The organism is Marinovum algicola, from assembly GCF_900109145.1.
Classification (GTDB): domain Bacteria; phylum Pseudomonadota; class Alphaproteobacteria; order Rhodobacterales; family Rhodobacteraceae; genus Marinovum; species Marinovum algicola.
The window spans coordinates 55,836-110,989 of sequence record NZ_FNYY01000011.1 but is presented as its reverse complement, the minus strand read 5'-3'; the positions used below and the strand labels follow the sequence as shown (position 1 = coordinate 110,989).

Sequence of the window (55,154 nt, the reverse complement as noted above, 5' to 3'; positions counted from 1 at the left end):
ATGCATTGGTATATCTCAGCTTCTTCACCACTCGTTTCTCCTGCTTCCGCGAATCAGCTTTGGCTTGCCGCAACTTCCACTGCCACCAGCCTCCGCAATTCGGCCTCACCGAACGGATCGAGAGGCTTGCCGTTCACGAAGAACGTGGGCGTTTGTCGCACGCCTACGGTTTCGAGATCAGCTCGGTCCTGGTTGAGCACCGCCACAACACCGGGGGCCAGCATCTGTGTCCGGGCGGCATCCGTATCGAGCCCTGCGGTCGAAGCTATCTGTAAAATCAAACCCGGCTCCGGCGCCCCGTGCGAGGCCCACCTCGGCTGCTCGCGCAGGACTGCCTCAAGCACGGGTTCAAACACGTCCTGCATGCGCGCCGCCTCGAGCACACGGATCGCTTCTACTGACGCCTCGCCGTGAAAAGACGTGTAGCGAATTACAACGCGCACCGCGTCTCCGTGCTCCGCCATGATATCCTCGACGACCGGATAGAAAGCGCGGCATGCCTCGCAGGCTGGGTCGAAGAATTCAACGATGGTTACGGGCGCATCCGTAGGTCCAAGGATCGGGGAATAGGGTCGGATCAGCGCGTCGGCCAATTCAGGGTCGATGGGATCGGCCGCGGCAATCGGGTCGGGGCGGCTGGAATACCAGGCGGCACCGCCGAAACCGGCGACACCGAGCGCGAGAACGGACAGGATGAGGCCGCGTCGTTTCATTCTTGTGTTTCCTTCAGTGAGACGGCCGACAGCAGCCCGATCACCACGAAGGCGACGAGCGCCATCAAAGGAATCGGAATGCCGAAGACCAGTTGATTGTCGTCGGTACAGGATGGGCCGGTGGCCGTGCAGGGCTGGATGCGTTCGGGGATCAGCCCGACATAGAGGCCCATATGCCAAAGCGCGACGGCGGCACCGCCCAAGGCCAGCGCGATCCCGTAGCGACCCACACGCCGGTCCTGCCACCAGAGCCCGAGCCCGAGGATGATGGCCAAGGGAAACATGAAGGCACGCTGAAACCAGCAAAGCACGCAAGGTGTCTGCCCCAGAACCTCGCCGATGAAAAGCACTGCAAGCGACGCGGTGAGCGCGATGATCCAGGCCAGGCCAAGGGCCGTCTCTCCGGAAAGTCGGGTCATGACGATCAGATCCTCTGTCTCAGATCGGCGAGGATCTCTTCGGCGGGCGTGCCGTAGGGCCAGGAGTCCGCGAAGCCTGCTTGCGTGTCGAAAAGGAAAAGATGCGACGTGTGACCCATCGTGTATCCGCCCGGCGCAGTCGCCTGCTCGATCCGCTCAAAGAATATCGGAAAGGTTTCGGATGTCGCGGCGATCTGCTCCGGTGTACCGGTCAGCCCGATGATCCCTGCGTCGAACAGGGGCACATACTCGGCAAGTGTAGTCGGCGTATCCCGCTCCGGATCGATCGTTATGAAAATCGGCTGGACCTTTGCCGCCTCATCGCCCAAGCCCTCCATCACGGCCGCGACTTCGGACAGCGTAGTCGGACAGACGTCAGGGCAATTGGTGAAGCCGAAGAAGACCAGCATCCAGCGACCTTTGAAATCTTCGTCCGTTTGGATCATGCCCCGATGATCGGTCAGTTCGAAATCAGCAAGAAACGGTGGTTCATTCTCGGCTCGGGCAAGGTCGGCACGGTAGTCGGACCATAGCAACAGCCAGATGAAAACGAACGCCGCCGCGCCCGCCAACACCCACAATACCTTCTGAAGACCTGAAAGCCTCACGCCGCTCCGCCCGAACCTGATTCTATATTTTGTGTGCGTCTACATCCTCTAGCTACTGTAGGTTCAAGCGTGATTGTCACCGATCGGCCAACAATCACCTATCTGTGAAACTCAGGTGAAGCTTGTGATGCGCACCGCATAAAGCTACACCCACTGTAGGTAATGTGGGGAGCGGAAATGCTGACGATTGGGACTCTGGCGAAGAAGACCGGAACAAAAGTGCAGACCATCCGGTATTACGAGCAGATCGGACTTATGCCTGAGCCCGGCAGGACCGAGGGGGGCCAACGACGCTATGGCGACGCCGAACTCGACCGCTTGTCATTCGTCCGGCACGCTCGGCAACTGGGCTTCTCGTTGGACGCGATCCGTGAGCTCCTCGATCTCAGCGATCATCCGGGAAAGTCCTGTGCAGAGGCGGATGCAATCGCCCGTCGGCAACTCAAACAGGTCGAGCGACGATTGGCGCGGCTCGAGGCGCTGCGGACGGAATTGAAGCGGATGGTGCATGAGTGCAGCGGCGGACAGACTTCTGATTGCCGTGTGCTCGAGGTACTGCGCGACCATTCCGAATGCCTGACCGACCATGAAGAGATCGGCGCCTGAGCAATTTCGACGACCTTTGATCGGAACGCAAAAAGCCCGGTGTTAGTTACTCATTGGCAATTCACTAATTTGGATACCCGGCATGGCGGAGCAGAGAAACGCAACGGAAAGACGCACACTCTGGATCGTGCTGGGTCTCAACATCGGGCTGGCAATCGCTTTCTTCGCCTCGGGCGCATTCGGCGATTCAAGCGCGCTTATCGCCAATGGCCTCGACAATCTGTCGGACAGTTTCGTCTACGCGATCAGCCTCTTCGCACTGTCCCGCTCCGCCAAGTGGAAGCGCGGAGCCGCAAACGTTTCGGGCGGCCTGCTGATCCTCTTCGCCCTTGGCATCCTTTATGACGCCTGGCGCCGCTACGTCGGCGGATCGGATCCTCTTGGCACCATCATGATTGTCATGGCGCTGGTAGCGGCGGCCATCAACGCACTTTGCGTCTGGCTGCTGGCAAGGCTTCGCGATCCAGACGTGAACATCCGAGCGGCGAATACCTTCAGCTGGAACGACTTCGCGGCCAATCTCGGAATCGTCGTCGCAGGCGGGCTCGTGGCCTGGCTCGGTACGAACTGGCCGGACCTAGTCGTGGGCGTGATTGTCGCCGGCATCGCGGCCTGGGGTGGCGTCGGAATCCTGAAAGACGCGCATGGTGAACACCACAAGGCGGTGCACGATGACAATCAGGCAAGTGAGGACATTGCCTGAAATCGGGGCTTGAAGCTACAGTGACTGTAGCAACTACATATTCTCGTGAACGATTCGAGGAGATATCTGATGGCCGCCGTCGACAGATCCCTGACCGATTGAAAACGGGCAGCTGCAAACCGCGTGCGAAAACTTGCCGGCAAGCGCGATACTAGGAACTCGGACACCAGTTTTCCGGTTTAGGTACTATCACCAAAGCAAGGAGTAAAATCATGCAAGTTCACGAGATCATGTCCAGCAATCCAACTTGTTGCGGTCCCGAGACTTCGATCCAGGACGCTGCGAAACTGATGGATGAAAAGTCGGTCGGCTCCCTTCCGGTGGTAAATGACGTCGGTGAGCCGGTCGGCATGGTCACGGACCGCGACATTTGTTGTGGTGCCGTTGCGCAGGGCAAGCCTACCGACACGCCCGTTTCTGACGTTATGTCCGCCGATGTACTAACAGTCTCACCTGATGAGGACGTGGAAAGCTGTTGCAGTAAGATGGAAGAAAAGCAGGTGCGCCGCAGCGTGGTTCAAGATGAGAGCGGCAAATGCTGTGGGATCGTGGCTCAAGCGGACGTGGCGCGGCAGGCTAGCGGCCCGGAAACCGCAGAGTTGGTTCAGGAAGTGTCGCAACCGGAGAAGAACTCCGGCTGCTGCTGAGCCACCAGCGCGACAGATCGGAGGTGGCCGCATTTAAATGCATGAAGCCAGTCCGTTCTGCGCGATTAGAAAGACATTCAAAACGCGGCGCTCGCCCGCGTTTTGATTCGTTTTGATCCCCCGCGTGAAAAGGAATGCGCCTGATGGCTCACGACCACGCCCATATCGACCCAGATTCCGGTGATCGTCGCGTCTCCATCGCCATCTGGGCCAACGGCCTCCTGACGGTCGCGCAGATCGCCGGCGGGATCCTTTCCGGCAGCCTCGCGCTGATCGCGGATGCCCTGCACAATTTCTCGGACATGGCGTCGCTGGTGATCGCCTTCCTCGCGCGTAAGATCGCACGCCGCCCGGCGGACAAGCGCATGACCTTCGGCTATGGGCGGGTAGAAATCGTCGCAGCGCTCATCAACTACACGACACTTATCCTGATCGGCTTCTACCTGATCTACGAGGGTGGCATGCGCATGATCGACCCACCAGAGGTACAGGGCTGGACGGTGGTGATCCTGGGCGGTGTGGCACTGGTCGTCGACACGTTGACGGCAATGCTCACCTATTCGATGCAAAAAGGCAGCGTGAACATCCGTGCACTCTTCCTGCACAACCTGTCGGACGCTTTGGCCTCCGTGGCGGTCATCATCGGCGGCTCGCTCATCCTCCTTTACAACATGCGGTGGGTCGACCCGGCGATCACCATCGGCATCGCTCTCTACATCCTTTACCTCGCATTTACCGAGATCGGCGGTCCGATTCGCACGCTAATGCTCGGCAGTCCACCGGACATCGATAACGAAGCCGTCGTTGAGGCGATGCGGGGTGTGGATGGTGTCGCGGACGTTCATCACGTGCATCTGTGGCAGATGCAGGAGCACGAGGCGGCTCTGGACTGCCACGTCGTGCTGACAGCGGACGGCTGGGGTCAAATCGAAAAGGTCAAGGCCACGATCAAAGACCGGCTGAAGGACGATTTCAGCATCGGCCATTCGAGTCTGGAATTTGAGCACGAAGACCGCGCGCACCAAAACGCCAACCTTTACGGTCACGGCAAGCCGGAAGAAGAGGAGAAAAACCATGTTCACCGAGACACTGACAGATCATGACGAGATGATTGGCCTTGCCTGCGAGGGCAAGCTCAGCGAAAGTGACCTGATGCGGATGCACGCCCTGCTTCATCAGCGCCTGCAAGAGACAAGCAAGCCCGGCCTGGTTCTCGATCTTACGAGGTTTGAAGGCTACGAGGGGCCGTCCGCTCTGCTCGAAGATCTGAAGATCGACACAGCCCATAGGAACGACTTCCGCCGCGTTGCTGTGGTGGGCGAAGGGGCTTTGATGGAGTGGGGCACCAAGTTCGCCGATGTGCTGACCAAGGCCGAACTTCGCCAGTTCGACCCCTCGGGAACGGATGCGGCAATCGCTTGGGCAAGTGAAAGGTAGGGGAGCTTTCAATCAGATGCCTTCGCAGAAGGCAGCATCTGTTCGAAACCATAAACAGAAGAACTACAGCAGTTGCGAGGCCCAAGAGCAATCCGAATTTTCTGAACATGGTCGCTCCTTTCGCAAAGGAGTAACTTCAGTACGGTGGCACCGCCCTTGCCGGGGCATTATCAAATCGTAATGTTTTAGCGGCTCAGGGCGCCAGTTGGTTAACATAAACTTCATTATGCGCGTTTGTGTTGTACGCGGGTGCGCGCTACCTTGAAGTGCGACTCCTATTAGAAACCAATGGGTTATCTAATCAGGAGATCGTGCCATGGGAGCCGCTTACACGCAACTGAGTCTGAATGAACGCCGTAGGATCGAGGATTGGTGGCACGCAAAGGTCCCTGTCCGAGAGATGGCGCGGGTTCTGAAGCGCCACAAGTCGACCATTCACCGAGAGATCAAACGCAACTTCTGGGCCGATGATGCCTTTCCGAAGAAGTACGCCGGGTACTTCGGACATGCGGCCCAGCTGCGGACGCAGAAGCGCCGATCCGTGCAGAGAAAGCTGATCCGGCATCCGGATCTTTGCAAGGCCGTCGTAACCCGTATCAAGCTTGGATGGACGCCCGAGCAGATCGGCAACCGGATGATCTTCGAGCGTGCCAGGACGCGGGTCTGCCAGGAGACGATCTACCGCTACATCTACTCGTCGGAAGGCATGGCGCAGGAGCTGTGGTGGTACCTGCCGGAACATCGCAAGGCCCGTCGGCCGCGCCGTGCGAGAAAGCGGCAAGCGCCCAGGTTCGACCGTGATGTCAGCATCCTTTTCCGACCTGACGATGTCGCGCATCGTCGTCAGTTCGGACATTGGGAGGCTGATCTTATGCTGTTCGAACAGAACCTTGGCCAGTCCAACGTCACTTCACTCGTTGAGCGGGTCAGTCGGTTCACCGTGCTTCTGAGGAACCCCAGCAAACGAACGAGACCAGTGATGGGCAAGATCATGAAGGCCGTGCAGGACCTACCCCATCTCGCCCGCAAATCGATCACCTTCGATCGCGGCACCGAGTTCGTAAGCTGGCCACATCTGCAGGCCGAGATCGGCACGCAGACCTGGTTTTGTGATCCGTCTTCGCCTTGGCAAAAGGGCACGGTCGAAAACACCAATCGGCGCGTCCGCCGGTGGCTGCCCCGGAAGCGTGACATCAACAAGATGACGGACCACGAGATGAAGAAGCTCTGCGATCAGCTCAACAACACGCCTCGGAAATGCCTCGGCTGGAAGACCCCTGCCGAGGTCTTCCGGGAGAAAATGATGGAGGAGATCCACCGCAGCCCCTACCCTCGCAGGCAATAGGAGTCGCGGTTCAGGTATCGCTCACAAATCGCTTCGCGCTGTCATTGGTCGGCTGGATGCGCGGCGGGCTCGCGCATGTGAACATCGTCGCATCCGTGGTTTTTTCGGGGATGTCGGGCAGCGCGCTCGCCGACGCTGCGGGGATCGGGACGATGCAGATCAAGGCAATGACAGATCGCGGCTATCCCTTGGACACCGCGGTCGGTGTGACAGCCTCCTCTGCCACCCTCGGTCCGATCCTGCCGCCGTCGCTGCCCATCATCATTTTTGGAATGGTCACCAACGTCTCGGTCGGCGCGCTGTTCCTGGCCGGTCTCCTTCCCGGTCTGCTCATGACGCTTCTGCTGATGGGAATGGTTTTCGTTCTCGCCTGGCGCAAAGGCTGGCGCACGGACATGCCGTTCAACGGACGCGCCTTCGGCGTTTCGGTCCTGGAAATCGGCCTTGTGGTCAGTTTCCCCGTGGCTATCTACGTCCTGATAAGTTTGGGTTTGAATGCCAATCTCTCGATTGGCCTGTCGCTTGGCGTCCTTCTGCTGCTCGACGTGATATTCAGCTTCTCGGCGGTCCTTGCCCTGCTGACTCCGGTGCTTCGCATCGGCGGCATGACACTGGGGTGGTTCACTCCGACAGAGGCCGCGGTGGCCGCCGTGATCTGGTCGCTGTTCCTCGGCCTCATCCGATACCGCGCCCTGTCCGCAAAGACTTTAAGCCGGTCTGTCATGGATACCATTGAAACGACGGCGTCGGTTCTGTTCATCGTGGCGGCGGCTTCCGTGTTCGCGTGGTTGCTGACCATCAGTCAGGCGACCCAGATGCTGTCCGAAAGCCTGTCGACGCTGACGGACAACCGTTATGTGTTCCTGCTGCTTGTGAACCTCATGCTTCTGGTCGTGGGGGCCTTCCTCGACACGACGGCTGCGATCACGATCTTGGGTCCCGTTCTGATTCCGATGGCTGCGGGCTACGATGTCCATCCGGTCCAGCTTGGAATAATCTTCACGCTGAACCTGATGATCGGCTTGCTGACACCGCCGGTCGGGATGATCCTGTTCGTCATGGCACGCATCAGCCGACTCTCGATCGAACAGGTATCCCTAGCCGTCCTGCCATGGCTGATCCCGCTGATCATCGCGCTGGCAATCATCACGCTCGTTCCAGCAGTGACACTCTGGTTGCCGCAATATCTCGGTCTTGTCCGGTAGCGCGGACCGCGCGACCGGACAAGACCGCTAGAGCTTTTCAGTCAGCGCCGGGACAGCTTCGAAGAGGTCGGCCACAAGGCCGTAATCCGCGACCTGGAAGATCGGGGCCTCTTCGTCCTTGTTGATCGCGACGATGACCTTGCTGTCCTTCATGCCAGCAAGGTGCTGGATCGCGCCGGAGATGCCGACGGCGATGTAGAGCTCCGGTGCCACGACCTTGCCGGTCTGGCCGACCTGCCAGTCGTTCGGGGCGTAGCCCGAGTCGACCGCGGCGCGCGACGCGCCAACGGCGGCGCCCAGCTTGTCGGCGAGGCCCTCGATGATCGCGAAGTCGTCCTTGGAGCCGACGCCGCGGCCGCCGGAGACAACCACCTTGGCGGAGGTCAACTCGGGGCGGTCGGAGGTTGCCATGGCATCCTCGACCCATTCCGACAGGTCCGGATCTTCGGCCGTGGCCGCGTCGGAGACAGAAGCGGAGCCGCCGTCACCAGCCGCGTCGAAGGTGGAGGTCCGGAAGGTGATAACCTTCTTTTCATCCTTTGACTTTACAGTCTGGATCGCGTTTCCGGCATAGATCGGACGCTCGAAGGTATCGGCATCCACAACGCCTGACACATCCGTCAGGATCATCACGTCAAGGAGGGCAGCAACACGCGGCATGATGTTCTTCGCATCCGTCGTGGCGGGGGCCACGATGTGCGAGTAATCCCCGGCGAGGGAGACGATCAGCGCGGCCACAGGCTCGGCCAGGCGGTGGCCGTAGAGCGCATCCTCGGCGACCAGCACAGAGGCGACACCGTCGATCTTGGAGGCGGCGTCACCGGCGGACTTGGCCGAGGCGCCACAGCACAGAACCGTCACATCGCCCAGGGATTTCGAGGCAGAGACAGCCTTGGCGGTGGCGTCCATCGCCAGTTCGCCATCGTTGACTTCGGCAAGCAGAAGAACGGCCATTACACGATCCCCTTCTCTTTGAGTTTCGCCACGAGGGTGTCCACGTCGGGCACCATCTCACCGGCCTTGCGCGCTTCGGGCTCCGAGGTCTTCACGATCTCCAGGCGCGGGGAGACATCGACGCCGTAATCGTCGGCTGTCTTCTCGTCCAGCGGCTTCTTCTTCGCCTTCATGATGTTGGGCAGAGAGGCATAGCGCGGTTCGTTCAGGCGCAGGTCGGCGGTGATGATGGCGGGCATCTTCACCTTGATGGTCTGCAGGCCGCCGTCGACTTCGCGCTTCACGACGGCATGATCGCCGTCAACGTCCAGCTCGTTGGCGAAGGTCGCCTGGGACCAGCCGAGCAGGGCCGAGAGCATCTGGCCGGTGGCATTCATGTCGTTGTCGATCGACTGCTTGCCCGCGATGACGAGGCCGGGGGCCTCTTCGTCGATCACGCCCTTGAGGATCTTGGCGACGGCCAGCGGTTCGATGTCGTTGTGCACGTCATCGGCGGCGACAACCAGGATGGCGCGATCGGCCCCCATGGCAAGCGCGGTGCGCAGGGTTTCCTGCGCCTGCTTCACACCGATCGAGACGACGACAACCTCTTCGGCTTTCCCGGCCTCTTTCAGCCGGATCGCCTCTTCCACGGCAATCTCGTCGAACGGGTTCATCGACATTTTGACATTGGCAAGATCGACACCCGATCCGTCCGCTTTCACACGAACTTTCACGTTGTAGTCGATCACGCGTTTGACAGGCACAAGTACCTTCATCTGCGGTCTCTCCTAGTTTCCATGTTTCGTTTCTCCAGCCGCGAGGGTCACCTGGCGATTGAGATCTGCTGCGCGTTCGCTCTCCAGTACAAGGGCGTCGCGCAACGGCAAACCGTATCCGTCGTCGATGACCGCCTTGATCCGGGCGATATGCGCCGGGTCCCATTGTGCGATCCCGGCGGCGATTTCCCGCGCGGCGGGCAACAGGTCATCCGGAGCGACAACGCGTGTCACGAACCCCATCTGTGCCGCTTCAGTCGCCGATACGCGCCGCGCGGTCAGCGAAATCTCCTTGGCCGAGGATGGCCCGACAATCCGGGGAAGGCGTTGCGACAGGCCCCAGCCGGGCAGCAGGCCGATCTTGGCATGGGTGTCCTGAAACCACGCTGTATCCGCCGCGACCACGATGTCGCAGGCCAGCGTGATTTCGAAACCGCCAGTCACGGCAAGCCCGTTGATAGCGGCGATCAGGGGGGTCTTGAGTGCGCCTATGGTTGCGCCGATGTCGCTGCTGCCGATATTGTCGGTGACGCTGTTGCCTGAGCCTTCCAGTTCCCGCACGTCCAGACCGGCGCAAAAGGTGCGTCCGGTGCCGGTGAGGATGATCGCTCGGATGTCCTGGTTGGCGTCCAGGTCCTTCAGCGCCGCGACCAGCCCGTCCCGCAGCACACGGTTCAGCGCATTGAGAGAGTCAGGGCGGTTCAGGGTCACGACGGCGATTCCGTCTGCAATATCGATTCCGAGTTCATCCATCACAGTATCCTAAGAAAGCGCTCGGCCGCCGCGATGAAGCGCGGGGCCTGCGTCGCATCGGTGTAATAGGTGTCGCGCGCCAACCTGTGCTGGTAGTCGTAAAGCACCGCCAGCTTCCACGCCGACATGGCCCCATACCAAGACAGGCGGGACAGATTGCGGCCTGTCACCTCGGCGTAGCGGGCAAAGACCTCTTCGCGCGCGGGGAAACCGGGTTCAAGAAACGCAGCTGACAGCTCCTGCGTCGGGGTCATCTCTTCGCCTGCAACGGGATAGCAACAAGCCATGTAACCCAAGTCCAGAAGCGGATCGCCGATTGTGGCCAGTTCCCAGTCCAGGATCGCCAGAAGACGCGGCTTGGGATCCGACCAGATCAGGTTGCCGAGCCGGAAGTCGTTGTGCACGATCGACTCGCCGGATTCAGCCGGAACGTCGCGCTTCAGCTCGGACGCCATATCGCTCAGCCAGGCCGGCGCGGGATCGTCGCGATGGTTCATCAACCCTTCGATGCGCTTCAGGTGTCGCGCGTTGAACCCCTCGGGCCGCCCGAAGTCGGCCAGACCGCAGGCGCGCCAGTCGACGGCGTGCAGATCGGCCAAAGCATCCACCATGCCGAACACCATCGAAGCGCCATCGCGTTGCGCGTCGAAACCATCGGGCAGGCGGTCGGTGATGATGTGACCGGGCACGTGCTCCATGATGTAGAACGGGACATCCAGCACCTCACCCGCACTCGCGACGGCATGGACCCCGGGCACCGGCAGGTTCTGACCCGCCAGCGACGAGAGCACCCATGCCTCGCGTTCAACGTCGTTCGCGCCCTTGGGCAGCGGCGGCGGAGGTGGGCGGCGCAGCACTGCGTTTCCACCTTTCACCCGGATCAGGTAGGTCAGGTTGGAATGGCCGTCGCCGATCCGCTTCGGTGCGGGCGCGCCTTCGTACAGGCCCTTGTCCGTCAGGTAGGCATCCAGCGCGGCAAGCGTCGTTGCGTCCCAGTCCCAGTTCATATTCCGCCGGCCGCCTTGAGTTCGATCATCTTGTCGAGGTAGTCGACGGGCCATTGGCATTCGAACTGCCCTGCCCCGTCCTGTCCGTCGATCTTGACCCTGCAGGCCGCTTCGGAAATCATCGTGGCATAACGTCCGCCGGTCGGAAGCTTGACCAGGCCGAAGCGTTCCATCTCCATCTCGCATGTGTCGCCGCGTGTGTCGGTGATTTCGACCATGATTCCGGTCTGCATCATCCGTTCGTCGAACTGTGCCTTCTGTTTGACGCTGGCGATCGGCACCAGTTCACCATCCCGGATGACGTAGCCTCCGACGCCCCATTCCCCGACCGCCTGCCAGATCCATGCATTGACGATCCGCGAGGCGTCGGGCGTATAGGCCACCAGCCATTTCCAGTGCTGCGGGGCCTGCCAGTGGCGCGTGCCCCAGGAGTGATCGCGGTGTCCGATCCGATCCAGATCGATCCGATTGCCGTCCCATTCGATGTGGCCCTTGACCCAGCCGGACTGTTCCAGCCGGTTCTCGGCGAACCATCCGGGCAGGTCATCCGGGTTGGAGCGATAGCTGAACTGGTCGTGAAAGCCTTCGAAACTGTAGTCGAGCGTTACCTTTTCGGACTTGAACGAGATCCGCGCGGTCTTCTGATCGGCGGGCTGACGGACGTGCAGGCCTTCCAACCGGAAGTCATCGAAATCCATGTCCTCGGGCACATGACCCTGCACCAGTTCCAGCACATAGGGCTTTCGGTCCGCACCCCAGAGGATCAGGTTGAAACCGGCCCGTCCATCGCCGGTGAGGTAGAGATAGCACTGAAATCCCAGTTCGTGTTCCGGCATGATGATCTGCCAGAAAAGGGAATCCCGCATCTTGCCGCCCGGTTCGGGACGATGGCGCAAGTCGTCGTCCTGCATATAGCCGGGGTCGGATACTTCTGGCGCGGTCTTGATCCAGTCAATCATGGCAATCTCCTCCGTTCTGACCGTTTTGCCGATTGAAGCCCCAAAGGTCAATAACAGTTATGGTGCGTATGGTAATCTACCGAATTATATTCTGGACATGAAGGTCCTGACAGGTTTTCATGATGCCGAAAGATGAGGCGCCGCATGGACCACTCAAAAGCAATCGATCTTCTGGCCAACGACATGCCCGACGACCCGCCAGAAGGGTTCAAGGTTCTGGCTATCGAAGAAGGGTTCAACCTGTGGATCGGGTCGGTCTACGGGAAAGTCGTCGATGGCCGACTGAAGTTCGGTCTCCGGATCCGGCGCAGGCATCTGAACCCGCATGGAACAGCCCATGGCGGGTTGATCGCCTCGCTGGCTGACCTGCAGGGCTTGTCATGTCAGAAAGAAAACCCGGACTTGAGGTTCATGCTCATGCCGACGGTTCAGATGTCGGTCGATTATCTTGCCCCTGCCCGCCTGGGTGACTGGGTCGAAATGTCCACTCGACTGGTCCAGCAAACGCGAAGCCTTCTGTTTACCGATACGCTTGCCAGGGCAGACGGCCGTAACATATTCAGATCCAACGCGATTTTCCGCATCACCAAATCAACCGACGTATCTGGCAGTGTTCTCGGCGACCGGTTCCTGAACGATTGAGCGGGTCGCGGACTGATGCAGCATCGAAGGAGCGAAGAGAATGTCTTCGGACTGGTATGAAGATCAGATCATAGGCAGCAGCGGTCAGTCCCCCACAAGGACGATCACTGATCACGACATCTTCGGCTTCGGTGGAATCACCGGCGACATGGCCGAGCTGCACACAAGCGATACCGTTGCCAATGCCAGCCATTTCGGCACGCGCGTCGCCCACGGCATGCTGTCATTGTCTCTGATGCACGGGCTTGTCGTGCGAAGCGGGCGGCTGGTAACCTCCGGCATGGCCGTTCTGGGCTGGTCGCAAATCAAGTTCGTCGCACCGGTGCCCGTCGGCACGACGGTCCGGGCGGAATGGGAAACGATCGGCCTGCGGGAAAGCGCCTCACGTCCCGATGCAGGAATCGTCACCGACAGGCTGACCCTGACGAACACCGAGGGCACGCTTCTGGTGACGGGCGACGTTGCGGAACTGGTGCGCCGACGTCCAAGCTGACACCACTCAGTCAGAGGCCTTGGGCTTCAGGACCTCGGGCATCACGGCGCGATGAAAGCCGTTGAATTCGGGGATGTTCTTAGGAGCATAGTCTTGCGTCCAGGTCTGGCGGCTATTCGGGGCGCCGCCGTCAACGCGCAAGCAGCTCCCGGTGATATAGGCCGCAGCAGGGGACAACAGATAGACGATGGCCGCCGAAATCTCGGCTTCGGTACCGTAGCGCGGCAGTGGCACCTTGTCGGCGTATTCCAGCAGTCGCTGCGCGATATGAGGTTCGTACTGGTCGAATCCGGACGAGGCGATTCCCCCCGGCGCGACAGAGTTGACGCGCACCCCGGCATGGGCCCATTCGCAAGCCGCAGTTTCCGTCAAAGTGTGCATTCCTCCGCGGGCCGCACCGGAATGGCCCATCTCGGGCCAGCCGTGCCACATGTCGGCGGTGATGTTCACAATGGCACCGCCATGTTGCTCCATCCAGCGGTTGTAGGCTTCACGCATGAAAATGAAACCGCCCGTAAGGTTGTTGCGGACCACGGCCTGAAACCCTTTGGTCGTGATATCCTTGAGTTCCGCGCGATATTGTCCGCCGGCATTGTTCACCAGTCCGTCGAGGCGACCACAGGTTTCGATGGTGCGGTCGATCACCTCGATCACCTGCTCTTCCTCGCGGATGTCGCATGTCATCGGCGTGACCGTGCCACCATCGGTCCGGATCTCCTGACTGACCGTTTCCAGCTTGTCCGGGTTCCGCCCGACGATCACGACATGGGCGCCCAGATGTGCAAGCTCATGCGCGGTGCAACGCCCTAGCCCAGAGCCGCCGCCGGTGACGATGATGGTCCTGTCGCTGAACAGATCCGTGCGGAAAACCGACTCGTATCCCATCATTTCCTCCCTCGATGGCTGATGCGACCCCGACGGCCGAATACTCGGTCGCCAGAATACGCAGAAAGATAACTCAAACTCTATATTGTAGCATATGATAAGCAAGCATATTGCCGAAGCAGGAGGAAATTTTCATGAACACCTATGATCTGAAAGGGAAACGGGCGCTTGTCACGGGCGGCGGATCTGGCATCGGGCTGGCCACGGCACGGCTTTACCTGCAAAGCGGTGCGCAGGTCGCGATCTGGGGCCGAAATCCCGACAAGCTGGAAACCGCCCGGCGCGACCTCAGTGAATTCGGCGATGTGCTCACCGCCTCGGTCGATGTGTCCGACGCGGATCAGGTGGGTAGCGCGGCAAGGGCGCTGCTTTCGGAATGGGGCGGGCTGGATATCCTTTTCAACTGTGCGGGCCATTCGGTCGCCTTCGGACCCTTCCCGACGCTCAGCCTCGACGTCTGGCGTCAGGCACATGCGATCAACCTCGACAGTGTCTTCCACACTTGTCAGGCGTTCCTGCCAGGCATGCTGGACCGCGGATGGGGCCGGATCATCAACACGACCAGCCAGGCGGCCAAGGACGGCAGCCCGCAGATGTCACCCTATGTTTCCGCCAAGGCCGGTGTGATCGGGTTGACCAAATCGCTTGGACGAGAGCTGGCGGCAACAGGGGTGCTCGTCAACGCGATCTGCCCGACCGTCTTCGAAACACCGCTGGTCGACGAGATGTCGGGTAAATCGCCCGGTGCGATGGACGCCGCTGTGAAGATGATACCGATGCAGCGCATGGGCCGCCCCGAAGAAGCGGCTGAAATGGTGGCTTGGCTATCGTCGCCAGGGTGCAGCTTCAACGCAGGGACGGTGTTCGATCTTTCGGGGGGGCGGGCGGTTTATTGACCCCGAAGTCAGTCGATCAGGGACACGCCCTGATCGATCACCACGCGGTCGCCGACACGGGCTTCGAACAGCACCTGCGAGCCATCTTTCCAACAGGTGAAGTCCAGCTGGTCGCCGGGCAGCACGATTCCGGCAAACCGCAGGTTCAGCGATTTCATCCGCTTCGGATCGCCGTCGCAGAATGCCCGCAGAACCACGGCGCAGGCCGTTCCATAGTTGGCCAGACCGTGCAGGATCGGCTTGTCGAAGCCGGCGCTGCGGGCCACGTCGTAGTCGGCGTGCAGCGGGTTCAGGTCGCCCGACAGCCGATAGATCAGCGCCGCCCGGTCCGAGGTCCTGACGGCCTCCGCATGATCGGGTGCGCGCCCGGGCATTTCGGGGCGCTCTGTGCGGGGCATGGGGTCGCCACCGAAGCCGCCGTTGCCGCGCATCGCCACGGTCTGATCAATGGTACAGTAGACGGTACCCGTATCCGCATCGATGACCTGACGGCGCAGAATGCAAACAGAGCCCTTGTCAGGACCGCGATCGTAAAGTTCCTTGATCTCTGCTCGGCTTCTGACATTGGCCTGCGTCGGCAGCGGCGTGTCGAACCGCACCGCGTGGGCCATGTGCAGCACTTTGACCCAATCAATCTCGAGTTCAGGGATTTTGGGCCACATTCCCGGCGTCGCCAGAACCACCGCGAAGGAGGGCAGGACACGGAGCCGGTCCTCGAGCAGGAAGTTCAGGTCATCGCTTTCACCCGGTGCGAGCGGCAGGCCCACGCCAAGCGCATAGAGGATCGCATCTCTCGCGTCGTAGGACTGGGCCTTTTCCTCGAAATCCCAGCTGAGCAGCCGCTCTGCGTCAAAGGCCATCAGACCGGATCCCAAGTGAAGACGTCGCCGGACTTGTGCAGCGGGTAAAAGTCATTCTCGAACTGCGGGAAGACCCGGTCGATGATCGCTTCCGGGGACCAGCCTTCAGCGGTATGCGCCGTGCGCAGCGGACGGGGCTGGGAGAAGAGGTAGATCTCGTTGTTGCGCGACCCGAAGACCTGACCCGAAACCGTCGAGGCCGGAGCCGAGAGCGCCACGCAAAGCGCCGCTACCTTTTCCGGAACCAGTTTCTTGAGCCCTTCGACGCGTTTCTGCTGTTCCGGCGTCTCTGCCGGGATCGACGAAACCATCCGTGTCCAGGCGAAGGGCGCCACGGCGTTCGAACGCACGCCGAAGCGCTGCATGTCGATGGCGATCAGCTTGGACATCGCGACGATGCCCATCTTGGCCGCGCCGTAGTTCACCTGTCCAAGGTTGCCGATCAGGCCCGAGGTGGAACACATATGCACATAGGTGCCGCTGGCCTGCATCTTGAAATGGGGCGCAGCGGCGCGACTGACGTTGAAGGACCCCTTGAGGTGCACGCCGATCACGGCATCGAATTCCTCTTCGGTCATCTTGTGGAACAGCACGTCGCGCAGGTTTCCGGCGTTGTTCACTACGCCGTCGATCTGCCCGAACGTGTCGAGCGCGGTCTGCACCATGGCGTGTGCGTCATCCCAGCTTGCGACCGAACCGAAGTTGGCAACCGCGCGGCCACCCATGGCTTCGATCTCGGCCACGACCTCTTCCGCGGGCTGCGTGTCCGATGTGTCATCGCCCTTGAGCGACACCCCGAGGTCATTGACAACGACGGCTGCCCCGGCCCGTGCCATCTCGACGGCGACAGCCTTGCCTACGCCACGCGCGGCGCCGGTCACCAGCACCACCTTGCCATCCATCACGCCCATCTGCGCCTCCTTGTTCGTCTTGTGTGATCGCGAGCCCTGTGCCCGCCGACCGTCAGTAACTTTTGGGAAGGTCGAGGACCTTTTCCGCGATGAACGACTGGATCAACTGTTCCGTCACCGGGGCGATACGGGTCACCGTGACCTCGCGCAGCAGGCGTTCGACATGATATTCCTTGGCATAGCCAAAGCCGCCGTGGGTCAGCACCGACTGCAAGCAGGCGTCATAGCCCGCGCGTGCCCCCAGGAATTTGCCGGCGTTGGCCTCTGCCCCGCAGGACTTGCCGGCATCGTAAAGCTCGGCCGCCTTCATCAGCATCAGCCATGCGGATTCGAGGTACATCCACTTTTCGGCCAGCGGATGCTGGATCCCCTGGTTCTGCCCGATCGGCCGATCGAAGACGACCCGCTCGCGGGCGTACCTCGCGGCACGGTTCAACGCGTCGCGGCCGATAGCCACCGCTTCGACACCGACCAGCACGCGCTCGGGATTGAGGGAATGAAGGATGTAAGAGAACCCCTTGCCCTCTTCGCCGATCATATGCTCATCCGGGATGAACAGGTCATCGATGAAAATAGCGTTGGAATCGACCGCCTTTCGACCCATCTTGGGAATGCGCTGCACGTCGATGTGTTTGCGGTCCAGATCGGTGTAGAAGATCGTGATGCCGTCCGTCGGCTTCTTGCAGTCCTCGAATTTCGTGGTGCGCGTCAGCAGCATGATCTTGTTCGCCACCTGCCCGGTGGAGGTCCAGACCTTCTGCCCGTTCACCCGGTACCCGCCCGGCACTTTTTCCGCGAAGGTCTTGATGCGCGTGGTGTTCAGACCGGCGTCCGGTTCCGTGAAACCAAAGGCAACCTTGTCCTGACCGCTGACCAGCCGCGGAATCCATTCGGATTTCTGTTCCTTCGTGCCGAAGACCACGACCGGGTGCGGACCAAACAGGTTGATATGCACGGTCGAGGCCGCGGCCATACCGCCGCCATAGCTGGCGACCTCGTGCATCATGATCGCCGCCTCGGTCACGCCCAGACCGGCACCGCCGTATTCCTCTGGCATTGTGATCCCAAGCCAGCCGGCATCCGCCATGGCCTTGTGAAATTCGTGCGGGAACTTGCCGTCGTCGTCCCGTTCCAGCCAGTAGTCGGGATCGAACTTGCTCACCACACCGCGTACACCATCGCGGATCGAGTCGAGCATTTCGTCACGTTCTTCTGCAGAATCATACATGTGCAGTCCTCCCTAGCCTTCACCGATGGCGGCCAGCGTCCGGCGGGCCGTCTTGAGGTGGGGTATGTCATACATTTTCCCGTCGATCCCGATGGTGCCGAGATCGGGGTTCTCTTCGAAAGCCGCGACGATCCGGCGGGCCAGCGCCACGTCTTCGTCGGAGGGCGCAAAGGCCGCCTGAATTCCCGCGACCTGCGCGGGGTGAATGGCAAGCCTCCCGAGAAAGCCGTCGCGGCGCGACACCTTGCAGGAGGCCGTCAGGCCGTCAGGGTCGCGAAAGTCGCCATATAAAGTGTCCAGCGCCTGAACCCCGGCATTGGCCGCCGCGAACAGGCACAGCGAGCGCGCCAGTTGATAGGGCTGGGTCCAGTTGCCGTCCGCTTCCTTGTTGGATGTTGATCCGACGACAGCGCCCAGATCCTCCGCCCCCCAGGTCAGCGCGGCAAGGCGCGGATGCGCCGGCGCGTAGGAGCCGAGGTTGAACATCGCCGCCGCGGTTTCCGTGGCGACGACCACCACCTTGATCTGGTTCTTTTCCATCCCCGCCGCCGCCTCGAGCGGGTCAAGCAGGTCGGACAGCCTTTGCAGGTCCTCGGCGCCATTGGCCTTTGGCAACATGATCCCATCGAGGCCGGGGCGCACGATGGCCTTCAGGTCATCCTCGGTCAGCCCCGTATCGAAGGGGTTCACACGCACGAAGAACGACCAGTCGCGCGGGCCATTGTGCGCATCGATCCAGCCAGCCAGGGTCTCGCGTGCGGCGGCCTTCTGGGCGGGGGCCACGGAATCCTCGAGATCAAGGATCAGACCGTCGGCACCGAGGCCGCGCGCCTTGTCGAACTTTTTCTCGGAATCCGCCGGAACGAAGAGAAGGGCTGTCAGGTTCATGTCGGCTCTTTCATCATCAGGGCAAGCCGATGACAGACGCAGACTTCTTCGTCGCGCTGGTTCAGCCCGCGATGGATGAAGGTGATGATCCCCTGATTGGGCCGCGACTTCGACGGCCTCATCTCGGCAACCTCGGTCGTCGCGCGGATCGTGTCACCGTAGAATACCGGCTTCGGAAATGTCGTTTCCTTGAAGCCGAGGTTGGCGATGGTTGTGCCAAGCGTGGTCTCCCCGACCGACAGGCCGATCACCAGCCCGAGGGTGAACACCGAATTGACCAGCGGTTTGCCGAATTCGGTCTTCGCGCAATAGTCGTAGTCCAGATGGATTGCCGCGGGGTTCATCGTCGCGGTCGAAAAGGTGACATTGTCGCCTTCGGTCACCGTACGACGCGTCTCGTGTTTGATGATCTCACCGATGGTGAACTGATCGTACCAGCGTCCTGCCATGATTCCTCTCCCTCAAAGTCGTCCGAAGACCGAAACGGAGGAGACGGAATTGGCCGGCTGCCCCCCCAAGTTATGCGTCAGGCCGAAGTTGACATCACGCAATTGCCGCTGCCCCGCACGGCCGAGAAGCTGCGAATAGACCTCGTAGGCCATGCGAAGCCCGCTCGCCCCGACCGGATGGCCGAAGCATTTCAGCCCGCCGTCCACCTGCGAGGGGATCGCTCCGTCGCGGTCATATCGCCCGTCGAGACAGTCGAAAGCCGCGCGGCCCTCGTCCGACAGACCCAGATCCTCCATCGTCACCATCTCGGTGATCGAGAAGCAGTCATGAACCTCTGTCACGCTGATTTCCTCGCGTGGGTCGCGAACGCCGGCCTCGGCATAGGCTTTCTGCGCCGCGATGCGGGTGCCCTTGACGTAGGATCCGTCCCATTCGCCATATTGCGCTTCCCAGCCGTGACTGGTGCTGATCTGCAGCGCCTTGACCGCGACCAGATCATCCTTGCCGAGTGACTTTGCGAATTCCGGCGACACCACGATGGCGCATGCCGCGCCGTCCGACACGCCGCAGCAGTCGAACAGGCCAAGCGGATCCGAAATCATCGGGGCGTTCAGGATCGTCTCCATGTCCACGGGTTTGCGCAGGTGCGCCTTGGGCGAGAGCGCGCCGTTCTGGTGGCTCTTCCAGCTGACGTGCGCCATGCCCCGTTTGACGTCCTCTGCCTTCAGCCCGTGCTTGGCCTGATAAGCTCCGGCAAGCTGTGCAAAGGTGCCGGGGGCAGACCCGTAAGGCATCCAGAGGTCGTTCACGGACCCCTTTGTTCGGATCGGCAAGCCGCCGAACCCGGTATCCTTCAGCTTTTCTACACCGACAGCCACTGCAACGTCGACTGCTCCGGACGCCACCGCGTAGACCGCGCCACGCAACGCTTCGGTTCCCGTCGCGCACATGTTCTCGACCCGGGTGACAGGCAGACCCTGAAGGCGCAGCGCCGTGGCCAGCGGAATGGCCGAATTGCCGACATTCACGTCGTCCAACGCCGACCCGAACCAGGCGGCCTCGATCTGCGACTTCTCCAGTCCGGAGTCTTCCAGTGCTTCGGTGAAGGCCTCGACCATCAGCATGTCTGACGAGGTGTCCCACCTTTCGCCGAACTGGGTGCAGCCCATGCCGACGATGACGGCCTTGTCCTTGATTCCGCTTGCCATCTACTTGCCCTCCTCAGGCAGATCCGGACGCGCGATCGGCGCCGCCTTCCAGAAATAGCTCCGGAAATGTCGCTGGCGGTCCAGCGCCTTGATCCGGAACTGCATGCGCAGGGGCTCACCGACCTCGGGCGTGCGTCCTTCGCAGTCGCAATGCTCCATCATCACCCGCGCGCCATTCTCGAACTGCACCAGCCCGAAATAGAATGGCGGATCGGGGGTGAAATTCAGCCGGTCTGCGGTGATCGAGGCGACCTTGGCTGCGATCTCCGTCATCGGCACGTCCTCATAATCCTCGGGGCCGGTCGCGTCAGGGCGCACGGGAACAGGAGTCTTCGGGAACTGGACGTTGCCGCCCTGATCTCGTCCGCCGACAAAACCGTGCATGTCGCGACCGTGGCGCAGCAGGGTCGAGGCAGAGACCTTCTGATTCACCTCGGCCCGCGGCCCGTATTCCAGCGGCAACATGCCCGTCAGGTTCAAAAAGCGGCTATAGGATGTCAGGATCGCCCCCCGTGCCAGAGCGGCAGAGGCGGTGCCATCGCCCCGCCCCGTAACCTCAAGCACCAGCACATCCGCACCGTTGCCGAAGCCCGCGACCAGCAGACGATCGCCGATTTTTGAGCGGTCCAGAGCAAGTCCCAGACAGAAAAACGGCATCGCTGTTCCAAGATCGCCAGCCTTCGCCGCGACCTCCTCGCAGAGGTTCGGTGCATCCAACCCACAGGCCTTGGCCGCGGCACGATAGGTGCCGCCGACAGGTTCAGGAACCACCGCCGCAGCGACGTCGCCCGCCGCAATCCCCGCCGCGTCCAGTGCCGCCCTGATCGCCGGGGTGTAGACCTCGCCGACCGCTGCATCGCGGACGAACCGATCTTCGGACGGATAGGGGGTCGCACGTTCGACCGACGTGTAGATGTCCAGAAGGTCGGCGGTGATCGACGCATGACCCAGCATTTTCGCGACACCGTCACCAGATCCGACCAACGCCGCACCCGCTCCGTCGCCCCAGCCCACGTGCTGGGCGGTGCCGGGCCGGGCCGTGCGCTTCTCGCCCGATGCGATCAGCTCCGATGCGCCGCCCTTCAGCGCGCGGATCAGCGCAGTGACCGCGCCGCGCCGCGTGTTGGCAACATCCTGAGTAAGAACAGAGGTCGGCAGGCGCAGCGCCTCGGCCATGACTCCGGCCTGCGACCGGTCCGAAAACGGCGCCGAGGTCGAGGCGAAGACCACCGACTCGGGTGGCACGGACAGGTCTGCACCTCGGGCAGCTTCGACCGCCATAGTCAGCGGATCTTCATCCCATCCCGCAACTGCGCGATGCCCGCGACCCGAGCCGCCAAGCCCTGACCAGCGCAGTTCTGACCGCGCGACCTTGGCATCGAACCGCAGGAGCGGCAGGTATCCTGACACCGATTGCAGGCGCATTTCTGTCATTTGGCGCTCCTCTTGTCTTTAGGCAAGAATTACCTTGCAAGCGTACCGTACGCAAGCATATTAATCAGGAAGCCATATGATTGACCGTCGACGACCTGGTGCGACACGAAATGAAAGAGGGAGAGCACATGCTTGATCTAAAGGGAAAAACTGCCATCGTAACCGGTGGCGGACAGGGAATCGGCCGGGCCATCACGCTGCGGCTCGCCGAAGAAGGCTGCAAGGTCGCGATCTTTGACCTCAAGCCGGAGGCGGCCGAAGAAACCGCCAAGGAAGCCAATGCTTTGGCCGGTGAGGCCAAGGTATACAGCGTCGATGTGTCTGACCAGGCTGCTGTGAACGATGCGGTCAAACAGGCCGAATCCGATCTCGGCCCCACATGGCTGCTGGTCAACAATGCCGGCTGGGACAAACCCGCCAACTTCCTCGACACCGACAAGGACCTCTGGGACAAGATCATCGCGATCAACCTCAATGGTCCGCTCAACACCCACAAGGCCGTGCTTCCGGGCATGGTCGAGCGCAAGGGCGGCCGGGTGGTCAACATCGCCTCCGACGCCGCGCGCGTCGGCACTTCGACCGAGGCCGTCTATTCCGCCTGCAAGGGCGGCATGATCTCTTTCACCAAATCTGTCGCGCGGGAACTGGCGCGGTCTGGCGTGCTGCTGAACACCGTCTGCCCCGGCCCGACCAACACCCCGATGATGCAGTCGGTCCTGGGCGAGGGCGAACAGGCGCAAAAGTGGAAGGACGCCATGGTGCGTGGCATTCCGCTTCGCCGGATGGGCGAGCCCGAGGATTACGCCGGTCTCGTCGCCTTCCTGGCATCTTCGGACGCCGGCTACATCACCGGCCAGGCCATCTCGGTCTCTGGCGGGATGAACATGGTCTGATGACCGCTACCGCACTCAGCGACGCTGATGCTCCGCCCGAGGGGTTTACCCCCCTCGGCAACGCGACAGAGGGCGAGCGGTTCAACGGCCCCTACTACATCCGCCGCGCAGATGGGGCGACGACACTCGGATTCCGGGTGCAGAAGCGTCACCTGAACGCGGTCGGCACCTGCCATGGAGGCCTGCTTGCGGTCTTCGCCGACATGCTGGGCTATGGCATCAACGTCGGGGATCATTCCGGCGCCGCGCCGACCGTGACCCTCTCCATCGACTTCCTCGCCCCCGCGCGGGAAGGTGACTGGGTCGAGGCCAGTCCCGAACTTGTCCGCGAAACCCGCTCGCTGATCTTTTTCCAAGCCGTGATGCGGGTCGGTAACGGCCCGGTCGCGCGCTGCAACGGACTTTACAAGAAACGGACCACCGGCGCCCGCGCCGGATCGTAAGGAGGAACACATGTCCAAGATCCCAGAATTCACCGATATCCTGTACGAAGTGAAGGGCCGCGCCGCCTGGATCACAATCAACCGTCCGAAGGTCTACAACGCCTTTCGCGGCCAGACCCTGGAAGAGCTGATCCAGGCGTTCCAGCTGGCGCTGAACGACAAGGACGTCGCCTCGGTCGTGCTGACCGGCGCGGGCGAAAAGGCCTTCTGCACCGGCGGGGACCAGTCCGCCCATGATGGCAACTACGATGGCCGCGGCGTCGTCGGCCTGCCGATCGACGAGCTTCAGGGCCTGATCCGCGACATCCCCAAGCCGGTGATCGCCCGTGTGAACGGCTTTGCCATCGGCGGCGGCAACGTGCTGGTGACGCTTTGCGACATGGCCATCGCGGCGGATTCGGCCAAGCTGGGCCAGGTCGGCCCCAAGGTCGGGTCCTTTGACGCAGGCTGGGGTACCGCCTTGCTGGCCCGCGTGGTCGGCGAGAAGAAAGCGCGCGAGATCTGGTATCTGAACGAAACCTATACCGCCGAGGAAGCCGTCGCCATGGGCCTCGTCAACAAGGCCGTCCCGATGGAAGACCTCGACGCCGCCGTCACCAAGTGGACCGATACGATAGGCGAACGCTCTCCGACGGCGCTGGCCTTCCTCAAGCGGTCGTTCAACGCCGACAGCGACTCAATCCGTGGCATCAGCAACCTCGCCCTGCACGCGGTGAAGCTGTATTATGCCTCCGATGAATCCAAGGAAGGCGTCAACGCGTTCAACGAGAAGCGCAAGCCGGACTTTCACAAGTTCACCGAGTGATGCCGGACCGCATTTCGCCAGATCAGTTGGGGGCCCACCTCCCCGACAGCGGGCTCTGCTGGATCAGCGCCTGTTCCGGCGAATCCGATTCCTTCAGGGAGGGGCTCTCGGGCCTCTCCCGTCCCGGCCTGACCTTCACCTCGATCTTCGTTCCGGGGCTGAACCGGCCGGATTACCTGCTTGCCACCGGCGGGCGGGTGACGACTTTTTTCATGGTGCCGGAATTGGCCGCGTCAGACCGCGTGACCTTCCTGCCCCTGCCCTACAGGGAAATCCTGGCCTGGCTTTCGGCCAACCCGCCGGACTGCCTGATGATCATGGTGTCCCCGCCCGATGCCGACGGGATCTGCAGCCTTGGCGCGACAACCGATTTTGCCGCAGACCTGTGGCAGGGTGCCAAAACCCTGATCGCGCATGTGAACCCCGAAATGCCTGCGACGCGGGGTGCGCCCGGCATTCCCTTCGACCGTTTCGATGCGGTGATCGAGTCGACGCAACCGCTGCGCGCATCCGATCCCGGTACGGACGACATTGCCGAACGGATCGGGGCCCATGCGGCGACGATCATCCCCAATGGCGCGACCCTGCAAACCGGTGTCGGGCGCATACCCGAGGCCATTCTGCGAAGCCTCTCGCATAAACGAGACCTTGCCATCCATTCGGGTCTGATTGGCGATTCGACCCTGCTCCTGTTGGACGCCGGCGCGCTGCGGGCCGACAAGCCAGTCACGACAGGAGTCGCGATCGGGACGAAACCGCTCTACGATGCGCTGACGCGTCCTGACTTTGCGTTTCGCCCTCCCAGCCATACCCACGCGTTGCCGACCCTCGCCGCGATAAACTCGCTGGTGACCGTCAATTCCGCCATTGAGGTCGATCTGTCCGGACAGGTCTATGCGGAGGCTACGCCGAAGGGGTTCATCTCCGGTCCCGGCGGGGCGTCGGATTTCGCAGCCGGTGCCCGCGGGCCGGGCGGCCTGCGTATAATCGCCCTGCCCGCCACCGCCGCGCGCGGCAAGATATCCCGAATTGTCGCGCCCCAGGATGCCACGGGCCCCGTGTCTCTTGGCCGGTTCGATACAGACTTCGTGATCACCGAACACGGGATCGCTGATCTGCGCGGCAAAGGCCGGGTCGAACGCAAGCAGGCCATGCTGTCCGTCTCTGATCCCGCTTTTCGCGACGCCCTTCGCTCGCGATCACAGGAAAAGTCGTCATAATCCACATCGTACGGTTGCTTACGGGCGAGACGGATGGTAAATGTACGCTAGCATACGAAAATGGAAGACCCGCATGATCGAACGCAGCCTTTTCCGAGAAGAGCACGAGATGTTCCGCGACTCCGTAAAGAAGTTCGTAGAAAAAGAGATTGTGCCCTATCACGCCCAGTGGGAAAAAGACGGGGTCGTCCCGCGTGAGCTTTGGCTGAAGGCCGGCGAACAGGGGATGCTTTGCTGCACCATTCCCGAAGAGTACGGGGGGCTCGGGCTCGATTACCTGTTCGACGTCGTGGTCTTCGAGGAGCTTTGGAAAGCCGGCGCTTCCGGTCCGGGATTCCTGATCCATACGGATTTGGTGGCCACCTACATCAACAGTTTCGGCACCGAAGATCAGAAGAAAAAGTTCCTGCCCAAGATGGTCAGTGGCGAATGGATCGGCTCGCTCGGTATGACGGAACCGCATGCCGGTTCCGACCTCAAGGCGATCCGGACCAAGGCCGTGCGCGACGGAAACGAGTTCGTCGTAAACGGTCAGAAGGTTTTCATCTCTAACGGGCAGATGTGCGACGTGCTGGTGCTGGCCACCAAGACCGACAGCGACGCGGGTGCGAAAGGTGTAACACTTTTCCTGGTCGAAGGTGACCGTGAAGGCTTCAGCCGCGGAAAGAACCTTGAGAAACTGGGCATGCACGCACAGGACACGTCCGAGCTGTTCTTCGACAACATGCGTCTCCCGCCCGAGAACATGCTGGGCGAAGAGGGCAAGGGCTTCAACATCATGATGACCAAGCTCAGCCAGGAACGGCTGGCGCAGGCGGTCCGGTCGACCACCGTGGCCGAGACCGTCATTCAGTACACGCTCGATTACACGATCGAGCGGAAGGCCTTCGACAAGTCGATCTTCGATCAGCAGAACACCCAGTTCACCCTCGCCAAGCTCAAGGCCGAGGCGGTGGCAATGCGGGTCTTCACCGATCGCTGCATCGAGCTGTTCATGAACGGCAAACTCGACTCCGTTGACGCCGCCATGCTGAAGATGCTCAGCACCGAGCTGCACTGCAAGGTGGTCGACGAGTGCCTGCAACTGTTCGGCGGTTGGGGCTACGTGTGGGAATATCCGATCGCGCGGGCCTATGCCGATGCGCGGATCACCAAGATTGCCGGAGGATCGATCGAGATCATGAAACTGATCATCGCTCGGCAAATGGCAAAAGAGGCACGCGAGAATGCGTGACACGTGCGAACCTCCCTCGTACGTACTGGCAGCGCCTTTTGGCGCTGCCTTCTTTTGATGTGAGTGTGTGAAGTCACATGCCAGCTCTCGCCCGAAGAATTCCAACCCGCGCCGAGACGATGCGCGGTGTTCTGTTCATGCTGGCAGGGTTCTTCTTCTACGCGACCTCGGACTCCATCGCCAAGGTTCTGACCCAGTCACTGCATCCGGTACAGGTCGTCTGGACACGTCAGTTCGGGCTCTTCTGCTGCGTGATCCTTCTGCTCGCACGCCACGGGACAGGGATCATGCGCACCCGACACCACGCCATCCAAATCGCGCGCGGAGTGACAGCCGTCGGCGCCTCGATCTCTTTCGTCTTTGCCGTGACCTACATACCTCTGGCGGATGCGATGGCGATTGCCTTCGTCGCGCCTTTCTTCGTCACGGTTCTTGGCGCTCTTGTCCTGGGCGAGCCCATCGGCATGCGACGCTGGATCGCCGTTGCCATCGGCTTCGCGGGCATGCTGATCATCGTGCGGCCGGGGCTGGGCGTGCTGCACCCCGCCAGCGTTCTGCCTATTCTCGCTGCCGCATTCTTTGCCGCGCGCCAGGTGCTGTCGCGCATGATCAGCGGCGATGACGGGTCGATGACGACGGTCGCCTATACTGCAATATCCGCCGTCACCGTCCTGACTCTGCCATTGCCCTTCTTCTGGGCCTGGCCGAACGATCCCGTCACGGTGGCACTGCTGGGAGTCATTGCCGTAACAGCCGGTCTGGCGGAGTTCCTGATTGTCCGGGCGCTGGAACTGGCGCAAGCGGTTGTCGTCGCCCCCACTCAGTACACCGTGCTGATCTGGGGAACGATGTGGGGCTTTCTGATCTTCGACCAACTGCCCGATGGCTGGACGCTCGCGGGGGCTGCCATCATCATGGCCTCGGGCCTCTACACGCTCCACCGGGAAGCCAGGGCAGGTAGTAATTGACACATACCTTACCCAAGTGTACCGTAAGGTTGATTACGAGTCAGGTTCGTGCGCAGTTCCGTTGCGGAGATGGCCCAGGAACGTAAGCCTCCGTCCGGCGCCTGACGCCATCTCAGGGAGGAAAACCATGTCGTACCAGAAACGCGCCGCGCTGGCTGCGGGCGCACTCGCCCTCGTTGCATCGCCGGGCATCGCGCAGCAGGTGCCGGATTGCGCGGCACTCGGAGGGGTCAGCATCGCGGCCGATGCCATCTCGCTGCCCACGTCCGGCGCACGCGTGATCACGACCGTGTCGCGGCCCGCCGCAGAGGGCCGGCCCGCCTTCTGCCAGGTCAACGGCGAAATCGTGCCGGTCGATCCAGACGCACCGCCCATCACCTTCCAGGTCAACCTGCCCGAAAACTGGAACGGCAAAGCAGTTCAGTTCGGCGGGGGCGGCATGAACGGATCGCTCGTGACGGGGCTGAACAATGTGCCCGGAACGCCGGCCGATGGTCCCGCGATCCCCTCGCCCCTCCAGCGGAACTACGTCACCTTCGGCAGCGACGGAGGCCACACCGGCACCGATGCCTTCGACGGCAGTTTTGCCACCAACGACGAGGCCCTGCACAACTTCTTCGGCGACCAGCTGCACAAGACACGCGACACGGCCGCCGCACTTGTGCAGGCGGCCTACGGCACCCCGATCAGGACGCAGTATTTCGCGGGCGGATCGCAGGGCGGCCACGAAGGCTTTATAGCCATACAGGAACGCCCCGAGGTCTATGACGGGGTCATCGCCTACTACCCGGTGGTCAACTACACCGGCGCGATCCTGAGCCAACTCAGGACGTTCGAGGCCAGCTTCGGCACCGAGGGCGGCTGGCTTTCCCCCGAGAAACAGGCACTGGTTCAAAATCACGTGCTTGCCGCATGCGACGGCATGGACGGGGCCGAGGACGGGCTGATTTCGGACGCTATGGCATGTGAAGCCGCGATCGACCTTTCGGACCTTGCCTGCGCCGGGGACGATGCGCCGACCTGCCTCACCCAGGTGCAAATCAGGGCCGTCGAAGAAATGGCGGACCGTGACGCCTTTGAAGTCACGCTGCACGCGGGGGTGACGGAATTTGGAAGCTGGCCGGTCAAATCGGGCGGTGAGCTTTGGCCGCAAATGGGCAAAACGAACGTCCTAGGCGAGGCGATCATCGGTCGCGCGGACCAGAATTTCGTGCAGTATTTCGTGCTGCGCGATCCGGAATGGACCGGCTCTGCCGCCACGTTCGACGAAGATGGGCACAAGGCCCGATGGGAGGAGATTTCAGCCGATTTCGACTCGCTCCAGGCCGATCTCTCCGCCTTCCACGAGGCCGGCGGCAAGGTGCTCTGGCTTCATGGCGAGGACGATTTCTTCTACCCGCCGTCCAGCTCGCGCGACTACTGGGACCGGATCGCGACCGAAATGGGCGAGGAGACCCTCCGCGACTTCGCCCGCCTGTACCTGGTGCCCGGCTACAATCACGGCTTTGGCAAGTTCAATGTGTCGTGGGATTCTCTCTCGGTCCTCGAAGACTGGGTCGAGAACGGCAAGGCCCCTGCGCCGAACGCGCTGGTCGCGGTTGATGCCAACGGCGGCGCAAAAGGCCGGACGCGCCCGCTGTGCGACTATCCGGGCTGGCCGCGATACACCGGCGAAGGGTCGATGAACGACGCAGCGAATTTCGAGTGCAACCGTTAGCACGAACAACGGGCGGGGTTGACCCGCCCGTTCCATTCTCCAGCCAAGGCAATCCCGTCAGAACGCCACGTTGTCCGCGCCCTTCAGCTCGAGCATCTCGCGCGCTTCATCGGGGGTCGCGACCTCGATCGACAGTTCCTTGAGAATACGAATGACCTTCGCCACCTGATCGGCATTGGATTCAGCAAGTTCCCCTTTGGAAATGTAGATGGAGTCCTCAAGCCCGACACGCACGTGACCCCCGCGAAGGGCGTTGATCGTGGCAAAGGGCATCTGGTGCCGCCCGGCCCCGAGGCAGGAGAAGTAGTAGTCCTCTCCGAACAGGCGGTCGGCGGTTGAACGCATGTGCAGCAGATGCTCCATCTCGGGTGCGATCCCGCCAAGGATGCCGAAGACCCCCTGAACGAAGAACGGCGGCTTTACCAGACCGCGGTCGACAAAGTGGGCGAGGTTGTAGAGGTGGCCGATGTCGTAACACTCGAACTCGAACTTGGACCCGTTCTCGCTCAGCTCGGTGATACCGCGTTCGATCTGGGTGAATGTGTTCGACAGAATGAAGTCCTTGGTCATCTCCAGATAGGGCTGTTCCCAGGGCTGTTTGAAATCGGTGATCTTGGCCGCCGCGCCCGAGATATTGAAGTTGAGCGACCCCATGTTCATCGAAGCGACCTCGGGCTGGGCCCATTTCGCCGCGGCGAGTCGCTGGTCGAGGGTCATGCCCAGTCCGCCGCCGGTGGTGATGTTAACCACCGCATTGCAGCTTTGTTTGATGCGCGGCAGGAACAGGTTGTAGTGCTTGGGTTCCTGGCTCGGCGAGCCGTCCTCGGGGTTGCGGGCGTGCAGATGCAGGATCGCGGCCCCGGCCTCGGCAGCGCCGATCGCCTGTTCGGCGATCTGATCCGCCGTCAGTGGCAGGTGCGGCGACATGGTCGGCGTGTGAATCGAGCCGGTGATGGCACAGCTGACGATCACCTTGTTGGATTTGGGCATTGGGACCCCCTCTTCCGCAATTTGTTAACCGTACGTACGGTACGCACGCGTAAGAAATATGTAAAGCCTGTCATATGTGCATACCTCGACACATCGACGATCAAAATGACGCAGCGAGAAAGAAAACGTACCTTCTTACATTGATCCAAGTTAAATATATGTAAGCGAACAAAGTCGAAGTCTTGCTAATTTCTGCAGTGCGGAATAATTGGAGCGGTAGAATGAACGATACAAGATCATGGGATCTACGCCTGGGGTACCTCATACATGATGTTTCGCGCCTGCGGCGCGTCTCTTTCGACCGGGAATTATCGCCCATGGGGATTACACGGTCGCAGTGGTGGGTTCTCGCCTTCATCTCGCGCAATGACGGCCTCCCGCAGACCCAGCTCGCGCATGAACTTGACGTCGGCAAGGTGGCGCTCGGATCCCTGATAGATCGCCTGCAAACATCAGGCTTCGTCGAGCGCCGCCCCGACGCGAAGGACCGACGGGTCAAGCGGGTGTTCTTGACCGACAAGGCGCGCCTGTTGATCAAGAAGATCGGACCGGTCACTGATTCATTCAATTCCCGAATTCTCGAAGGCGTCTCGCGCGAGGATCTGGAGCTGACCTCGCGAACTCTGTACGCGATGAAGCAGAACCTGATCGCCCTGGCCGCAGAGCAGGACGAAGAGGAAGAGATCCCCGGCACACCGGCGCCGCGCATTTCTGTGTTGTAATACTGATATGGTAGCTTATGGTCCTGTTGCGAACTAATTAACGGGCGGCGTTTTCGCCGCCTGCCGCCGGGAGGATCACCCATGCTACCAAACCGCGCCGTCTATGACGACGATCACGCGCAGCTGCGGGACAGCCTGCGTCGCTTCGTATCGGCCGAGGTCGCGCCGCATTTCGACGCTTGGGAAAAAGCGGGGATCGTCGACCGCTCCTACTGGGATGCGATTGGCCGGACCGGTTTCCTGTGCCCCTCGACTCCCGAAGATTACGGCGGGCTGGGCGCGGATTTCCGGATGCATACGGTTGTGGCAGAAGAGCTTGCCTACTCCGGTTTCATGGGGCCCGCCGCCGATGCATCGGTCCATTCGGATGTCTGCCTGGGCTACTTGCTGGCGCATGCGACACCCGAGCAGAAGGAACGCTGGCTGCCCGGCATGGTCGACGGATCGATCGTCTGCGCCATCGCGATGAGCGAACCCGGCACCGGGTCGGACCTTCAGGGCATCCGCACCCGTGCGGTCCGGGATGGCGACGACTGGATCATTAACGGCGCCAAGACCTTCATCTCGAACGGACAGCACGCCGATATCGTAATCACCGTCTGTCGCACACAGGAAGGGCGCGGGTCGGGCAACATGTCCCTCATCGTGATCGAAACGGACACGGCAGGCTACAGCCGCGGCCGGAACCTCGACAAGCTTGGGCAGACCAGCGCCGACACCTCGGAACTCTCTTTCACCGATGTGCGTGTCCCCGTCGCCAATACGCTCGGCGCCGAGGGCGCGGCGATGTCGATCCTGATGAGCGAACTCCCGCAGGAACGGCTGATCATTGCCGTCACCTCGCTTGCCGCGGCACAGAAGGCCTACGACCTGACGGTCGAATATACGCGGGAACGCCACACCTTCGGCCAGCCAGTCGCCAGCTATCAGAATACCCGCTACAAATTGGCCGAACTCAAGACCGACCTGACCGTGGGCTGGGCCTTCGTCGACCAGTGCATCGTCCGACATCTGAACAAGGAGCTGTCGACCTACGAAGCGTCGATGGCCAAGTACTGGGTGACAGAGATGCAGGGCCGCGTGGTGGATGCCTGCGTGCAGCTCCACGGCGGCTACGGCTTCATGAGAGAATACGAGATCTGCCGCCTCTACGCCGACGCACGGGTCCAGCGCATCTATGGCGGCACCTCCGAGATCATGAAGGAACTGATTTCGAGGAACCTGTGATGGCACGCGACATGACCCCGCACGAACTGATCAGCGACGGCGCTCACGACGGCGCTCCCGAGGGATTTATCCCGATGCCGCCGATTGGACATTTCGAAAGCCTTCTTGGCACGCTCTACGGCAAGCGAAACGGCGACGGAATGCGCATGGGTTTTCGCGTCGCGCAACGCCACATCAATGCGCATGGGACGTGCCACGGCGGCATGCTTGCGACGTTCGCGGACATGTGCGCCTACAGCATGCGTGTCGCCGCTGACCTGCGCGAGACCTCCGTGCCGACGGCGTCTCTGTCGCTGGAGTATCTGCGCCCGGCCGTGTTGGGCGACTGGGTCGAAGCGGAATGCGAGCTGATGCGCAAGGGCCGGACCCTGATCGTCTGGCGGGCCACCCTGACGGTGAAGGACAAGCCCGTCGTCATCGCCACCTCCACCAATGTAGCCACGACCCATGATGCCGGGGGGGCACAGAACCTGAACCGCGTCATGGGAGACATCTGATGCATCCGGGACTCAGAGACTGGGCGCAGCGGGATCCGAACCGTCAGGCGTTGCTGATCGACGGCTCGGGCGCGATCAGCTATGCAGCCCTGGAAGCACGAGCCAATGTTCTTGCCCACGCAATTCACGGTTTCGGCCTGCGGCGGGGGGATCATGTCGCCATGCTCGCCGGGAATACGTCCGACGCCATTGCCCTGTGCTGGGCTGCCTGGCGGTCGGGCGTCTACCTCACCCCGTTGCCCACCACGCTGACCCCGCCCGAGGTCGCGTATATCATCGCCGATTGCGGCGCGCAGGTGGTGTCAGCTCACGCCGATTTTGCCAAGGTTGCCGCCGCGCTGCCCGGGCTCTGTCCCGATGTGACCTTCCGCTCGCTCGGCGGCAAGATTGACGGCGTCCCCCCGTGGGAGCCAGAGCTGACCAACCTTCCCGATACTCCCCGCGCGGACGAAGTGCCCGGCGGGCTGATGATGTATTCCTCCGGCACGACCGGCGCGCCAAAGGGCATACTGCGCCCCCTGCCCGCACCCGATGACACGGACCGGTTGCCCACATTCGCCGGCGATCTGGTGTCGCTCTTCGATCTGACACCCGACGTGCGGTATCTTCAGACTGCACCGATGTACCACGCCGCCTCCCTCCGGTTCGCATTGGCGGTGACGGCGGTCGGTGGCCTTGCCGTCGTCATGCGCAAATTCGACGCCGCCCGCGCTTTGCATCTGATCGATGCGCATGACCTGACGCTGAGCCAATGGGTGCCGACAATGTTCCGCCGGATGCTCGACCTGCCCGAAGACGTCCGTGGCGCCTATCGCGGTCGGCACCACACCCGCGCCATTCATGGTGCCGCCCCCTGTACCCCCGCGTTGAAACGCGCGATGACCGACTGGTGGGGGCCGATCCTGCAGGAGTATTACTCCGGCTCCGAAGGCGTTGGCCTGACCCGGATCGACAGCGACGAATGGGAAAAACGTCCCGGATCCGCGGGCCGCGCCTACAAGGGCACGCTGCACATCCTCGGGCCCGATGACGAAGAGCTTCCGCCCGGCGAAACTGGCCGCGTGTTCTTTTCCGGCATGCCCCGGTTCAGCTATCACAACGCGCCCGAAAAGACCGACGCCAAGACCTCGAAACAGGGATGGCAGAGCTTTGGCGATGTCGGCCGTGTAGATGCGGAAGGGTATCTCTACCTCACCGACCGGGGCGACGACATGATCATCTCGGGTGGTGTGAACGTCTATCCGCAGGAGATCGAAGCGGTGATCGAGGAAGCCGATTTCATTGCCGAATGCGGCGTCGTCGGCGTGCCGGACCCGCAGTTCGAAGAGCGGCCCGTAGCCTTCGTTGTTCCCGTCGCGGGAGAAACCGACATCGTTGCCCGGCTGACCCCGCATATCGAGGAGCGGCTTGGCCGGATCAAGCACCCGCGCGAGATCCGGGTGGTGGACGGCTTGCCGATGAGCGCGACGGGCAAGCTGCTCCGCCGCGCGCTTCGCGAGATGCTGTAAAGTCAGACCCCGTAGAGGTCGAGAAAGGTGAACGGCCCGCCGAGGTAGACCGGATAGCCCGCCGCCTGCTGGCAATGATAGTCGATCAGGTTACGGTGTTTTGCGTCAAAGCCCTGACCCTTGTCTCGCGCCACGGCAGCCCCTGCCTGAACGATCTCCAGCGCCGCCTTCTCGATGGCCCCCTGCGGCTGGACGAACCACTGAGGTTTGCGGTCCGCGATGATCTGCGCGGAGGCGGCATCGCCGGTATAATCTGCCCCGATGCCCGCAAAGTGCAGAGCGGCGGATCCGGCGTCGCCGAGTTCGGCGGCCTTGCCTTGCATCGCGGCCTTCACCTCCTCGCCAAAGGCATCAAGCCCGTCCGGCAACGCCTCTTTCCGGCGCGCCTTGTCATAGTCTACCCGGCCAAGGAAACGGACAGCGATCATGTTGCGCGGTTCGATCCGCTGGACGAGGTGCTTGAAGGCCTCGACCTCGGCGACGATGCCCTGATCCATCGGGACCGGGACGCCGTTGTCCAAACAGTCCAGGATCGCCAGTTCGGCAGGAAAATGACCGCCGGTCTTCTTCAGGGCATTCTCGCGGGTCGGGCCGGTGACGGCCAGGACCTCGTCTCGCGTAGGGTCAATCCAGTCCTCACGGTCCCAGGGTTGCGAGGCATCTGGCCGGGAGCGGATCCATGCCTCGGCTGCTGCGATCTCCTGCCCCGGCGGGACGACTTCATGGGCGGCCCCGGCGGCCACGGCCTCCTTCGCACCGAAACGCGCGCCTTCCAGCAGCACGCCAAGCGATCCCTCGACCCCCGTCAGGCGCGGCAGGCGCTGCGTCCCGCCGCCGCCCGGCAGAAGACCCACGAGCGACTCCGGCAAGCCGATCTGCGTGCCCGGATCATCCGTCATGACGCGGTAATGACAGGCCAGAGCAAGCTCGCAACCGCCACCGAGCGCCAGTCCGGCGAGCGCAACCGCCACCGGTTTCCCCGCCGTCTCTAGCTTGCGAAAGCCCCGCCCGATCGGCGAGAAATGGGCCACCGTCAGGTCATCCCGCTCTGCCTCCGGCGCGGCCATGATCATGTCGTAGGCGCTGGAGAGTTCGGTCAGATCGGCGCCGGCACAGAAGGCCGTCTGCTTGCCGGAATAGATCACCACGCCCGCCACGTCAGAGGTCCTGAGCCACTCCGCGAATGCTTCAACCTCGTGGATCGCTTCGTTTGTGAAGACATTCATCGTCCGGCCGGGCATATCGAAGGCCAGGTGGAGGATGCCGTCCCCGACCGGTTCGACGCGAAAGTTCTTCATGTCCGGTATCTGTGTCATAACTTCGGCTCCTCCTGCCCGTTATCTCGTGCGCAGGATGATAGTAAGCTAGCAAATCTATGCAAGCCCGAACCACACCCTGACTGATTTTTTCGTAATCTTGCGTACGATATGGTATACTTCGCTTTTAGTTGAGGCTACTCTCGGCGCAATTCATTAGGGAGGATCGGATGAGCCCGTTTCGCGAAGATGTCCTGAAAGGCAAGAAAATCCTGGTGACCGGTGGTGGTACCGGGCTGGGTAAGGAAATGTCGGTAGGGTTCGCCAGCCATGGCGCCCATATCGTGATCTGCGGCCGCCGGGAAGCGGTGCTGGACGAGGCCTGCAAGGAAATTGCCGAACGCTCTGGCGGGACGGCGGAATACCGCGTCGTCAACATCCGCGACGCCGAGGCGGTGGATGCAATGATCGGCGACATCTGGGAAAGCGGCCCATTGACCGGGCTGGTCAATAACGCAGGCGCGAACTTTATCGCGCCGACCGAGTCGATTTCTCACCGCGCCTACGATGCCGTGCGCGCCACTGTGATGGACGGCAGCTTCTACGCAACCCACGCCTGCGGCAAGCGCTGGATCGCCGACGGGCTGAACGGCACGGTGATTTCGAACCTCGTGACCTGGGTGTTTTCGGGTTCCGCATATGTTGTGCCCTGCGCAATGGCGAAAACGGCGATCCATGCCATGACCATGTCTCTGGCCGCTGAATGGGGACCCAAGGGAATCCGGCTGAATGCCGTCGCCCCCGGACCGTTCCCGACTGAAAACGCTTGGGAAAAGCTCAACCCGATCCCAGGCGCGTCCTTTGGTGCGACACAGCCGGACATGGTTCCCATGCGCCGCTTCGGCGAGATGGACGAGCTTCGCACGATCCTTACCTTCCTGATGCTGGACGAGTGTTCCTATATCAACGGAACCACGATCCCGATTGATGGCGGCCACAGACTTACGGCTCATTCAACCTTTGCAGAAATGTCAAAAATGACAGACGACGACTGGGAAAACGCCCGCGCGGCTCTGAAGGCATCTCAGGAAAAGGAAAAGCAGGGCAGATGAGCGATGTCCTCCTCGAAACTTCGGATCAGATCGCGACTCTCACTCTGAACCGGCCCGCCAAGCGCAATGCGCTGACCGACGAGATGGTGGACGAGTTTCTGGATGCGCTGGAAAGCGTTGCCCGATCTGACGCACGTGTCGTGATCGTGACGGGCGCGGGCAAAGGGTTCTGCGCGGGCTTCGACCTCTCGCTGGCCGGTGTCGAGGCCGAGGGCGACGAAACCGCCTTCTGGATGGGCCGACAGGAGAAGTTCGCGACCCTCGTCACCCGCCTGCGCGCCATACCGCAGCCAACCGTCGCCGCAGTCAACGGCGCGGCCGCCGGGGCGGGTCTGGGCCTGGCGCTGGCCTGCGATACACGGATCGGTTGCGAAACCGCCGGTTTCAGTTCCGCCTTCATCCGCGTCGGCATGTCCAGTTGCGACATCGGTGTCAGTTATCTTTTGCCTCGCGCCATCGGCACCACCCGCGCCTTCGAAATGATGCTGACCGGCCGCATGGTCGACGCGGCAGAAGCCGAGCGGATCGGCCTGACCCTGCGTTCCGTGGCCAGCGACGCCTTGATGCCAGAGGCCGAAACGCTCGCCCGCGCCATCGCCGAAAACGGCCAGATGGGCACCTGGATGACCAAGCGAGGGATGTGGGCGAACCTCGAAGCGGGCAGCCTTCAGGCCGCCATCGAACTTGAGAACCGGACACAGATCCTGATGCGCAGCACGGGCAGCCTGGCCGAACGAGCCAGGGCAAGGGGATTCGCAAAACCGGACTGAGGCGACAAGAGTCGTTGCATATATTCAGTATGCACATAGTATGGTTGTGTACGGAATGATCGAAGACACATCCCATACATAGCGAGGGAGGATCGCATGACCGAACTGAAGATGGAAACCCTGACCTGCAGGATCGAGGACGGGCTTGCCCGCGTGGTCCTGACCCAGGCAGACCGCGGCAATCCGATTGACGGCAGCTTTGCCCGGGATCTGTGCGACCTGTCAGTCAAACTTGCCACCAATCCCGAAGTCCGCGCCGTCCTGCTGACCGCCGAAGGCAGGTTCTTTTCCGTGGGAGGCGACATCAAGTCTTTCGTCAAGGATCGCAGTGCCCTGCCCAGCATAGTTCTGAACTGGACGGCCATGCTCCACCCGGCAATCGGCCGGTTCCAGAAGATGAATGCCCCAATCGTCTGCGCGGTCCACGGTGACGTGGCGGGTGGCTCTGTCTCTCTCGCCGCGATGTCGGATTTCCTGTTTGCCGCCGAAGGCGTCAAGTTTACCGCAGCCTTTTCGATGATCGGCTACTGCGCAGATTCGGGATCGACCATATCGCTGTCGAACCGGATGGGGCTGTCGCGGGCGAAGCGCTTCCTGCTCCTGTCCGAAAGCCTGACGGCAGAAGAGGCCGAGACCGCAGGCCTTGTCGATTACGTCGTGCCCGCCGCCGACCTGACGGCCAGTGCCGAAAAGCTGGCGTTGAAACTCGCCCAGGGACCGACTCTGGCGTACGGCGAAATCAAGCGCACGATCCAGTCCGCGCGGACCGAAGGATTCGAGGCGCAGCTCGAGAACGAGGCGCAGGCATTGGCCAAACTGGCCGCGACCGATGACGCCTGGGAAGGACTCACTGCATTTGCCGAGCGTCGCAAGCCGACGTTCAAGGCCAAGTGAGCACGCCACGCAAGCCGGCGGCGGGCACCGATCTGGATGATGAACTACGTTTTGCCTACCTGATCCATGACGTGTCCCGCCTGCGCAGGTCGATGTTCGACCGCTGGCTCAGCCCCCACGGAATTACCCGGTCGCAATGGTGGGTCTTGGCTTTCCTGACCCGTCAGGACGGGCTCCCTCAATCTGAACTCGCGCATGAACTGGACGTGGGCAAGGTTGCGCTTGGCGCGCTGATCGACAGGCTGGAAGTTGCGGGTCTTGTCCGCCGCCGCGCCGACAAGAAGGACCGCCGGGTCAAGCGCATCTTCCTGACGCCCCGCGCGAACGGACTTCTCAAGACGGTCTGGCGGGCGAACAAGGACTTCAACGACCAGGTTCTGTCCGGCATCCCGATGAAGAACCTCCATGTCGCAGGCGCCACGCTCGATAAGTTGAAACAGAACCTCCTCGCGTCGATCCACGGAGATACCGACGCGATGGGGCCTCAGGACTGATCGGCCCTAAAGCTGTTTGCGCAGAACCTTTTGAAGACCGCCGACGATACCCTGCCGGAAAACCAGCACGAAAACCATGAAGACGATCCCCTGGATGAACAGCACCCATGGCCCGTAGGGTGCCAGGAAATGTTCGAGTGACAGGATCACGAAGCTGCCGACCACAGGTCCGAAGATCGTGCCGATCCCACCCACTAGGTTGATGAGAACGACCTCTGTCGAAGTGACAGTCGATACGTCAGTCAGCGTGGCGATACCGAAGATCACGGTCTTGAGTGCCCCGGCGAAACCCGCCACACCAGCCGACAGCGCGAAGGACACGACCTTGAAACGGTCGACATCGAAGCCAAGTGATTTCGCCCGCACCGGGTTGTTGCGGATTGCCCGCAGAACCTGACCGAAGGGCGAATGCACGATTCGGTTCACCAGCATGATCATGGCCAAAACGATCACCGCCATCGTCCAGTAGAGCGCGGTATCGTTCCTCAGATCGATCAGTCCAAGGATCGATCCGCGCGGCACGGCCTGAATTCCGTCTTCGCCACCCGTAAAGGGAGCTTGAAGGCAGATAAAGTAGACCATCTGAGCCAGCGCCAGCGTGATCATGGCAAAATAGATTCCGGTTCTGCGGATTGCGATCTTGGCAAAAAGATAGCCAAGCGCAGTTGAGAAAATCGTCCCGGTCAGCACGGCCAATTCGAACGGCAGACCCCAGTCCGTCGCCGCATGACCGCACAGATACCCCCCCATTCCGAAGAAGGCGGCGTGGCCGAAACTCATCAGTCCCGTGTAGCCGAGCAGCAGGTTGTAGCCGAGCGCGAAGATGATGAAGCAGTAGATCTTCATCAGGAAGATCGGGTACAGGAATGTCGGTGCCACAATGACGAAGATCACGAAAATCGCGAAGAAGATCGCGCGCGGCAACGTAAAGCCGAGCGGTTCGGGCATGCCATTTTTCATCGTCTGGACAGCTCCTGTCTGGTGGGGCGTTGTATCGCTCTGTGTCATGCCATCTTCCCGAACAACCCACGTGGCCGCAGGACCAGCACGACGACCATGACCGCGAAGATCACGGTTGAACTGGCCTCGGGGAAGACAGCCTTGGCGAAGCCCTCCACCAGGCCCAGCCCGAGGCCGGTCAGGATGGATCCAAGGATGGATCCCATCCCGCCGATCACCACGACGGCGAAGACGACAATGACGATGTTTGTGCCCATGGCCGGATCGACCGACATGATCGGTGCGGCCATCACGCCGCCGACCCCGGCAAGGGCCACGCCTGCCGCATAGGTCAGGGTCAGCATGACGGGGACGTTGATTCCGAAGGCCTGCACCATCGCCGGGTTGTCCGTCGCCGCCCGCAGTTTCGCGCCAAGCGGTGTCATTTCGATCACGAACCATGTGGCAAAGCACAGTACGATCCCGAAAACCACGACCCAGGCGCGATAGTAGGGCAGGAACATGAAGCCCAGGTTGACCGCCCCGCGCATGTTATCGGGAATGGAGTAAGGCAGTCCCTGCGGTCCAAAGAAGATGCGGATCGCGCCTTCGGCAAAGAGGGCAAGGCCAAGGGTCAGAAGCAGCCCGTACAGGTGGTCGAGCTTGTAGAGATGGCGTATCAGCACCACTTCGACCACCAGGCCGAGTCCGCCGATCATGACCGGCACCAGAACCAGCGCACCCCAGTATCCGATGCCAAGCGTTTCGCCAAGCATGTAGGCCGCGAAGGCGCCCAGCATGAAGAACACGCCATGTGCGAAGTTGATGACACCAAGCAGGCCGAAGATGATCGCGAGGCCAAGCGACAGGATGGCGTAGAAGACCCCGTTGACCATGCCCAGCACCATCTGGCCGAGGATCAGGTTGATGTTGATATCGAACATGATGTCTCCTCAGACGCCCAGAAGTTTGTCGACGCGGTCGATATTGGCAGCGAACTCCGCCGCCTCCATCCGGTCCACGATCGCACCGTTTTCGATCAGGTAGTGAATATCGGCGAGGTCCTCGACGAAGCGCGCGTTTTGCTCGACCAGCAGGATAGTGTAGCCGAGCGCCTTGATCTCCTTGATGGTCCGCGCGATCTGCTGGACGATCACGGGGGCCAGCCCTTCGGTCGGTTCATCCAGCAACAGGAACCGCGCGCCGGTGCGCAGGATGCGCGCGATGGCCAGCATCTGCTGTTCCCCGCCCGATAGCTGTGTTCCGCGGCTCGACGCGCGTTCCCTGATGTTGGGAAAAAGCTTGTAGATGTGGTCGATCTCCATCCCTCCCTTGGCGATGATGGGCGGCAGGAACAGGTTTTCCTGCACGGAAAGCGACGGGAAAATCGCCCGGTCCTCGGGGCAAAGCGCGATGCCGCGGCGCGCAATCTGATCCGGGCGCAGTTTTAGCAGGTCGACGCCCTGATAGGTCAGCGTCCCCGTCGTCTTGCCCATCAACCCCATGATCGTGCGCATCATCGTGGTCTTGCCGGCACCGTTGCGGCCCAGCAAGGTGACGACCTTGCCCTCGGGGATGTCCATATCCAGCCCGTGCAACACGTGGCTTTCGCCGTACCAGGCGTTCAGGTCACGAATCTCAAGCATGGACGGCTCCCAGGTAGGCTTCGACGACACGAGCATCATTGGCTACTTCGTCGTACGTCCCCTGCGCGATCACCTGACCGCGGGCAAGCACCGTCACCTTGTCGCACAGACCCTGCACGACCGACAGGTTGTGTTCGACCATCAACACGGTCCGTCCGACTGCCACCTTGCGGATCAGGTCCGTCACCCGACCGATATCTTCGCGACCCATACCGCTGGTCGGCTCGTCAAGCAGTAGCACACTGGGATCGAGCGCAAGCGTCGTCGCAATTTCCAGCGCGCGTTTGCGACCGTAAGGCAGTTCTCCCGCGCGGTGGTCGGCCCATGGATCGAGGTCGAGATTCTCCAGCAGTTCCATCGCCCGGTCGTTCAGCGTGTTCAGCGACCGCTCTGGCCGCCAGAAATCAAAGTTGGAGGCGCGTTTCTGCTGCAGCGCGAAGCGCACGTTGTTGAGCACCGTGAAATCCGGAAAGATCGAAGAGATCTGGTAGGACCGCACCAGCCCCTGTCGCGCGATCACGTCGGTGGCCAGGCCCGATATGACCTTGCCGTGAAGCTGGATTTCACCGTTGGTCAGTGGCAGATCCCCGGTGAGCAGGTTGAAGCAGGTGGTCTTGCCCGCCCCGTTCGGACCGATCATCGCATGGATCTCGCCCGTTGCGATATCGAGGTCGACACCGTCCACGGCCTTGAATGCACCGAAAGACTTTGAAATGTTTCTGACTGTCAGCGCCGCCGTGCTCACACCTTTTTCCCCCTGTCCCGTCATGTTTCGACCTTCGGCCGGGCAAGATCACGCCGTGCCTCCGGCAACTTGCTTATTGCACCAGAGCACATTTGGACTGATCTAGCGGCAGAGCCGTCAATTCCGGCTCCAGCGATCCACTGATCGTCAGGTAGTCCCAGTCTCCCGTACTTTCGTCAGGAGTCTTCGTCGTGTAGGCATACATCGGCCGCAGCACACGTCCGTCTTCGCGGATGGTCGCGGTGCTGCCGTCGATCAACGCCACCGGGTTTTCACCCATCCATGCACGGACGTCCGAAGCATCGGTCGATCCAACGGTAGCGATGGCCTTGAGATAGTGGCGCGTGAATTCATAGAGCATTGCATTGGTGAAGGTCGGAGGGCGGTCATACACCTCTTGAAAGCGCTTGGCGAAAGCCCGCGTTTCGTCGTTGTAGTCCCAGTAGAACTGGATCGCGCCCGAGATATTCTGAACGTTTTCAAGACCTGCAGCCTTGATGTCCGTGATGCCGAGGAAGAAGGGCGCCAACGGAATGTCGAGGCCGAATTCCTGTGCCTGCTTGGCGATCGCGATCTGGTAGGATCCGAAGGTTGCCAGCCCGATCGTCTGCGCGCCACGCGACTGCGCCTCGAGCAGGAAAGACGAGAAATCTGTGGTCTGCGGCGAATGCCGTACCGATCCGACGACATTGCCGCCGGCCTCTTCAACCGCTGCGGCGCCGGTCGAACCAAGATCATGACCGAAGGCATAGTCGACCTCGATGAAGAACCAGCTGTCGCGCCCGGCCTCGACCAGCGGCTTGGTGATACCGCGAGCCAGACCATAGCTGTCCATCAGCATCGCGAGCTGATTGGGTTTGCAGCTTTCATTCGTCATTCGCGAAGAAACCGCGTTGGCCAGGAAAATCACGTCCTTGTCCGCAATCAGTTCCGAAATGGCGAGGGCGACTGCGGAATGGTCGGCGTTCAGGATCAGATTTACGGATTCAGTATCCAGCCACTCCCGCGCCACGCCAAGCCCCACATCGGGTTTGCCAAGGTGGTCGGCGGTCAGCAGGTCTATCTCTTCGCCGTTGATCATACCTCCGGCGTCGGCGATGGCCATTTCAACCGCGCGCAAACCGCTTTCGCCTGTCAGCACCGAAGTTGCGCCGGACAGATCGGCCAGGTACCCGATCTTGATTTCGGACATGGCCGGAGCGGCGGCGAAAAGCAACACTGCACCAGCAGCCAGAAGCGTCTGTCTCATTTCGTTTCCCATTTGAAGCTATCGTGATCGTTCGGATGAGGACGCCGGGCCCCGGCAGGGCCCGGCGGGGATAGAATCAGCTCTTGTTCACGAACTGGCAGGTGCTCTCGGACAACGGAGTCGTTATCGTGTCACCCGACACGGTGCCGGTCAGCTCAAGGAAGTCCCAGTCGCCGGTGCTCTGGTCCGGCGTCTTGGTCTTGTATGTCAGGACGTCACGCTGCGTCGCACCGTCTTCCCGCAGGTTTACGGTATCGCCGCGGATCGTCTCCATCGGCGTGTCACGCATCCAGGCAACGACGGCTTTGGCATCGGCGCTGCCGACGGCCTCGACACCCTTCAGATAGTGGCGGGTGAATTCATAGGAATAGGCGTTGGTGAACGTCGGCGGATGGTCGATGCCTTCCTCGAAGCGCTTGGCGAATGCGCGGGTCGCTTCGTTTTCGTCCCAGTAGAACTGGATCGCGCCCGAGATGTTCTGCAACGTGTCCAGGCCGGTCGACTTGATGTCGGTGATACCCAGGTAATAGGGCGACAGGCTGGCCTCGACGCCGAATTCCTGTGCCTGCTTGGCAATCGCGTTCTGCCAGGATCCGAAAGTCGCCATGCCGATCGTGTCGGCACCGCTGGCCTGCGCTTCCAGCAGGAACGACGAGAAATCGGTGGTCTGCGGTGAATGAATGGCCGACCCGACGACTTCGCCGCCCGCGCTCGTGACGCCGGCTTCGCCCTTGGCCTGAAGATCGTGGCCGAGTGCGTAATCAACTGTGATGAAGAACCATTTGGTCTTGCCACTCTCGACCTGCGGAACCGTGATCGCACGGGCCAGTGCCGTCGTATCAAGAAGCATCATCTGCTGAGCAGGACCGCAGTTCTCGTTGATCAGCTTGCTGTTGGACGCGCCGGTGAACATGGCGACGTCGCGGTCGCGGATCAGGTCGCTGATCGCCAGCGCCACGGCAGAGTTGTCAACCGGAGTCATCATGTTGACGCCCTGCTGGTCGATCCATTCCCGCGCGATGCCAAGGCCCACGTCGGGCTTGCCCAGGTGATCGGCCTTGAGCACCTTGATCTGTTCGCCGTTGATCTCTCCTCCGAAGTCCTCGATCGCCATACTCATGGCGTGGAAAGCGCCTTCGCCCGTCAGGGCGGATGTTGCGCCGCTTAGATCTCCGAGGAAACCGAGTGTCACGTCGGCAGAAGCCGGCGCGCCCATTCCCGCAATACCGAGCGCCACTGCCGCCACTGTTGTTCTTTTGAATGTCATCAATAGTTCCTCCCTTGCTGGTTCGACTTCCTTTTTGGCGGAAGTCACTGCGAATCTTAGACGCGTCACGCGACCTCATTCGCTTTATGATCGTACATTAGCGTATTTGTTTTCTTCTGCCAACATATTTTCACCTGCCTTACCAGTCAGGCGCGTTCTGTCGTCGCGTTGGCCAAACCCCAGTCCGCGAAAACCTCCGCGGTATGTTCGCCCGGCTCTGGTGCAGCGGTTCGGAGCTGACCCGGGGTCCGCGACAGCCGCGGTGCCGGGGCCGGAACATGCAGTCCGTCGAGCGTACCGAAGGTTCCGCGCGCCGCCATCTGCGGATGCGACCGGGATTCGTCGATCGTCAGGACGGGGGCAAAGCAGGCCTCTTTCCCCGTCATGTGCGCAACCCAGTCTTCACGGGTACGCTTCGCGAAGACGTCGGCAAAGGTCTGGCGCATCGCGGGCCAGTTCGCGCGGTCACTGCGGTCAGGCAGGCTGTCGGCATCCAGCCCGAGGGCGGCGACGAGGTTGTCATAGAACTTCGGCTCCATCGCCCCGACCGAAACGTATTTGCCGTCGCTGGTCTCGTAGGTGCCATAGTAGGGCGCGCCACCGTCGACGATATTGTCCTCGCGGTTGGCCGACCAGCTTCCCTGCTGACGAAAGCTGTGGAATGCCGACATGAGCTGCGCCACGCCATCGACCATCGCACAGTCCACCACCTGCCCCGGCGCACCATTGCGCGCTGCATGCAGTGCCGTGAGAACCCCGACGATCAGGAACATGCCGCCACCGCCCAAATCCGCTACAAGGTTCAGCGGTGGCGGCGGTCTGCGGTCGGCCGCACCCATTGAGTACAACGCACCAGTCATGGCGAGATAGTTGATGTCGTGCCCCGCCTCCTGCGCCATCGGGCCGTCCTGGCCCCATCCGGTCATCCGCGCGTAAACCAACTGGGGGTTCAGCGCATGGCAGATGTCCGGACCCAGGCCAAGCCGTTCCGCGACGCCGGGACGATAGCCTTCGATCAGTACATCAGCGCTGGCGATCAGGCTTTTTGCGGTTTCGAGGCCGGTCTCAGTTTTCAGATCCAGCGCCACGGAACGTTTGTTGCGCATGTAGAAATCGTACTTGCGCGGTATGTCCAACGTCCAACCTGTACCTGGCGGCCTGTCGATCAGAACGACGTCCGCGCCAAAATCTGCCAGTATCGAACCCGCGAACGGTGCTGGTCCCTGCCCGGCCAGTTCAACAATCTTGATGTCAGAGAGCGGTCCCGGCACGGCATATTCCTTATTGTTTTGTAGCTTACAATACGTATCCTAATATTAATGAGCAAAGTCGGCAAGCATGATGGATGCCGGACTGCGATCGGTAGGAGAATGGAACATGCAGATCACGCAATTCGTACGTCAGGCGGTCACGATGAAACCGCAGGGTGTCGCCACCATACACGCAGGCCGCAGCCGGACCTGGACCGAAGTGGCGGACAGGATTGCCCGGATGTCCTCTGCGTTGCGGAGTCTCGGATTGAATACGGGCGAAACTGCAGCCGTCCTGTCGATGAACAACGACAGATATGTCGAGCTGTTCTTCGCCATCCCGCATGCCGGCTGCTGCTTCGCCCCGATGAACGTCAGATGGGCCCCGGCCGAGAACGCTTATGCCTTAGAAGACTGTCAGGCACGGATTCTGTTCGTGGGCACCGATTTTGTCGAGGCGGGACAAGAGCTGGCCCGCACCTTTCCGCTCAAGGCCGTCATCTACATCGGAGAGGGCGATTGCCCGGACGGAATGCTCGCATATGAGGACCTGATCGCAGGCGCCGCGCCGGGCGAGGACGCGAACCGTCGCGGCGACGATGTCTTTGCGATCTTCTATACCGGCGGCACAACCGGCCTGCCAAAAGGCGTGACCTTTACCCATCAGGCGCTGGCAGAGGCTTCTGTCGGTTACCTCGCGATGCTGCCGGACATCGAGGATCTTAGCTTTGCCTATGTCGGCGGATTCTTTCACTTCTCGGCCGCGAATCCGGCGCTTTACATCACGCTCGCGGGCGGCACCCATGTCGTCCTGCCAAAGTTCGATCCGGTCGGAATGATGGCCGCGATTCAAAAGCACAAGGTCACCAACGCTGTCATGGTTCCGACCATGATCACCATGATGCTCAATCACCCCGATTTCGAAGAATACGACATGTCGAGCCTGACCACGCTGGTCTACGGCGGCTCGCCGATGCCCAAGCAGTTGATGCAGGAGGCGTCTACCAAGCTGCCGACTTGGCGGTTTTACCAGATCTACGGGATGACCGAGACCGGAGGCTTCGCATCGATGCTGCGCTGGCGGGATCACCTGTTCGACGGACCGACCGCACACCGGATCCAGTCCTGCGGACAGGCCGCGCCGGGGGTGGAAATCCGCATCGTTGATCCGAAGACGGGCGCGGATCTGCCGCGTGGCGAAGTCGGCGAAATCGCGATGCGGTCGGACTACGTGATGAACGACTATCTGGGCAAACCGAATCAGACCGCCGAAACACTGCGGGATGGCTGGGTGTTTTCCGGCGATGCCGGCCAGATGGATGGTGACGGCTATCTCTATGTCGCGGACCGGGTAAAGGACATGATCGTGACCGGAGGCGAGAATGTCTTTTCAATCGAGGTCGAGCGCGCCCTATATGCCCATCCTTCGGTCAAGGAGGCCGCGGTCGTCGGGATTCCGTCCGAGAAATGGGGTGAATCGGTGCACGGGATTGTCGTCCTGCGCGACGGCCACACAGAAGACTCGGCTGCTCTGATCGCCCATTGCCGGACCCTGATCGGAAGCTACAAGTGCCCCAAGTCGATCAGCTTCCGCAGTGACCCGCTACCTGTCGGCCCCGCCGGAAAGGTACAGAAAAACGTGCTGCGTGACCCTTTCTGGGAAGGCCGGACCCGCAAGATCGGCTGAGCGGTCAGTTCGGCCAGCACCGGCGTCAGGCCACCAGCCGGTGTTGCAGGCGCTCGATGTCGGCGACGCTGAGCCCGAGGCCGCGTACCGCGTAGTCACGGGTTGTGCCAAAGCTGTCTTCGACACCGCGGAACATGGCCTCCAGATGATCGGCATGAGCCTGGCTCAGCGCAACCGCGACATCCGGCGCCATTCGTGGCAGGTCATGGGCGCGGGCACGCTGGTCGATTTTGGCGACCAGCGCCTCTGTCGCTTGGTTGGTGAGAAGGTAATCCGCGAAGATGTCGCCACGGCTGACCCCCAGAAGATCCAGGAGCAGCGCCACGACGACCCCCGTCCGGTCCTTGCCGGCGGCGCAGTGCACGAGCAGCTTGGGCCCGCGCTGAATGAGCGCGCGGAAGACGTCTCCGAAAACGGCGGAAAACTCGACCGGCATACGCAAATAGATCTGACTCATCGCCCCCTTGAGGGCGTCAACATCCGCGTTCTCGCTTTTCAGAAGTTCGATGAGATCGCCATGACGGATGTCGTGTGCACGGGACATTATCGTAAACCCCGCCTCATTCAGCATCGGCGAGGGTGTCATTGTCTGTTCGCGGACCGCGCGCAGATCAAAGACAGTCGTCAGACCGAGCGCCTTCAATCCGGCGATGCCCTCGGCGTCGACATCTCCGAACGCGCCGCTGCGGTAGAGGCTGTTTTCCAGAAGATGGCCGCCCGCCGCGCGAAAAGCCGCGACCGGCCGGAAATTCAAGGTCCCTTTGGGCGTGGCGATACTCACGATGTCATCCTCTGCGCAAAGGCGCCCTGGCTCAACCCGTCACGCGCCGGCGACGAAGCGGGTGACCTCGCCCTTGGGGCACAGTTCGATGATCGTGCCGTGCCCGTCGGCCTTGGTGATCCAACCCCGGTGCAGAGGCAGATTTTCGGTCGGTTTCTGGTGATGAACAGTGACACCTTCGGCCTTGAGGCGGGCGATCTCGGCCTCAAGATCGTCGACTTCCAAAGCGACAACCACGTCCCCGTGACGCATCTCGCTCTTGCCGCTGGTTTCGACCAGTTCAATCGTGAGACCACCCTGCCCAGTAAAGAATGCCAGACGCAGACCCAGTTCCGGCACCTCGCGCACGATCGGCGCGCCATGCCCCAGCAGCGGCTGGTAGAAGGCGACTGCCTTATCCAGATCATCCACGAACAATCCGATATGATCCAGCTGTCCCGCCATCGTTGCGCTCCCGTTCAGAAATATATTAGCTAGTTTACTTTCATCTTGCGTACCTTACAATACGGCGAGTGATCTTTTGCAAGGCTGGAGGAATGGCAGGGATGATGAGACTGGCAAAGCGGCGTGCGATCGTGACCGGAGGAGGCAGCGGAATCGGACGCGCCTCGGCCTTGAGGCTGGCAGAAGAAGGTGCGGCGGTGTTGGTTGTGGGACGGACCGAAGCCCCACTGATGGAGACCGCGCGCTTGATCCGAGAGGCCAATGGGACAGCCGACTACCACATTGCCGATGCCTCGGACGAGGCCGCCATCCAGGCAGCGATCGACAAATGCGTTGCCGAGTTCGGCGGACTCGAAGTCTTTTTCGCCAACGCCGGCAACACGGATTCCGTCACCCCGTTCCTTGAGCAGACCGCTGCGCAGTGGGAGGGCATGTTCCACGACAACGTGACCACCGCCTTCGTCGCCTGCAAGCTTGCGGGTCGGCACATGATCGCCAACGGCGGCGGGTCCATCATCCTCAACTCCTCGACCGGGTCGCTGCGCGCACGTGGCGGGACCGAGGCGTATGGCGCAGCCAAGGCCGGCGTCAATCACCTGACGATGACGGCCGCCTGCGCCTTTGCCGGCAATAACGTCCGCGTCAACGCGATCCTGCCCGGTCTGACCGAAACAGGACTGACCAAACCGATGTTCGACTGGGCCCGCAACGCGGGCAAGATGGACCGAATGGGCAAATTGACCCCGATGCAGCGTCCCGGTTTCGTCGAGGACATGGCGGGTGTCGTCGCATTCCTGGCATCGGACGACGCAGCCTATGTCGACGGCCAGCTTATCCCGGTGGACGGCGGCATCTCGGCCACGCACCCGGCAGGGAAGTTCGTCTACTGAAGCCTGCAGAGCGCCTTTTGGGCAGCAACGTACTTGACGTTCCCGAATGTGATGTGGTTTTGTATTGTAAACTAGAGTACGGCTTTCGTCGGCGGCTTTCAGGAGGATGGAAGGCCACCAGCGCAAAGGGAGGATTGACCATGTCGCTAGATTTCAACCTGAAGACCCATTCCGACAACATGCGAAAGCAGGGTTGGTGGCAGGACAAGACATTCGACGATCTGCTGGAAGAAGCGATTGCGCGCAGTCCCGACAAGCCGGCGCTTGTCTGCTACCGCATGGATGCGGGCTATGACGTCCCTGCCGCGTCCTACAGCTATGCAGAGTTGGGGGATGCCGTGGCCAAGGCCGCCGGAGCATTCCGCCAGATGGGCATCGGCAAGGGCGACGTGGTGGGGATCATGCTTCCCAACTGGGCGGAATTCGTGATTTCGGCCTATGCGCTCAGCCGGATCGGGGCGATCCCGAACCCGCTGATGCACATCTTCCGCGAACGGGAACTGCGCTTCATGCTCGGCTTCGCCGACGCCCGCGCAATCGTCGTGCCCAAGACCTTCCGCGGTCATGATTTCGAAGCGATGATGGACGGTCTCCAGCCGGAACTGCCCAGCCTAAAGCATGTCATCGTGGTCGATGGCGACGGGGACCGGTCGTTCGACAAGGCGGTGATGCAATCCTCTGCGGCACCAATCCCGGCCTCCGAAGGCACCCCGATCGATCCGGGCGAAATGTCGGTGCTGATGTACACTTCGGGCACCACCGGTGAGCCGAAGGGCGTCATGCACTGCTTCAACACGCTGATCGCCTGCTGCAAGTCGCTTGGCGACCGCTTCGGTCTCGACACCGACGACGTGCACATGGGCTCGACCCCGTTCGGTCACATGACCGGCTATGCGGCCGTCATGGCGCAGTCGCTATACTATGGCAGCACCATGGCGATGATGGACGTCTGGGACGGCGCGGCCGCGGTCGAGATCATGCGCCGCGAAGGCGTGACCCACATGGCCGGGGCGACGCCGTTTCTTTCCGACATCTGTCGCGTTGTCGAAGGCGGGGCCGAACCGCCCAAGCTGGACACCTTCCTCTGCGGCGGCGCCCAGATCCCGCCGGTCGTCATACAAAAGGCAAAGACCCTTCTAGACCTCAACGTATCGTCCCTTTGGGGCATGACCGAAGCGCTCTCCGGTTCGCTGACCGAACCTGAGCGATCCGCCGACAAGTCCGCATCCACGGACGGACGGGCCACGGATGGCGTCGAACTTCTGATCGCGGACGAGAACCTCAATCCCTTGCCGACCGGCGAGACGGGTCGGCTCTACTTTCGTGGCGCGCAGCAGTTCCTGGGCTATTACAAGAGGCCGGGTCTTTGCGGACGCGGCCCGGAGGAATGGTTCGACAGCGGCGACCTCGCCTATATGGACGAAGAGGGATACATCCGCATCGATGGCCGCTCCAAGGACATCATCATCCGCGGGGGAGAGAACGTTCCCGTAGTCGAGATCGAGTCGATCCTCTATGATGATCCGCGTATCGCCGATGCTGCCATCGTTGGCTATCCCGACCCCCGGATGGGCGAACGTGGCTGCGCTTTCGTTGTCCTTTCCGGAGATGACGGGTTCAACCTAGACGACCTGATCAAGGTGATGACCGATGTCGGAGTGGCCAAGCAATACTGGCCCGAGGCCGTCGAAGTGATCGACGTGATGCCACGCACCGCATCGGGCAAGATCCAGAAGTTCATTCTCAAAGAACAGGCAACAGAAAAGTACTCGCCTAACTGACCGGATTTCGCAGGACTGACACCTGGCCGGGCGTATGACGCGCCCGAACCAAAACGGCTGCCTGCACGAACGAACAGCAAAGGACCCGGGCCATGGATTTCAACCTCCCTACGACCATCATCGACAAGCTTGCCGAACTCGACGCTTTCATCGAGTCCGAAATCAAACCGCTCGAGGCCGAGAATATCCAGTTCTTCGACCACCGCCGGGAATGGGCCCGCACCGACTGGGAGAATGACGGCGCCCCCTCAGAGGATTGGCGCGCAGTCCTGTCAGAGATGGAGCGTCGCGCCGATGCGGCGGGACATCTGCGGCTTTGCCTGCCCGAAAGCTGTGGCGGCCAGGCTTCGGGCAACCTGATGAACGCGGCAATCCGCGAACATCTCTCGGGCAAGGGTCTGGGGCTGCACAACGACCTTCAGGACGAGAATTCGATTGTCGGCAACTTCCCGATCGTGCCGGCCATCGCCCGCTACGGCACCAAGGAACAGCAGGTCTATATCGAAGGGATCATTACCGGAAAGCAGCATCTAAGCTTTGCGCTGACCGAACCTGACCACGGATCGGACGCCACTTGGATGTCCACCAGGGCGGTGAAGGACGGCGATCACTGGGTTATCAACGGTGCGAAGCGTTGGAATTCGCAGGTCGGGCGGGCGCAGGCCAACCTCGTCTTCGCCAGAACCTCGGGCAAGGACGGATCAGGCAAGGGCATCACTGCGTTCATCGTGCCGACCGACACCCCGGGCCACGACATCATCATGAACCACTGGACGTTCAACATGCCCACGGACCATTCCGAAGTGCATCTGAAGGACGTCCGGGTGCCCGACAGTGCGATCCTGCATGAAGAAGGGCGTGGCCTGGAAATCGCGATGATGTTCATCCACGAGAACCGCATCCGCCAGGCGGCAGGAAGCGCGGGCGCATCGCGGTACTGCATCACCGAGGCGGTGAATTACGCCAAGGACAGGGTCCTGTTCGGCGAACAGCTAGCCACGCGACAGGCGATCCAGTTCCCCCTGGCCGAGCTGCACGCGGAATGCGAGATGATCCGCAATTATATCTTCCGCACCGCCTGGAAGATGGATCAGATGGACCCGGCGAAGATCACCGACGAAGTGTCGATCTGCAACTTCATGGCGAACAACCTCGTTTGCCGCGCCGCAGATTTCGCGATGCAGGTGCATGGGGGACTGGGCTATTCCCGCCACAAGCCGTTCGAACACATCTACCGCCATCACCGCCGCTACAAGATCACCGAAGGGTCGGAAGAGGTTCAGAAGCGCCGGATCGCCCATTCGCTTTTCAGCTTCGGGAAAGGTTGAGGGATGCAGGCGCAGACGACGGATACGAGCGTCACGGGCTTCGATCCGGCTCCGCTCCGCGACTTTCTCGAGGAATTTCTCGGTCGGCAAGTGCGCAACCTGCACCTGCGTCCGACCGAAGGCGGCATGTCCAATCCGACGTTTTTTCTTCAGGCTGATGACTGGCGGGCTGTCCTGCGCAAACAGCCTGGGCAAAAGCTGGCGAAATCCGCCCATGCCATCGACCGGGAATTCCGCGTACTCACCGCCCTCGCCGACAGCGACGTCCCGGTGCCCGAAGTCTATCATTACCACGAGGACGCCAATCTGATCGGCACGCCCTTCTACCTGATGGAATGGCTCGACGGCCGGGTCTTCACCGAATACGCCACGCCGGGCCTGACACCTTCCGACCGGACGGCGCTCTACTCTTCGATGTGCGAAACGATGGCGCGAATCCACCGGCTGGATTTCCGGGCGCTCGGCCTTGGGGACTTCGGGCGCGAGGGGAACTATTTCAGACGCCAGATCAGTCGCTGGTCTCAGCTCTGGCAGCAGTACCGCAAGGGCGACGACGACAATCCCGCACTGGACGGGATGATCACCTGGCTCGACGCGCGCATCCCCGAGAGCGAACAGCTGGCTCTGTGTCACGGAGATTTCCGCATCGGCAACATGATCTTCCACCCGACCGAACCCCGCGTGATCGGCGTACTCGACTGGGAGCTTTCGACTCTCGGCCACCCGCTCGTCGACGTGGGCTTCAACACCCAGGCCTGGCACATGGCGCCGGACGAGAATGGCGGGATACTCGGGCTCGATCACGCGGCGCTCGGGATTCCGGCCGAGGAAGACTACCTCTCCGACTATTACCGCCACGCCGGCAGCCCCGAAGAAATGACCGACTTTCACCGCGTCTTCGCGATGTTCCGCGGCGCGGTCGGCGCGGCAGGGGTCGCAGTGCGAGGGGAACAGGGAAATTCCACCCTGCCCGACAGCGCCCGGATCGGACGCTTTCTGGCGGATGCCTATGCAAGGCGCGGCATGGAAATCGCCGCCCGACATGAAACCTGAGGTTCTGACCATGACGACGATGACAGTGGACGAAGCCATCACCCGGCGCCGGTCCGTGCGTGGCTACCTGCCAGACGAAGTTCCCGAAGCGACGCTGCGCGAGGTTTTCGGTCTGGCCCAGGGCGCGCCATCCAACTGCAACGTGCAGCCCTGGATGTCCTACGTCCTGTCAGGAGAGAGCCTGCGCAGCCTCGGCCGGAAAATGGTGGATGCTGCCAAAGAGGGTATCCCCCCCGATCCGGATTTCGCGGCCGATCGCAAGTTCGAGGGTGTATATCGCGAACGGCAGGTGGACGCCGCAGTGCAACTTTACGGAGCCATGGGCATCGACCGGAGCGACCGCCCGAAACGAGACTGGGCCTACCGCCGCAATCTTGAATTTTTCGGCGCCCCGCATTGCGTGATGATTTTCATGATGGAGGGGTTCGAAGAGCGCGAGGCGGTCGATCTTGGCATCTACGCGCAGACCCTGATGCTCGCTCTGACCTCGCGCGGGATCGCGTCCTGTGCGCAGGGTGCGCTTGGCCTCTATCCGACGATCTGCCGCGAACACCTCGGACTTCCTGAAACGCAGCGGCTGATCTTTGGCATCTCCTTCGGATACGAGGATGAATCGGTGGACGCCAATCGCGCCCGTGTCGGACGGGAAACCTTGGAAAATAGCGTGAGGTTCGACGCATGACAGAGAATTCTGCGGCCTTGCCGCTGGCTGGAAAGGTGGCGATCGTGACCGGGGCCGGGCGTGGGCTGGGGCGGGCTTATGCGCTGCGGCTGGCCAGCCTCGGCGCCGATGTCGTGGCTAGCGACATCAACCTGGACAGCGCAAGGGACTGGAACGAAGAGCTGACCGCCGACAGTGTACAGGCCGAAGTCGAAACCTTGGGCCGCCGTTCCATCGCCGTTCAGGCCGACATGTCGAACCCCGAAGATGTCGCGCGCCTCTTTGACGATACAAAGGCCGCCTTCGGACGGCTGGACATTCTGGTGAACAACGCCGGCGGGGCCATCGCCCGCGACAGCGGGCCTCTGGCTACCCAAACCAGCCAATCGGATTATGACCTGCTGATGGATGCGAACCTGCGCTCTTGCCTGCTGGCCTGTCAGGCGGCGGCACGACTGATGAACGGCGGCGGCAGCATCATCAATGTCACCTCCCAGACCGCCGTGTCGACCCTGCCCGGCGGGCCGCTGGCGATCTACGGTGCGGCCAAGGCCGGAGTGACCGTTCTGACCCGTTGCCTTGCCGCCGAGCTTGGCCCGCAGGGCATCCGGGTCAACGCGATCGCGCCGGGGATCATCATGACATCCCGCGTCGCCGCGCAGGCCGCGGAACGG

General features: G+C 61.6%; 59 protein-coding genes (1 of these 59 only partly in view). 32 read left to right on the top strand and 27 right to left on the bottom strand.

The window, feature by feature from the left end; translation table 11 throughout:
- Positions 1 to 53: 53 nt before the first annotated feature.
- Genes BMW90_RS15640 through BMW90_RS15630 form a run of 3 tightly spaced genes read right to left on the bottom strand, consistent with a single transcriptional unit; the run spans position 54 to position 1,704 of the window.
- The gene (locus BMW90_RS15640; RefSeq protein ID WP_048535485.1) at positions 54 to 713 is read right to left on the bottom strand and encodes a DsbA family protein; all 660 of its coding nucleotides are present in this window, start codon (positions 711 to 713) and stop codon (positions 54 to 56) included.
- Positions 710 to 1,132 (bottom strand): disulfide bond formation protein B, encoded by a 423-nt coding sequence (locus tag BMW90_RS15635; protein WP_074837397.1) that lies wholly within the window; start codon positions 1,130 to 1,132, stop codon positions 710 to 712. The genes BMW90_RS15640 and BMW90_RS15635 overlap by 4 nt, the downstream gene beginning before the upstream one ends.
- 5 nt (positions 1,133 to 1,137) lie before the next feature.
- Positions 1,138 to 1,704: an SCO family protein gene (locus BMW90_RS15630; protein ID WP_074837436.1), complete on the bottom strand. Its 567-nt coding sequence runs from the start codon at positions 1,702 to 1,704 to the stop codon at positions 1,138 to 1,140.
- A 213-nt stretch (positions 1,705 to 1,917) separates the two neighbouring features.
- Here BMW90_RS15630 and BMW90_RS15625 point away from each other — a divergent pair, with 213 nt between their 5' ends.
- From BMW90_RS15625 to BMW90_RS15595, 7 genes are all read left to right on the top strand, one after another.
- Entirely contained in the window at positions 1,918 to 2,346 is a 429-nt protein-coding gene (locus tag BMW90_RS15625; protein ID WP_074837396.1) for a MerR family transcriptional regulator, read from the top strand.
- 82 nt (positions 2,347 to 2,428) lie between these two features.
- Entirely contained in the window at positions 2,429 to 3,049 is a 621-nt protein-coding gene (locus BMW90_RS15620) for a cation efflux transmembrane domain-containing protein (protein ID WP_074837395.1), read from the top strand.
- A gap of 212 nt (positions 3,050 to 3,261) precedes the next feature.
- Positions 3,262 to 3,696: a CBS domain-containing protein gene (locus BMW90_RS15615; protein ID WP_048535478.1), complete on the top strand. Its 435-nt coding sequence runs from the start codon at positions 3,262 to 3,264 to the stop codon at positions 3,694 to 3,696.
- A gap of 143 nt (positions 3,697 to 3,839) precedes the next feature.
- Positions 3,840 to 4,799: a cation diffusion facilitator family transporter gene (locus BMW90_RS15610; protein ID WP_074837435.1), complete on the top strand. Its 960-nt coding sequence runs from the start codon at positions 3,840 to 3,842 to the stop codon at positions 4,797 to 4,799.
- Positions 4,771 to 5,133, top strand: a complete 363-nt coding sequence (locus BMW90_RS15605; protein WP_048535477.1) for a SpoIIAA family protein — start codon at positions 4,771 to 4,773, stop codon at positions 5,131 to 5,133. Before BMW90_RS15610 ends, BMW90_RS15605 begins: the two co-directional genes overlap by 29 nt.
- 316 nt (positions 5,134 to 5,449) lie before the next feature.
- The gene (locus tag BMW90_RS15600) at positions 5,450 to 6,478 is read left to right on the top strand and encodes an IS30 family transposase (protein ID WP_074837394.1); all 1,029 of its coding nucleotides are present in this window, start codon (positions 5,450 to 5,452) and stop codon (positions 6,476 to 6,478) included.
- Positions 6,391 to 7,683, top strand: coding sequence for a TRAP transporter large permease (locus BMW90_RS15595; RefSeq protein ID WP_083416078.1), 1,293 nt, complete (start codon positions 6,391 to 6,393; stop codon positions 7,681 to 7,683). Before BMW90_RS15600 ends, BMW90_RS15595 begins: the two co-directional genes overlap by 88 nt.
- Positions 7,684 to 7,710: 27 nt before the next feature.
- Here BMW90_RS15595 and BMW90_RS15590 read toward each other — a convergent pair whose 3' ends face one another.
- From BMW90_RS15590 to BMW90_RS26710, 5 genes are read right to left on the bottom strand one after another with little or no spacing between them, the layout of a single operon-like run.
- The gene (locus BMW90_RS15590; RefSeq protein WP_074837392.1) at positions 7,711 to 8,637 is read right to left on the bottom strand and encodes an electron transfer flavoprotein subunit alpha/FixB family protein; all 927 of its coding nucleotides are present in this window, start codon (positions 8,635 to 8,637) and stop codon (positions 7,711 to 7,713) included.
- Positions 8,637 to 9,395 carry an electron transfer flavoprotein subunit beta/FixA family protein gene (locus BMW90_RS15585; protein WP_074837391.1) on the bottom strand — a complete coding sequence of 253 codons (759 nt, stop codon included), beginning with the start codon at positions 9,393 to 9,395 and terminating at the stop codon, positions 8,637 to 8,639. Before BMW90_RS15585 ends, BMW90_RS15590 begins: the two co-directional genes overlap by 1 nt.
- A 12-nt stretch (positions 9,396 to 9,407) precedes the next feature.
- Positions 9,408 to 10,148, bottom strand: a complete 741-nt coding sequence (locus BMW90_RS15580) for an enoyl-CoA hydratase (protein ID WP_074837390.1) — start codon at positions 10,146 to 10,148, stop codon at positions 9,408 to 9,410.
- Positions 10,148 to 11,155, bottom strand: a complete 1,008-nt coding sequence (locus BMW90_RS15575; RefSeq protein ID WP_074837389.1) for a phosphotransferase family protein — start codon at positions 11,153 to 11,155, stop codon at positions 10,148 to 10,150. The genes BMW90_RS15580 and BMW90_RS15575 overlap by 1 nt, the downstream gene beginning before the upstream one ends.
- On the bottom strand, positions 11,152 to 12,114 hold the full coding sequence (locus BMW90_RS26710; protein WP_074837388.1) for a DUF7064 domain-containing protein: 963 nt from the start codon (positions 12,112 to 12,114) through the stop codon (positions 11,152 to 11,154). Before BMW90_RS26710 ends, BMW90_RS15575 begins: the two co-directional genes overlap by 4 nt.
- A gap of 144 nt (positions 12,115 to 12,258) precedes the next feature.
- On the opposite strand from BMW90_RS26710, the gene BMW90_RS15565 reads away from it, so the two are divergent.
- The gene (locus tag BMW90_RS15565; protein ID WP_074837387.1) at positions 12,259 to 12,756 is read left to right on the top strand and encodes a PaaI family thioesterase; all 498 of its coding nucleotides are present in this window, start codon (positions 12,259 to 12,261) and stop codon (positions 12,754 to 12,756) included.
- A gap of 40 nt (positions 12,757 to 12,796) precedes the next feature.
- Positions 12,797 to 13,249: a MaoC family dehydratase gene (locus BMW90_RS15560; protein ID WP_074837386.1), complete on the top strand. Its 453-nt coding sequence runs from the start codon at positions 12,797 to 12,799 to the stop codon at positions 13,247 to 13,249.
- 6 nt (positions 13,250 to 13,255) lie between these two features.
- On the opposite strand, the gene BMW90_RS15555 is transcribed toward BMW90_RS15560, so the two are convergent.
- A complete protein-coding gene (locus tag BMW90_RS15555) occupies positions 13,256 to 14,134 on the bottom strand; it encodes an SDR family oxidoreductase (RefSeq protein ID WP_074837434.1) in 879 nt (292 codons plus the stop codon).
- A 134-nt stretch (positions 14,135 to 14,268) separates the two neighbouring features.
- Here BMW90_RS15555 and BMW90_RS15550 point away from each other — a divergent pair, with 134 nt between their 5' ends.
- Positions 14,269 to 15,030 (top strand): SDR family NAD(P)-dependent oxidoreductase, encoded by a 762-nt coding sequence (locus BMW90_RS15550; RefSeq protein ID WP_074837385.1) that lies wholly within the window; start codon positions 14,269 to 14,271, stop codon positions 15,028 to 15,030.
- Between the two features lie 8 nt (positions 15,031 to 15,038).
- Here the strand turns inward: BMW90_RS15550 and BMW90_RS15545 are convergent, their stop codons facing one another.
- From BMW90_RS15545 to BMW90_RS15515, 7 genes are read right to left on the bottom strand one after another with little or no spacing between them, the layout of a single operon-like run.
- Positions 15,039 to 15,890, bottom strand: coding sequence for a MaoC/PaaZ C-terminal domain-containing protein (locus BMW90_RS15545; protein WP_074837384.1), 852 nt, complete (start codon positions 15,888 to 15,890; stop codon positions 15,039 to 15,041).
- Entirely contained in the window at positions 15,890 to 16,801 is a 912-nt protein-coding gene (locus BMW90_RS15540) for an SDR family NAD(P)-dependent oxidoreductase (protein ID WP_074837383.1), read from the bottom strand. The genes BMW90_RS15545 and BMW90_RS15540 overlap by 1 nt, the downstream gene beginning before the upstream one ends.
- Before the next feature lie 52 nt (positions 16,802 to 16,853).
- Entirely contained in the window at positions 16,854 to 17,999 is a 1,146-nt protein-coding gene (locus BMW90_RS15535; RefSeq protein WP_074837433.1) for an acyl-CoA dehydrogenase family protein, read from the bottom strand.
- Between the two features lie 42 nt (positions 18,000 to 18,041).
- A complete protein-coding gene (locus tag BMW90_RS15530; protein ID WP_074837382.1) occupies positions 18,042 to 18,917 on the bottom strand; it encodes an HpcH/HpaI aldolase/citrate lyase family protein in 876 nt (291 codons plus the stop codon).
- Positions 18,914 to 19,366 carry a MaoC family dehydratase gene (locus BMW90_RS15525; RefSeq protein ID WP_074837381.1) on the bottom strand — a complete coding sequence of 151 codons (453 nt, stop codon included), beginning with the start codon at positions 19,364 to 19,366 and terminating at the stop codon, positions 18,914 to 18,916. Before BMW90_RS15525 ends, BMW90_RS15530 begins: the two co-directional genes overlap by 4 nt.
- A gap of 12 nt (positions 19,367 to 19,378) precedes the next feature.
- A complete protein-coding gene (locus tag BMW90_RS15520; RefSeq protein ID WP_074837380.1) occupies positions 19,379 to 20,575 on the bottom strand; it encodes an acetyl-CoA acetyltransferase in 1,197 nt (398 codons plus the stop codon).
- A complete protein-coding gene (locus BMW90_RS15515) occupies positions 20,576 to 22,009 on the bottom strand; it encodes a hydroxymethylglutaryl-CoA synthase family protein (RefSeq protein ID WP_074837379.1) in 1,434 nt (477 codons plus the stop codon). It lies immediately after the preceding gene.
- Positions 22,010 to 22,137: 128 nt separating this feature from the next.
- On the opposite strand from BMW90_RS15515, the gene BMW90_RS15510 reads away from it, so the two are divergent.
- The 7 genes from BMW90_RS15510 to BMW90_RS15480 all read left to right on the top strand — a co-directional run bounded on the left by BMW90_RS15510 (position 22,138) and on the right by BMW90_RS15480 (position 29,289).
- Positions 22,138 to 22,902: a glucose 1-dehydrogenase gene (locus tag BMW90_RS15510; protein ID WP_074837432.1), complete on the top strand. Its 765-nt coding sequence runs from the start codon at positions 22,138 to 22,140 to the stop codon at positions 22,900 to 22,902.
- A complete protein-coding gene (locus BMW90_RS15505; RefSeq protein ID WP_074837378.1) occupies positions 22,902 to 23,345 on the top strand; it encodes a PaaI family thioesterase in 444 nt (147 codons plus the stop codon). Before BMW90_RS15510 ends, BMW90_RS15505 begins: the two co-directional genes overlap by 1 nt.
- A 10-nt stretch (positions 23,346 to 23,355) precedes the next feature.
- Entirely contained in the window at positions 23,356 to 24,150 is a 795-nt protein-coding gene (locus tag BMW90_RS15500) for an enoyl-CoA hydratase-related protein (protein ID WP_074837377.1), read from the top strand.
- Complete coding sequence (locus BMW90_RS15495; RefSeq protein ID WP_074837376.1) at positions 24,150 to 25,370, top strand: acetyl-CoA hydrolase/transferase family protein; 1,221 nt, start codon at positions 24,150 to 24,152, stop codon at positions 25,368 to 25,370. The genes BMW90_RS15500 and BMW90_RS15495 overlap by 1 nt, the downstream gene beginning before the upstream one ends.
- A 73-nt stretch (positions 25,371 to 25,443) precedes the next feature.
- Entirely contained in the window at positions 25,444 to 26,604 is a 1,161-nt protein-coding gene (locus BMW90_RS15490; protein ID WP_074837375.1) for an acyl-CoA dehydrogenase family protein, read from the top strand.
- 77 nt (positions 26,605 to 26,681) lie between these two features.
- Positions 26,682 to 27,572 carry a DMT family transporter gene (locus tag BMW90_RS15485; protein WP_322788239.1) on the top strand — a complete coding sequence of 297 codons (891 nt, stop codon included), beginning with the start codon at positions 26,682 to 26,684 and terminating at the stop codon, positions 27,570 to 27,572.
- Positions 27,573 to 27,699: 127 nt separating this feature from the next.
- The gene (locus tag BMW90_RS15480; protein WP_074837373.1) at positions 27,700 to 29,289 is read left to right on the top strand and encodes a tannase/feruloyl esterase family alpha/beta hydrolase; all 1,590 of its coding nucleotides are present in this window, start codon (positions 27,700 to 27,702) and stop codon (positions 29,287 to 29,289) included.
- Positions 29,290 to 29,346: 57 nt separating this feature from the next.
- Here BMW90_RS15480 and BMW90_RS15475 read toward each other — a convergent pair whose 3' ends face one another.
- Complete coding sequence (locus BMW90_RS15475) at positions 29,347 to 30,279, bottom strand: 3,5-dioxohexanoate:acetyl-CoA acetone transferase (RefSeq protein ID WP_074837372.1); 933 nt, start codon at positions 30,277 to 30,279, stop codon at positions 29,347 to 29,349.
- A 221-nt stretch (positions 30,280 to 30,500) separates the two neighbouring features.
- Here BMW90_RS15475 and BMW90_RS15470 point away from each other — a divergent pair, with 221 nt between their 5' ends.
- The 4 genes from BMW90_RS15470 to BMW90_RS15455 all read left to right on the top strand — a co-directional run bounded on the left by BMW90_RS15470 (position 30,501) and on the right by BMW90_RS15455 (position 34,233).
- Positions 30,501 to 31,001 carry a MarR family winged helix-turn-helix transcriptional regulator gene (locus tag BMW90_RS15470; protein ID WP_074837371.1) on the top strand — a complete coding sequence of 167 codons (501 nt, stop codon included), beginning with the start codon at positions 30,501 to 30,503 and terminating at the stop codon, positions 30,999 to 31,001.
- Between the two features lie 81 nt (positions 31,002 to 31,082).
- A complete protein-coding gene (locus BMW90_RS15465) occupies positions 31,083 to 32,228 on the top strand; it encodes an acyl-CoA dehydrogenase family protein (protein ID WP_074837370.1) in 1,146 nt (381 codons plus the stop codon).
- The gene (locus BMW90_RS15460; RefSeq protein ID WP_074837369.1) at positions 32,228 to 32,725 is read left to right on the top strand and encodes a PaaI family thioesterase; all 498 of its coding nucleotides are present in this window, start codon (positions 32,228 to 32,230) and stop codon (positions 32,723 to 32,725) included. Before BMW90_RS15465 ends, BMW90_RS15460 begins: the two co-directional genes overlap by 1 nt.
- A complete protein-coding gene (locus tag BMW90_RS15455) occupies positions 32,725 to 34,233 on the top strand; it encodes an AMP-binding protein (protein WP_074837368.1) in 1,509 nt (502 codons plus the stop codon). The genes BMW90_RS15460 and BMW90_RS15455 overlap by 1 nt, the downstream gene beginning before the upstream one ends.
- Positions 34,234 to 34,235: 2 nt before the next feature.
- On the opposite strand, the gene BMW90_RS15450 is transcribed toward BMW90_RS15455, so the two are convergent.
- Positions 34,236 to 35,531 carry an enoyl-CoA hydratase-related protein gene (locus BMW90_RS15450; protein WP_074837367.1) on the bottom strand — a complete coding sequence of 432 codons (1,296 nt, stop codon included), beginning with the start codon at positions 35,529 to 35,531 and terminating at the stop codon, positions 34,236 to 34,238.
- Positions 35,532 to 35,719: 188 nt separating this feature from the next.
- Here BMW90_RS15450 and BMW90_RS15445 point away from each other — a divergent pair, with 188 nt between their 5' ends.
- The 4 genes from BMW90_RS15445 to BMW90_RS15430 all read left to right on the top strand — a co-directional run bounded on the left by BMW90_RS15445 (position 35,720) and on the right by BMW90_RS15430 (position 38,759).
- The gene (locus BMW90_RS15445; RefSeq protein ID WP_074837366.1) at positions 35,720 to 36,601 is read left to right on the top strand and encodes an SDR family oxidoreductase; all 882 of its coding nucleotides are present in this window, start codon (positions 35,720 to 35,722) and stop codon (positions 36,599 to 36,601) included.
- Positions 36,598 to 37,371, top strand: coding sequence for an enoyl-CoA hydratase/isomerase family protein (locus BMW90_RS15440; protein WP_074837365.1), 774 nt, complete (start codon positions 36,598 to 36,600; stop codon positions 37,369 to 37,371). The genes BMW90_RS15445 and BMW90_RS15440 overlap by 4 nt, the downstream gene beginning before the upstream one ends.
- A 96-nt stretch (positions 37,372 to 37,467) precedes the next feature.
- Complete coding sequence (locus BMW90_RS15435) at positions 37,468 to 38,265, top strand: enoyl-CoA hydratase/isomerase family protein (protein ID WP_083416074.1); 798 nt, start codon at positions 37,468 to 37,470, stop codon at positions 38,263 to 38,265.
- Entirely contained in the window at positions 38,262 to 38,759 is a 498-nt protein-coding gene (locus BMW90_RS15430) for a MarR family winged helix-turn-helix transcriptional regulator (protein WP_074837364.1), read from the top strand. The genes BMW90_RS15435 and BMW90_RS15430 overlap by 4 nt, the downstream gene beginning before the upstream one ends.
- Before the next feature lie 6 nt (positions 38,760 to 38,765).
- Here BMW90_RS15430 and BMW90_RS15425 read toward each other — a convergent pair whose 3' ends face one another.
- The 7 genes from BMW90_RS15425 to BMW90_RS15395 form a co-directional block, all read right to left on the bottom strand.
- Positions 38,766 to 39,767 (bottom strand): branched-chain amino acid ABC transporter permease, encoded by a 1,002-nt coding sequence (locus BMW90_RS15425; RefSeq protein WP_074837363.1) that lies wholly within the window; start codon positions 39,765 to 39,767, stop codon positions 38,766 to 38,768.
- Positions 39,764 to 40,642: a branched-chain amino acid ABC transporter permease gene (locus BMW90_RS15420; RefSeq protein ID WP_074837362.1), complete on the bottom strand. Its 879-nt coding sequence runs from the start codon at positions 40,640 to 40,642 to the stop codon at positions 39,764 to 39,766. Before BMW90_RS15420 ends, BMW90_RS15425 begins: the two co-directional genes overlap by 4 nt.
- A 9-nt stretch (positions 40,643 to 40,651) precedes the next feature.
- Positions 40,652 to 41,344 carry an ABC transporter ATP-binding protein gene (locus tag BMW90_RS15415; protein WP_074837361.1) on the bottom strand — a complete coding sequence of 231 codons (693 nt, stop codon included), beginning with the start codon at positions 41,342 to 41,344 and terminating at the stop codon, positions 40,652 to 40,654.
- Positions 41,337 to 42,113, bottom strand: a complete 777-nt coding sequence (locus tag BMW90_RS15410; RefSeq protein ID WP_074837360.1) for an ABC transporter ATP-binding protein — start codon at positions 42,111 to 42,113, stop codon at positions 41,337 to 41,339. The genes BMW90_RS15415 and BMW90_RS15410 overlap by 8 nt, the downstream gene beginning before the upstream one ends.
- A gap of 49 nt (positions 42,114 to 42,162) precedes the next feature.
- Positions 42,163 to 43,338, bottom strand: coding sequence for an ABC transporter substrate-binding protein (locus BMW90_RS15405; protein WP_074837359.1), 1,176 nt, complete (start codon positions 43,336 to 43,338; stop codon positions 42,163 to 42,165).
- A 76-nt stretch (positions 43,339 to 43,414) separates the two neighbouring features.
- Positions 43,415 to 44,605: an ABC transporter substrate-binding protein gene (locus BMW90_RS15400; RefSeq protein WP_074837358.1), complete on the bottom strand. Its 1,191-nt coding sequence runs from the start codon at positions 44,603 to 44,605 to the stop codon at positions 43,415 to 43,417.
- Between the two features lie 146 nt (positions 44,606 to 44,751).
- Positions 44,752 to 45,876: a CaiB/BaiF CoA transferase family protein gene (locus tag BMW90_RS15395; protein ID WP_074837357.1), complete on the bottom strand. Its 1,125-nt coding sequence runs from the start codon at positions 45,874 to 45,876 to the stop codon at positions 44,752 to 44,754.
- A gap of 106 nt (positions 45,877 to 45,982) precedes the next feature.
- Between BMW90_RS15395 and BMW90_RS15390 the strand changes: the two genes are divergently transcribed.
- Entirely contained in the window at positions 45,983 to 47,542 is a 1,560-nt protein-coding gene (locus BMW90_RS15390) for an AMP-binding protein (RefSeq protein WP_074837356.1), read from the top strand.
- Positions 47,543 to 47,567: 25 nt separating this feature from the next.
- Here BMW90_RS15390 and BMW90_RS15385 read toward each other — a convergent pair whose 3' ends face one another.
- Together BMW90_RS15385 and BMW90_RS15380 are read right to left on the bottom strand one after the other, a co-directional pair.
- Positions 47,568 to 48,323, bottom strand: a complete 756-nt coding sequence (locus BMW90_RS15385) for a tyrosine-protein phosphatase (RefSeq protein ID WP_170850559.1) — start codon at positions 48,321 to 48,323, stop codon at positions 47,568 to 47,570.
- Positions 48,324 to 48,362: 39 nt separating this feature from the next.
- A complete protein-coding gene (locus tag BMW90_RS15380) occupies positions 48,363 to 48,767 on the bottom strand; it encodes a VOC family protein (RefSeq protein ID WP_074837354.1) in 405 nt (134 codons plus the stop codon).
- A 101-nt stretch (positions 48,768 to 48,868) separates the two neighbouring features.
- Between BMW90_RS15380 and BMW90_RS15375 the strand changes: the two genes are divergently transcribed.
- From BMW90_RS15375 to BMW90_RS15350, 6 genes are all read left to right on the top strand, one after another.
- On the top strand, positions 48,869 to 49,657 hold the full coding sequence (locus BMW90_RS15375; protein WP_074837353.1) for an SDR family NAD(P)-dependent oxidoreductase: 789 nt from the start codon (positions 48,869 to 48,871) through the stop codon (positions 49,655 to 49,657).
- 140 nt (positions 49,658 to 49,797) lie between these two features.
- On the top strand, positions 49,798 to 51,438 hold the full coding sequence (locus BMW90_RS15370) for an AMP-binding protein (RefSeq protein ID WP_074837352.1): 1,641 nt from the start codon (positions 49,798 to 49,800) through the stop codon (positions 51,436 to 51,438).
- A 92-nt stretch (positions 51,439 to 51,530) separates the two neighbouring features.
- Entirely contained in the window at positions 51,531 to 52,766 is a 1,236-nt protein-coding gene (locus BMW90_RS15365) for an acyl-CoA dehydrogenase family protein (RefSeq protein WP_074837351.1), read from the top strand.
- Positions 52,767 to 52,769: 3 nt separating this feature from the next.
- Positions 52,770 to 53,819 carry a phosphotransferase family protein gene (locus tag BMW90_RS15360; RefSeq protein ID WP_074837350.1) on the top strand — a complete coding sequence of 350 codons (1,050 nt, stop codon included), beginning with the start codon at positions 52,770 to 52,772 and terminating at the stop codon, positions 53,817 to 53,819.
- A 25-nt stretch (positions 53,820 to 53,844) separates the two neighbouring features.
- Positions 53,845 to 54,501 (top strand): nitroreductase, encoded by a 657-nt coding sequence (locus tag BMW90_RS15355; protein ID WP_211568902.1) that lies wholly within the window; start codon positions 53,845 to 53,847, stop codon positions 54,499 to 54,501.
- Positions 54,498 to 55,154, top strand: the 5' portion of a protein-coding gene (locus tag BMW90_RS15350; RefSeq protein WP_074837349.1) for an SDR family NAD(P)-dependent oxidoreductase. The gene runs 162 nt beyond the window's last position; the window shows 657 of its 819 coding nt (coding positions 1–657); its start codon is at positions 54,498 to 54,500; the stop codon falls past the right edge of the window. The genes BMW90_RS15355 and BMW90_RS15350 overlap by 4 nt, the downstream gene beginning before the upstream one ends.

Bases quoted from the DNA above. Each gene is read 5' to 3' on its own strand.
- BMW90_RS15600 (WP_074837394.1), top strand. From the start codon at position 5,450: ATGGGAGCCGCTTACACGCAACTGAGTCTGAATGAACGCCGTAGGATC.
- BMW90_RS15605 (WP_048535477.1), top strand. From the start codon at position 4,771: ATGTTCACCGAGACACTGACAGATCATGACGAGATGATTGGCCTTGCC.
- BMW90_RS15410 (WP_074837360.1), bottom strand. From the start codon at position 42,113: ATGACGGGACAGGGGGAAAAAGGTGTGAGCACGGCGGCGCTGACAGTC.
- BMW90_RS15585 (WP_074837391.1), bottom strand. From the start codon at position 9,395: ATGAAGGTACTTGTGCCTGTCAAACGCGTGATCGACTACAACGTGAAA.
- BMW90_RS15610 (WP_074837435.1), top strand. From the start codon at position 3,840: ATGGCTCACGACCACGCCCATATCGACCCAGATTCCGGTGATCGTCGC.
- BMW90_RS15445 (WP_074837366.1), top strand. From the start codon at position 35,720: ATGAGCCCGTTTCGCGAAGATGTCCTGAAAGGCAAGAAAATCCTGGTG.
- BMW90_RS15575 (WP_074837389.1), bottom strand. From the start codon at position 11,155: ATGAACTGGGACTGGGACGCAACGACGCTTGCCGCGCTGGATGCCTAC.
- BMW90_RS15590 (WP_074837392.1), bottom strand. From the start codon at position 8,637: ATGGCCGTTCTTCTGCTTGCCGAAGTCAACGATGGCGAACTGGCGATG.
- BMW90_RS26710 (WP_074837388.1), bottom strand. From the start codon at position 12,114: ATGATTGACTGGATCAAGACCGCGCCAGAAGTATCCGACCCCGGCTAT.
- BMW90_RS15635 (WP_074837397.1), bottom strand. From the start codon at position 1,132: ATGACCCGACTTTCCGGAGAGACGGCCCTTGGCCTGGCCTGGATCATC.
- BMW90_RS15370 (WP_074837352.1), top strand. From the start codon at position 49,798: ATGTCGCTAGATTTCAACCTGAAGACCCATTCCGACAACATGCGAAAG.
- BMW90_RS15360 (WP_074837350.1), top strand. From the start codon at position 52,770: ATGCAGGCGCAGACGACGGATACGAGCGTCACGGGCTTCGATCCGGCT.
- BMW90_RS15550 (WP_074837385.1), top strand. From the start codon at position 14,269: ATGAACACCTATGATCTGAAAGGGAAACGGGCGCTTGTCACGGGCGGC.
- BMW90_RS15450 (WP_074837367.1), bottom strand. From the start codon at position 35,531: ATGAAGAACTTTCGCGTCGAACCGGTCGGGGACGGCATCCTCCACCTG.
- BMW90_RS15625 (WP_074837396.1), top strand. From the start codon at position 1,918: ATGCTGACGATTGGGACTCTGGCGAAGAAGACCGGAACAAAAGTGCAG.
- BMW90_RS15505 (WP_074837378.1), top strand. From the start codon at position 22,902: ATGACCGCTACCGCACTCAGCGACGCTGATGCTCCGCCCGAGGGGTTT.
- BMW90_RS15620 (WP_074837395.1), top strand. From the start codon at position 2,429: ATGGCGGAGCAGAGAAACGCAACGGAAAGACGCACACTCTGGATCGTG.
- BMW90_RS15460 (WP_074837369.1), top strand. From the start codon at position 32,228: ATGGCACGCGACATGACCCCGCACGAACTGATCAGCGACGGCGCTCAC.
- BMW90_RS15640 (WP_048535485.1), bottom strand. From the start codon at position 713: ATGAAACGACGCGGCCTCATCCTGTCCGTTCTCGCGCTCGGTGTCGCC.
- BMW90_RS15375 (WP_074837353.1), top strand. From the start codon at position 48,869: ATGATGAGACTGGCAAAGCGGCGTGCGATCGTGACCGGAGGAGGCAGC.
- BMW90_RS15615 (WP_048535478.1), top strand. From the start codon at position 3,262: ATGCAAGTTCACGAGATCATGTCCAGCAATCCAACTTGTTGCGGTCCC.
- BMW90_RS15580 (WP_074837390.1), bottom strand. From the start codon at position 10,148: ATGGATGAACTCGGAATCGATATTGCAGACGGAATCGCCGTCGTGACC.
- BMW90_RS15425 (WP_074837363.1), bottom strand. From the start codon at position 39,767: ATGACACAGAGCGATACAACGCCCCACCAGACAGGAGCTGTCCAGACG.
- BMW90_RS15530 (WP_074837382.1), bottom strand. From the start codon at position 18,917: ATGAACCTGACAGCCCTTCTCTTCGTTCCGGCGGATTCCGAGAAAAAG.
- BMW90_RS15480 (WP_074837373.1), top strand. From the start codon at position 27,700: ATGTCGTACCAGAAACGCGCCGCGCTGGCTGCGGGCGCACTCGCCCTC.
- BMW90_RS15470 (WP_074837371.1), top strand. From the start codon at position 30,501: ATGAACGATACAAGATCATGGGATCTACGCCTGGGGTACCTCATACAT.
- BMW90_RS15405 (WP_074837359.1), bottom strand. From the start codon at position 43,338: ATGAGACAGACGCTTCTGGCTGCTGGTGCAGTGTTGCTTTTCGCCGCC.
- BMW90_RS15455 (WP_074837368.1), top strand. From the start codon at position 32,725: ATGCATCCGGGACTCAGAGACTGGGCGCAGCGGGATCCGAACCGTCAG.
- BMW90_RS15415 (WP_074837361.1), bottom strand. From the start codon at position 41,344: ATGCTTGAGATTCGTGACCTGAACGCCTGGTACGGCGAAAGCCACGTG.
- BMW90_RS15595 (WP_083416078.1), top strand. From the start codon at position 6,391: ATGCCTCGGCTGGAAGACCCCTGCCGAGGTCTTCCGGGAGAAAATGAT.
- BMW90_RS15515 (WP_074837379.1), bottom strand. From the start codon at position 22,009: ATGACAGAAATGCGCCTGCAATCGGTGTCAGGATACCTGCCGCTCCTG.
- BMW90_RS15555 (WP_074837434.1), bottom strand. From the start codon at position 14,134: ATGGGATACGAGTCGGTTTTCCGCACGGATCTGTTCAGCGACAGGACC.
- BMW90_RS15380 (WP_074837354.1), bottom strand. From the start codon at position 48,767: ATGGCGGGACAGCTGGATCATATCGGATTGTTCGTGGATGATCTGGAT.
- BMW90_RS15465 (WP_074837370.1), top strand. From the start codon at position 31,083: ATGCTACCAAACCGCGCCGTCTATGACGACGATCACGCGCAGCTGCGG.
- BMW90_RS15390 (WP_074837356.1), top strand. From the start codon at position 45,983: ATGCAGATCACGCAATTCGTACGTCAGGCGGTCACGATGAAACCGCAG.
- BMW90_RS15500 (WP_074837377.1), top strand. From the start codon at position 23,356: ATGTCCAAGATCCCAGAATTCACCGATATCCTGTACGAAGTGAAGGGC.
- BMW90_RS15510 (WP_074837432.1), top strand. From the start codon at position 22,138: ATGCTTGATCTAAAGGGAAAAACTGCCATCGTAACCGGTGGCGGACAG.
- BMW90_RS15545 (WP_074837384.1), bottom strand. From the start codon at position 15,890: ATGGCCTTTGACGCAGAGCGGCTGCTCAGCTGGGATTTCGAGGAAAAG.
- BMW90_RS15475 (WP_074837372.1), bottom strand. From the start codon at position 30,279: ATGCCCAAATCCAACAAGGTGATCGTCAGCTGTGCCATCACCGGCTCG.
- BMW90_RS15420 (WP_074837362.1), bottom strand. From the start codon at position 40,642: ATGTTCGATATCAACATCAACCTGATCCTCGGCCAGATGGTGCTGGGC.
- BMW90_RS15365 (WP_074837351.1), top strand. From the start codon at position 51,531: ATGGATTTCAACCTCCCTACGACCATCATCGACAAGCTTGCCGAACTC.
- BMW90_RS15400 (WP_074837358.1), bottom strand. From the start codon at position 44,605: ATGACATTCAAAAGAACAACAGTGGCGGCAGTGGCGCTCGGTATTGCG.
- BMW90_RS15560 (WP_074837386.1), top strand. From the start codon at position 12,797: ATGTCTTCGGACTGGTATGAAGATCAGATCATAGGCAGCAGCGGTCAG.
- BMW90_RS15495 (WP_074837376.1), top strand. From the start codon at position 24,150: ATGCCGGACCGCATTTCGCCAGATCAGTTGGGGGCCCACCTCCCCGAC.
- BMW90_RS15435 (WP_083416074.1), top strand. From the start codon at position 37,468: ATGACCGAACTGAAGATGGAAACCCTGACCTGCAGGATCGAGGACGGG.
- BMW90_RS15525 (WP_074837381.1), bottom strand. From the start codon at position 19,366: ATGGCAGGACGCTGGTACGATCAGTTCACCATCGGTGAGATCATCAAA.
- BMW90_RS15540 (WP_074837383.1), bottom strand. From the start codon at position 16,801: ATGGGCGTGATGGATGGCAAGGTGGTGCTGGTGACCGGCGCCGCGCGT.
- BMW90_RS15485 (WP_322788239.1), top strand. From the start codon at position 26,682: ATGCCAGCTCTCGCCCGAAGAATTCCAACCCGCGCCGAGACGATGCGC.
- BMW90_RS15520 (WP_074837380.1), bottom strand. From the start codon at position 20,575: ATGGCAAGCGGAATCAAGGACAAGGCCGTCATCGTCGGCATGGGCTGC.
- BMW90_RS15535 (WP_074837433.1), bottom strand. From the start codon at position 17,999: ATGCTCGACTCGATCCGCGATGGTGTACGCGGTGTGGTGAGCAAGTTC.
- BMW90_RS15565 (WP_074837387.1), top strand. From the start codon at position 12,259: ATGGACCACTCAAAAGCAATCGATCTTCTGGCCAACGACATGCCCGAC.
- BMW90_RS15440 (WP_074837365.1), top strand. From the start codon at position 36,598: ATGAGCGATGTCCTCCTCGAAACTTCGGATCAGATCGCGACTCTCACT.
- BMW90_RS15490 (WP_074837375.1), top strand. From the start codon at position 25,444: ATGATCGAACGCAGCCTTTTCCGAGAAGAGCACGAGATGTTCCGCGAC.